This is a genomic window from Streptomyces sp. SID3212 (assembly GCF_009865405.1).
Classification (GTDB): domain Bacteria; phylum Actinomycetota; class Actinomycetes; order Streptomycetales; family Streptomycetaceae; genus Streptomyces.
The window spans coordinates 1-57,671 of the sequence record NZ_WWJY01000543.1 but is presented as its reverse complement, the minus strand read 5'-3'; the positions used below and the strand labels follow the sequence as shown (position 1 = coordinate 57,671).

50 protein-coding genes and 2 pseudogenes (1 of these 52 running past the window's edge) are annotated in these 57,671 nt (G+C 70.5%); 17 read left to right on the top strand and 35 right to left on the bottom strand.

Features of this window, described 5'->3' with window-relative positions; genetic code table 11:
- A protein-coding gene (locus GT042_RS16215) for a histidine phosphatase family protein (RefSeq protein ID WP_161309419.1) crosses the window boundary here: on the bottom strand, positions 1-195 show its beginning. 465 nt of this gene lie to the left of the window's left edge; the window shows 195 of its 660 coding nt (coding positions 1-195); it begins with the start codon at positions 193-195; the stop codon falls past the left edge of the window.
- 153 nt (positions 196-348) lie between these two features.
- Positions 349-954, bottom strand: a complete 606-nt coding sequence (locus tag GT042_RS16210; RefSeq protein ID WP_161309418.1) for a YdbC family protein — start codon at positions 952-954, stop codon at positions 349-351.
- 107 nt (positions 955-1,061) lie between these two features.
- On the opposite strand from GT042_RS16210, the gene GT042_RS16205 reads away from it, so the two are divergent.
- From GT042_RS16205 to GT042_RS40110, 4 genes are all read left to right on the top strand, one after another.
- Positions 1,062-2,018: a DUF1152 domain-containing protein gene (locus GT042_RS16205; protein ID WP_161309417.1), complete on the top strand. Its 957-nt coding sequence runs from the start codon at positions 1,062-1,064 to the stop codon at positions 2,016-2,018.
- 142 nt (positions 2,019-2,160) lie between these two features.
- Positions 2,161-2,685 (top strand): TerD family protein, encoded by a 525-nt coding sequence (locus GT042_RS16200; RefSeq protein ID WP_161309416.1) that lies wholly within the window; start codon positions 2,161-2,163, stop codon positions 2,683-2,685.
- Between the two features lie 449 nt (positions 2,686-3,134).
- A complete protein-coding gene (locus tag GT042_RS16195; RefSeq protein ID WP_161309415.1) occupies positions 3,135-3,725 on the top strand; it encodes a hypothetical protein in 591 nt (196 codons plus the stop codon).
- On the top strand, positions 3,722-6,256 hold the full coding sequence (locus GT042_RS40110) for a toll/interleukin-1 receptor domain-containing protein (RefSeq protein WP_161309414.1): 2,535 nt from the start codon (positions 3,722-3,724) through the stop codon (positions 6,254-6,256). Before GT042_RS16195 ends, GT042_RS40110 begins: the two co-directional genes overlap by 4 nt.
- A gap of 5 nt (positions 6,257-6,261) precedes the next feature.
- Here the strand turns inward: GT042_RS40110 and GT042_RS39865 are convergent, their stop codons facing one another.
- From GT042_RS39865 to nrdR, 7 genes and pseudogenes are all read right to left on the bottom strand, one after another.
- On the bottom strand, positions 6,262-6,819 hold the full coding sequence (locus GT042_RS39865; protein ID WP_272925723.1) for an NUDIX hydrolase: 558 nt from the start codon (positions 6,817-6,819) through the stop codon (positions 6,262-6,264).
- 463 nt (positions 6,820-7,282) lie between these two features.
- Entirely contained in the window at positions 7,283-8,209 is a 927-nt protein-coding gene (locus GT042_RS39115) for a hypothetical protein (RefSeq protein ID WP_237530852.1), read from the bottom strand.
- Between the two features lie 1,257 nt (positions 8,210-9,466).
- A pseudogene (locus tag GT042_RS39110) lies at positions 9,467-9,786 on the bottom strand (helix-turn-helix transcriptional regulator); the annotation flags it as partial.
- Positions 9,783-10,151 (bottom strand): tyrosine-type recombinase/integrase, encoded by a 369-nt coding sequence (locus tag GT042_RS39105; RefSeq protein ID WP_237530844.1) that lies wholly within the window; start codon positions 10,149-10,151, stop codon positions 9,783-9,785. The pseudogene GT042_RS39110 and the gene GT042_RS39105, both read right to left, overlap by 4 nt.
- Positions 10,152-10,431: 280 nt before the next feature.
- Positions 10,432-10,818: a phage integrase N-terminal SAM-like domain-containing protein gene (locus tag GT042_RS39100; protein ID WP_345943790.1), complete on the bottom strand. Its 387-nt coding sequence runs from the start codon at positions 10,816-10,818 to the stop codon at positions 10,432-10,434.
- 248 nt (positions 10,819-11,066) lie between these two features.
- Positions 11,067-13,970, bottom strand: coding sequence for a vitamin B12-dependent ribonucleotide reductase (locus tag GT042_RS16170; protein WP_161309413.1), 2,904 nt, complete (start codon positions 13,968-13,970; stop codon positions 11,067-11,069).
- 179 nt (positions 13,971-14,149) lie between these two features.
- Positions 14,150-14,659, bottom strand: coding sequence for a transcriptional regulator NrdR (nrdR, locus tag GT042_RS16165; RefSeq protein WP_161309412.1), 510 nt, complete (start codon positions 14,657-14,659; stop codon positions 14,150-14,152).
- A gap of 478 nt (positions 14,660-15,137) precedes the next feature.
- On the opposite strand from nrdR, the gene lexA reads away from it, so the two are divergent.
- A complete protein-coding gene (gene lexA / locus GT042_RS16160; RefSeq protein WP_161309411.1) occupies positions 15,138-15,923 on the top strand; it encodes a transcriptional repressor LexA in 786 nt (261 codons plus the stop codon).
- 114 nt (positions 15,924-16,037) lie between these two features.
- Here lexA and GT042_RS16155 read toward each other — a convergent pair whose 3' ends face one another.
- From GT042_RS16155 to GT042_RS16135, 5 genes are all read right to left on the bottom strand, one after another.
- Positions 16,038-18,008 carry an ATP-dependent DNA helicase gene (locus tag GT042_RS16155; protein WP_161309410.1) on the bottom strand — a complete coding sequence of 657 codons (1,971 nt, stop codon included), beginning with the start codon at positions 18,006-18,008 and terminating at the stop codon, positions 16,038-16,040.
- Between the two features lie 38 nt (positions 18,009-18,046).
- Positions 18,047-19,846, bottom strand: a complete 1,800-nt coding sequence (locus tag GT042_RS16150; RefSeq protein WP_161309423.1) for an IucA/IucC family protein — start codon at positions 19,844-19,846, stop codon at positions 18,047-18,049.
- Between the two features lie 142 nt (positions 19,847-19,988).
- A complete protein-coding gene (locus GT042_RS16145) occupies positions 19,989-20,666 on the bottom strand; it encodes a GNAT family N-acetyltransferase (RefSeq protein ID WP_345943789.1) in 678 nt (225 codons plus the stop codon).
- Between the two features lie 43 nt (positions 20,667-20,709).
- A complete protein-coding gene (locus tag GT042_RS16140) occupies positions 20,710-22,677 on the bottom strand; it encodes an IucA/IucC family protein (RefSeq protein ID WP_161309409.1) in 1,968 nt (655 codons plus the stop codon).
- 32 nt (positions 22,678-22,709) lie between these two features.
- Positions 22,710-24,074, bottom strand: a complete 1,365-nt coding sequence (locus tag GT042_RS16135) for a diaminobutyrate--2-oxoglutarate transaminase family protein (protein WP_161309408.1) — start codon at positions 24,072-24,074, stop codon at positions 22,710-22,712.
- A 290-nt stretch (positions 24,075-24,364) separates the two neighbouring features.
- Between GT042_RS16135 and GT042_RS16130 the strand changes: the two genes are divergently transcribed.
- Positions 24,365-25,582, top strand: a complete 1,218-nt coding sequence (locus GT042_RS16130; protein WP_161309407.1) for a hypothetical protein — start codon at positions 24,365-24,367, stop codon at positions 25,580-25,582.
- A gap of 293 nt (positions 25,583-25,875) precedes the next feature.
- On the opposite strand, the gene hflX is transcribed toward GT042_RS16130, so the two are convergent.
- From hflX to miaA, 6 genes are all read right to left on the bottom strand, one after another.
- A complete protein-coding gene (gene hflX, locus GT042_RS16125; protein WP_161309406.1) occupies positions 25,876-27,387 on the bottom strand; it encodes a GTPase HflX in 1,512 nt (503 codons plus the stop codon).
- A 159-nt stretch (positions 27,388-27,546) separates the two neighbouring features.
- Positions 27,547-29,076, bottom strand: coding sequence for a M1 family metallopeptidase (locus GT042_RS16120; RefSeq protein ID WP_161309405.1), 1,530 nt, complete (start codon positions 29,074-29,076; stop codon positions 27,547-27,549).
- An 86-nt stretch (positions 29,077-29,162) separates the two neighbouring features.
- A complete protein-coding gene (locus GT042_RS16115; protein ID WP_161309404.1) occupies positions 29,163-31,238 on the bottom strand; it encodes an HD domain-containing protein in 2,076 nt (691 codons plus the stop codon).
- A gap of 194 nt (positions 31,239-31,432) precedes the next feature.
- Entirely contained in the window at positions 31,433-32,338 is a 906-nt protein-coding gene (gene dapF, locus GT042_RS16110; RefSeq protein WP_345943788.1) for a diaminopimelate epimerase, read from the bottom strand.
- A 111-nt stretch (positions 32,339-32,449) separates the two neighbouring features.
- On the bottom strand, positions 32,450-32,887 hold the full coding sequence (locus GT042_RS16105; protein ID WP_161309421.1) for a hypothetical protein: 438 nt from the start codon (positions 32,885-32,887) through the stop codon (positions 32,450-32,452).
- 107 nt (positions 32,888-32,994) lie between these two features.
- Positions 32,995-33,933 (bottom strand): tRNA (adenosine(37)-N6)-dimethylallyltransferase MiaA, encoded by a 939-nt coding sequence (gene miaA / locus GT042_RS16100; protein WP_161309402.1) that lies wholly within the window; start codon positions 33,931-33,933, stop codon positions 32,995-32,997.
- 157 nt (positions 33,934-34,090) lie between these two features.
- On the opposite strand from miaA, the gene GT042_RS16095 reads away from it, so the two are divergent.
- Positions 34,091-34,384, top strand: a complete 294-nt coding sequence (locus GT042_RS16095) for an antitoxin (RefSeq protein WP_161309401.1) — start codon at positions 34,091-34,093, stop codon at positions 34,382-34,384.
- 12 nt (positions 34,385-34,396) lie between these two features.
- Here the strand turns inward: GT042_RS16095 and GT042_RS16090 are convergent, their stop codons facing one another.
- Both GT042_RS16090 and miaB read right to left on the bottom strand, forming a co-directional pair.
- Complete coding sequence (locus GT042_RS16090) at positions 34,397-35,233, bottom strand: class III extradiol dioxygenase subunit B-like domain-containing protein (protein WP_161309400.1); 837 nt, start codon at positions 35,231-35,233, stop codon at positions 34,397-34,399.
- 32 nt (positions 35,234-35,265) lie between these two features.
- Positions 35,266-36,783, bottom strand: a complete 1,518-nt coding sequence (gene miaB, locus GT042_RS16085; protein WP_161309399.1) for a tRNA (N6-isopentenyl adenosine(37)-C2)-methylthiotransferase MiaB — start codon at positions 36,781-36,783, stop codon at positions 35,266-35,268.
- A 99-nt stretch (positions 36,784-36,882) separates the two neighbouring features.
- Here miaB and GT042_RS16080 point away from each other — a divergent pair, with 99 nt between their 5' ends.
- Positions 36,883-37,884: a TAXI family TRAP transporter solute-binding subunit gene (locus GT042_RS16080; protein WP_161309398.1), complete on the top strand. Its 1,002-nt coding sequence runs from the start codon at positions 36,883-36,885 to the stop codon at positions 37,882-37,884.
- Between the two features lie 72 nt (positions 37,885-37,956).
- Here GT042_RS16080 and GT042_RS16075 read toward each other — a convergent pair whose 3' ends face one another.
- On the bottom strand, positions 37,957-39,354 hold the full coding sequence (locus tag GT042_RS16075) for an ATP-binding protein (RefSeq protein WP_161309397.1): 1,398 nt from the start codon (positions 39,352-39,354) through the stop codon (positions 37,957-37,959).
- A 6-nt stretch (positions 39,355-39,360) separates the two neighbouring features.
- The gene (locus GT042_RS16070; protein ID WP_161309396.1) at positions 39,361-40,077 is read right to left on the bottom strand and encodes a response regulator transcription factor; all 717 of its coding nucleotides are present in this window, start codon (positions 40,075-40,077) and stop codon (positions 39,361-39,363) included.
- 295 nt (positions 40,078-40,372) lie between these two features.
- Between GT042_RS16070 and GT042_RS16065 the strand changes: the two genes are divergently transcribed.
- The 7 genes from GT042_RS16065 to GT042_RS16035 all read left to right on the top strand — a co-directional run bounded on the left by GT042_RS16065 (position 40,373) and on the right by GT042_RS16035 (position 47,009).
- Positions 40,373-41,158, top strand: a complete 786-nt coding sequence (locus GT042_RS16065; RefSeq protein WP_161309395.1) for an amino acid ABC transporter ATP-binding protein — start codon at positions 40,373-40,375, stop codon at positions 41,156-41,158.
- Positions 41,159-41,282: 124 nt separating this feature from the next.
- Positions 41,283-42,110 carry a glutamate ABC transporter substrate-binding protein gene (locus GT042_RS16060; RefSeq protein ID WP_161309394.1) on the top strand — a complete coding sequence of 276 codons (828 nt, stop codon included), beginning with the start codon at positions 41,283-41,285 and terminating at the stop codon, positions 42,108-42,110.
- A 113-nt stretch (positions 42,111-42,223) separates the two neighbouring features.
- Positions 42,224-42,898 carry an amino acid ABC transporter permease gene (locus GT042_RS16055; protein ID WP_161309393.1) on the top strand — a complete coding sequence of 225 codons (675 nt, stop codon included), beginning with the start codon at positions 42,224-42,226 and terminating at the stop codon, positions 42,896-42,898.
- Positions 42,895-43,806, top strand: a complete 912-nt coding sequence (locus GT042_RS16050) for an amino acid ABC transporter permease (RefSeq protein ID WP_161309392.1) — start codon at positions 42,895-42,897, stop codon at positions 43,804-43,806. The genes GT042_RS16055 and GT042_RS16050 overlap by 4 nt, the downstream gene beginning before the upstream one ends.
- 230 nt (positions 43,807-44,036) lie before the next feature.
- Positions 44,037-45,740: an FAD-dependent monooxygenase gene (locus GT042_RS16045; RefSeq protein ID WP_161309391.1), complete on the top strand. Its 1,704-nt coding sequence runs from the start codon at positions 44,037-44,039 to the stop codon at positions 45,738-45,740.
- 196 nt (positions 45,741-45,936) lie between these two features.
- Positions 45,937-46,572: a cysteine dioxygenase gene (locus tag GT042_RS16040; protein WP_161309390.1), complete on the top strand. Its 636-nt coding sequence runs from the start codon at positions 45,937-45,939 to the stop codon at positions 46,570-46,572.
- Between the two features lie 26 nt (positions 46,573-46,598).
- Complete coding sequence (locus tag GT042_RS16035) at positions 46,599-47,009, top strand: rhodanese-like domain-containing protein (RefSeq protein ID WP_161309420.1); 411 nt, start codon at positions 46,599-46,601, stop codon at positions 47,007-47,009.
- 116 nt (positions 47,010-47,125) lie between these two features.
- Here the strand turns inward: GT042_RS16035 and GT042_RS16030 are convergent, their stop codons facing one another.
- From GT042_RS16030 to recA, 4 genes and pseudogenes are all read right to left on the bottom strand, one after another.
- Positions 47,126-49,690: an FtsX-like permease family protein gene (locus tag GT042_RS16030; RefSeq protein WP_161309389.1), complete on the bottom strand. Its 2,565-nt coding sequence runs from the start codon at positions 49,688-49,690 to the stop codon at positions 47,126-47,128.
- Positions 49,687-50,337 carry a helix-turn-helix domain-containing protein gene (locus GT042_RS16025; protein ID WP_161309388.1) on the bottom strand — a complete coding sequence of 217 codons (651 nt, stop codon included), beginning with the start codon at positions 50,335-50,337 and terminating at the stop codon, positions 49,687-49,689. Before GT042_RS16025 ends, GT042_RS16030 begins: the two co-directional genes overlap by 4 nt.
- A 122-nt stretch (positions 50,338-50,459) precedes the next feature.
- Positions 50,460-51,161 (bottom strand): annotated as a pseudogene (gene recX / locus GT042_RS16020) (recombination regulator RecX); the annotation flags it as partial.
- A complete protein-coding gene (recA, locus tag GT042_RS16015) occupies positions 51,056-52,207 on the bottom strand; it encodes a recombinase RecA (RefSeq protein ID WP_161309387.1) in 1,152 nt (383 codons plus the stop codon). The pseudogene recX and the gene recA, both read right to left, overlap by 106 nt.
- 338 nt (positions 52,208-52,545) lie before the next feature.
- Here recA and GT042_RS16010 point away from each other — a divergent pair, with 338 nt between their 5' ends.
- On the top strand, positions 52,546-52,683 hold the full coding sequence (locus GT042_RS16010; RefSeq protein ID WP_161309386.1) for a hypothetical protein: 138 nt from the start codon (positions 52,546-52,548) through the stop codon (positions 52,681-52,683).
- Complete coding sequence (locus GT042_RS16005; RefSeq protein WP_161309385.1) at positions 52,683-52,856, top strand: hypothetical protein; 174 nt, start codon at positions 52,683-52,685, stop codon at positions 52,854-52,856. The genes GT042_RS16010 and GT042_RS16005 overlap by 1 nt, the downstream gene beginning before the upstream one ends.
- Here GT042_RS16005 and GT042_RS16000 read toward each other — a convergent pair.
- From GT042_RS16000 to GT042_RS15970, 7 genes are all read right to left on the bottom strand, one after another.
- Positions 52,833-53,165 carry a hypothetical protein gene (locus GT042_RS16000; RefSeq protein WP_161309384.1) on the bottom strand — a complete coding sequence of 111 codons (333 nt, stop codon included), beginning with the start codon at positions 53,163-53,165 and terminating at the stop codon, positions 52,833-52,835. The two genes, GT042_RS16005 and GT042_RS16000, sit on opposite strands and share 24 nt — an antisense overlap.
- A gap of 302 nt (positions 53,166-53,467) precedes the next feature.
- Positions 53,468-53,803 carry a YnfA family protein gene (locus tag GT042_RS15995; RefSeq protein ID WP_161309383.1) on the bottom strand — a complete coding sequence of 112 codons (336 nt, stop codon included), beginning with the start codon at positions 53,801-53,803 and terminating at the stop codon, positions 53,468-53,470.
- Between the two features lie 91 nt (positions 53,804-53,894).
- On the bottom strand, positions 53,895-55,010 hold the full coding sequence (locus GT042_RS15990; protein WP_275942198.1) for an AI-2E family transporter: 1,116 nt from the start codon (positions 55,008-55,010) through the stop codon (positions 53,895-53,897).
- Positions 55,011-55,304: 294 nt separating this feature from the next.
- The gene (locus GT042_RS15985; RefSeq protein WP_161309381.1) at positions 55,305-55,499 is read right to left on the bottom strand and encodes a DUF3046 domain-containing protein; all 195 of its coding nucleotides are present in this window, start codon (positions 55,497-55,499) and stop codon (positions 55,305-55,307) included.
- Positions 55,500-55,525: 26 nt separating this feature from the next.
- Positions 55,526-55,834 carry an AzlD domain-containing protein gene (locus GT042_RS15980; RefSeq protein WP_161309380.1) on the bottom strand — a complete coding sequence of 103 codons (309 nt, stop codon included), beginning with the start codon at positions 55,832-55,834 and terminating at the stop codon, positions 55,526-55,528.
- The gene (locus GT042_RS15975) at positions 55,831-56,484 is read right to left on the bottom strand and encodes an AzlC family ABC transporter permease (RefSeq protein ID WP_202532871.1); all 654 of its coding nucleotides are present in this window, start codon (positions 56,482-56,484) and stop codon (positions 55,831-55,833) included. Before GT042_RS15975 ends, GT042_RS15980 begins: the two co-directional genes overlap by 4 nt.
- Positions 56,485-56,745: 261 nt before the next feature.
- Positions 56,746-57,582: an AraC family transcriptional regulator gene (locus GT042_RS15970; RefSeq protein ID WP_161309378.1), complete on the bottom strand. Its 837-nt coding sequence runs from the start codon at positions 57,580-57,582 to the stop codon at positions 56,746-56,748.
- Positions 57,583-57,671 lie beyond the last annotated feature (89 nt).

Sequence of the window (57,671 nt, the reverse complement as noted above, 5' to 3'; positions counted from 1 at the left end):
GTAGGGCGACACGTACACGCTGACCTGCTCCTGCCCGAACAGCTCGCGCAGCTCGGCGCCGGTCTCCTCGGCCTGCCGCCGGCCCCGCTCGGTGAGCTTCAGGGCATGGTCGGGCTCGCGCTCGTACACGGTGTCGTCGGCATTGCCCTCCGACTCGCCGTGCCGGACCAGAACGATGCGCCGCGGTCGTGCCATGCCACGACCCTAGATCGGTCCGGATCCACCCGGCACGCGGGGAGGGCCCTTAGGCACGACCCAGGACGATTTACGTACCACCGCCCCCACCGTCCCCAGCACCCACCACCCACGCCGGCATCCGCACGGTCCGTCCTCTACACCGTTACACCGCTACACCGTCCAGGACGGTTCGAGCGCGATGATGTCTCCCGCGAGCGCCGCCACGTCGGCGGCCGTCTGCGCGCGCAGGGTCAGCCGCTCGACCCGTTCGGCCCGGTATTTCCCGTGTTCGGCGGCGGAGTGCCACATCGACAGGACGATGAACTCGTTCCCCGGCGCCTCGCCGAACAGCCCGCGCAACATGCCGGGCGATCCGGCCATGGCGGGGTTCCACACCTTCTCCTGCATCAGCGCGTAGTGCTCGACCCGGTCCTCGTGGACCTTGCAGTGCGCGACCCGCACCACGTCGGCGTCCGTGAACCGCGGCTCGAAGCCGGTCTTCACATCGAACCGGTGATCGAACAGCTTGACCTGATTTTCCCGGTACGTCCCCGACTGCGCGGCGGCCAGCCGGTCGTGCGAGCGTGCCATGAAGGAGTCGTAGAACGGCCTGCTCTCCCAGAACGAGAAGACATGGGCCACCCCGGGCCGCACCCTGCTCCATCCCCCGCCCTGCCCCCGGAACCCCGGCTCACCGAGCAACCCCGCCCATTTCCGCTGTCCGCGTTCGTACCCTCTACGGTCGATCACGGTGCAACGGGTCCACTTGACCAGCACCGCGCCATCGTACGGGCCCCGGCGTGTCGCCGGTCACTCCCGCGCGACTCCGTCTATGCTCCCCGCCACACCGAACCCCTCCTCCTCACCCCCGCACAATGATCGTCATGACGGCACTGCACACCCCTGAACTCTTCGCACGGCTGGAGCCGGCCGAACGTGTCCTCGTCGCCGGGGCGGGCGGCGGATTCGACATCTACGCGGGTCTGCCCCTCGCGCTGTCCCTCCTGCACCAGGGCAAGGAGGTTCATCTCGCGAACCTGACGTTCAGCGCGATCGAAGGACTCCCGCTCGACGCCTGGCTCGCCCCGGACGTGGCCGTCGTCACCTCGGAGACGTCCCTCCACCAGACGTACTTCCCGGAGCGCACGCTCGCGCAGTGGCTGGACCTCCACGGCTACCCGAGCACCGTCCACGCGTTCGCACGTGTCGGGGTCCAGCCGCTGCGGGTCGCCTACCGGGCGGTGATCGAGGCGTACGGCATCGACGCGGTCGTCCTGGTGGACGGCGGCACGGACATCCTGATGCGCGGCGACGAGTCGGGGCTCGGCACCCCGGAGGAGGATCTGGCGAGCGTCGCCGCGCTGGCCGGGATCGACGGCCCTCAGCGGCTGGTGATGTCGGTCGGCTTCGGCATCGACGCGTACCACGGGGTGAGCCACGGTCTGGTGCTGGAGAACATCGCCGCGCTGGAGCGCGACGGCGCCTACCTGGGCGCGTTCTCGATCCCCCGTACGTCCAAGGAGGGCGCGCTCTTCCTCGACGCGGTGGCCCACGCGCAGGCGAACACTCCGGTCCGTCCGAGCATCGTCAACGGGTCGATAGCGGCGGCCGTGCGGGGCGACTTCGGGGACGTACGGTTCACGTCGCGCACCCGGAACAGCGAACTCTTCGTCAACCCGCTGATGTCGCTCTGCTTCGCCTTCGAACTGGAGGGCCTGGCCCGGCGCTGCCTCTACCTCGACCGGATCGAGGACACCCATCTGATGCGTCAGGTGAGCAGCGCGATCGAACTGTTCCGCGAGGAGATCACCCAGCGACCACCGCTCCGCATCCCGCACTGAACGCCCTCGCGGCCGGCTGGCGAGTACCGGCCAAGGTGGCGTCAACTGGCCATATGTACGCCTGCGTTGTCGGCACCCGGGTCTAGCCTTGCGTACAAGGCCCGGGGATCCGCGGCCCGGTTCGGACAAGGGGGACAAACAGGTGAGCGGTTTCAACAAAGGGGTGTCGAAGGTCGAGGTGACGCTGAAGTGGAACCCGAGCGCCCTCGGCGAAGCGGACCACGACCTCGACATCGTCGCGGCGACCTACACAGCGGCCGACCCGACGGGCAAGCCGGTCTACCTGGTCCACTTCGGCAGCCGCTCCCCCGACGGCACGATCACCCTGAACCGCGACAGCCGCACGGGCCAGGGCTTCGGCACCGACGAGGAGATGACCCTGGAACTGGACCGCATGAGCGCGTCCCTCGGCCGGGTCGTCGTGGGCGTAGCCATCCAACAACACAACAGACGCCGCACCTTCGCCGACATAGCCTCCCCCGAAATACGCTTCGCCGAGGGCTACACAGAACTCCTGGAACACACCTTCACCGAGGTCGCGGACTCCACAGCAGCCACGGTCGCAGAATTCCTCCGCACCCCCTCAGGCGCCTGGGAATTCCACCCATCCCTCAAAGGCTTCGACGCAGACCCAGAACACTTCGCCACGATCATGGGCACCCGCTGACGCCGTGATCACACCAGCCACGGCAAGGTCATCCACTGTCGGCCTGCCGACCGGGACCTGCCCACGGCATGGAAGTCAGGCAACCGGGCCGGGCCCGTCATCTAGGATGCCCCAAGAGTCACGACCTGGTGACGTGAGGTTGAGTTATCCGCTTATAAAAAGGAAGGGGCGCCGGCTTGTGGCCGGCGCCCCTCCCTCGGAGAGACCGTGCTTCTGGCTACTGGTGGAGATCACTTATTCCTGGGCTGCGGTATTCAGATGAATCTCCTTTCGAGCCCTCGCCCAGCCGTGCGCCAGCTCGCTCAAAACACATGCGTGGCCGTACTCAGTGACGTCGGGACCTGCCATCGCCGCGATCCTGCTGTTACCCCTCTTTCTCTGTGGTCCGCCCGCCAACACTCCGGTGGCTGATCTAGCATCTGACGGGTCGACACCTTTATGGGGGGCGCATGCGGCCGAAGCGGCTGAACGTCAAGATCACCATTCCGTTCCTGGGCGAGATTGGTGGTGAGTGGGAGCCCGACGACGCCGAGCAGAGGGCTGCCTGGGAGCTCTACGTGGAACTTGTGACGCGGGTCTCTGTCGCCCCGTTGCGCGAGGAGGAGGGTTCGGCGCGCGAGGCGTTGACCTCTATGTACGTCCTCTTCGCGACGGTCCGTGACATCCTCAAAAGGTACGGCCCCGACGTCGCACCGCCCGGAGTGCGCAATGAAGTGTCGTTCGGGGTCCTCGCCGTCACCGTGCTCAACAGGGCAGTGCGGCCTGTCCTCAGCAAGTGGCATCCACAACTCACGGCCTGGGAGAGCTCCGCGCCGGCTGGCCGTTCCGCCGCCGAGCACGAGAACACCTGGCAGGAGATCGGCGCTCTCCGAGCCGATCTCGACTCATTGCGTCTGGTTCTCCTGGAACTGGCACAGGTGCTGGGCGATGTGGCAGGGGCGGCGGATCTAATCGGGCCACCAATGGTCGTCCCTGCCCAGGCTTCCCAAGCGTCCTTCGCGTCCCAGCCGCCCGCCCCGAGAGGACCGGCCGTCTCGTGATCAAGGCGTTCTTCTCCTACTCGACCCAGGACGCCGCCTTCGTACGAGAAGTAGCGTCTGAGGTCGGCCGCGCCTTTGCCACGATCGACTACCGGTCGTTCCACGACGGTGGCGACATCCTCGGCTCCATTGACGAGGCCCTCAAAGAATCAGCGGCTTTCGTCTTCTTCCTCAGCAAGGCAGCCCTGGCCTCTCCCTGGGTGAGACACGAGATCCGTGAGGCACGCTTCCAGACAGCAATGGGGCGGATCAAGAACGTCCTGGTGGTCCGCCTGGACCCGCACATTGCGCCCGAGGATCTGCCGGAGTGGCTGAACCGTACCAAGCACATTACGACGATCGCTGCGAAGCCCGCCGCACGCAGGATCAGAGCGCTCATCGACGATCTGGTGCGTCAAGGCCAGAGCCCCCGCTTTGTTGGCCGGTCCGCCGAGATCGCTGCGCTCCAGGACGTGTACTCCGCGCCGGAACCGGGAGCAGAGAGCCAGGTCGCCTGCGTGACAGGGCTTCCCCGTATCGGCCGACGCTCCACGTTGACCAAGATGGTCCGCGAGTCGCTGGACCTTGAGACCCTCCTTGTCATCGGTGTGGAACCCGGCGACACCGTGCAGGCCCTCGCCGCGAAGCTCTCCGCGCTCGTCGATCCGTCGGAGACCCCCGAGGAGTCTCTACAGCGGACGAGAGAGATCACCGCGCTAGGCGACGCTCAGGCCCTTGCACATGCGCTGGTCAAGTTCCAGGAAATCTGCCAATACCACCAGATGCCTGTGCTCCATGACGAAGGTGGGCTCCTGGACAACGACGGCGACATCGCACCGTACGTCCTCGACCTGATCGAGTCGCTGAGCCAGTACCCGGACATCGTCACCGCGTTGCTCACGAACAGGCGGCCCTCGCCAGATCACTTCATCGCGCGAGGAATGCGCGCTCTCGGCGTGGTCCATCTCCGCCCCCTGGAAGATGCGGACATCAGCCGTCTCGTAGGCCTCATGGCGAAGGCCCGTCAGATCGCCCTGGCCCCCGCGACCGTCAAGGAGGTTACCGCAGCAGTCCGCGGCTATCCCCCCTCGGTCACGTTCGCGCTCGAACTGATCACGGCCTACGGGCCTGACCTCGCGATCCGCGGCAAGATGCTCTCGGATTTCGGCGCGTCGCCGCTCACCAGCTATCTCAAACAGAACAAGTTCAGCAACCTGGAGCAGAGGATCCTCCGCGTCATAGCAGCGAACAGCCCGCTGCCACTCTCCGTCCTACAGGAGGCAACCAGCACCTCGGAGGACGGAATCGACAAGGCCCTAGTCCATCTCATCGACGTCTCTCTGATCGTCCCGACCGTCGGCGGCTGGTACGAGGTCTCCGGACCCGCCGTAGACGCGATCCGCCGCGAGTTCGGCGCCTGCAGCAAGGCTGAGTACGGAGCGGTCGCGACCAGACTCGACAAGTTTCTGGCCCAGTCCGAGGACGGAACGGACTACTTGGCACTGCAACGCACCCTGTTTCGCGCCATAGACAAGGCTGGCCAGCAGTCCACTCCGCGGGCGTACGCGCTGCTCACCGACCGTGTAAGGCTGGCCGAGCAGTACTATCACGAGCAGGAGTACCAGCGTGCTGTGGACATGGCGACCGACGCGCTCAGCTCCGATCCCGGCATCCACCAAGCCCGGACGACGCTCATTCGCGCCCATGTGAAGCTCGGCGACTATGCGGAGGCGGGCGACCACGTCGCAGAGCTCAGGAAGCGTGGCCAGATGCGCGACGCGTTCTTCCTCACAGGCTTCCTGGAAAGACATAGAGGCGAGCACCGAGAGGCCCTGAACCACTATCAGAAGGCCCTCGACAGCGGACGCGGCGGCATGGCGATCCACCGCGAGATGGCCGACTGCTATCTTCGCCTGGGCAATCTGACCCGCGCTGACGAGCACATCTCGCGAGCGGAAGAGAAGCAGCCCGACAACCGATACGTCGTGGACATGAAGGTCCAAATCGCCTGCAAGTTGGGCGACCGGGACACAGCACTCTCACTGCTCGTGCGTTTGGCGGACATCGATCGCGCCGAGATGGTCAGCCACCGCACGTCACGGGTGGAGTACCTCTGCGGCAACATGGAAACCGCCTATGAATTTGCTCAAAAGGCAGTGGAGAAGTCCGACAACATACGCTTCGAGGTACTGGCCAACTACGTGCTCTGTGCCCTGCGCACCTCACGCGTCGACGAGGCAAGCACCGCCTTGGACCAACTCGATCGCAAGTTCAGCAAGCAGCGCCGCGACATCCGAACGGGCCTCAGGGCACGGCTGAGCATTGCCCAGCAGGACTACCAGACCGCGTACGCGTACACGGAGCGGTTTATAAGCCCTGAGCGTCTTGTCCACCTCCTGATCCGACGAGATGCCCTGCGGGGAATGCTCGATCGGACCGCGCTCGCCCCACAACGGCGTGCTGATCTCAAGGCAGAACTGAAGCGATGCGAGGACCGGCTCGCAGGCCGTGAGGAGGACTTCGACCTGGACGCGCGGGGCGACCTGAGCTGACGGAGTCACGGACTCGGTTCCATAGCGAGCATCATCACCAGGACCGCGCTGGCAGCACACCGCAGACGCCCGTCCCGCACCGCGAAAACCGCCTCATGCAAGGGAATGTGACGGACCACTATGTCCGCTTCCACGGGCTCAGGCGCGGCTCGGGACGGCGCGGGATCGATCGTGCTCCACAAGTGCACGCGGGCGGGCGTGAGCCCGGGCAAGGCGTGGAGCGATCCCCTGTCGCCCCACCGTCCCTCGCGGTAGCCAGTCTCCTCCGCCAGTTCCCGCTGCGCGGCTATGCGACTGCTGCGGTCCGCCGGATCCACGGACCCTCCCGGCAACTGCCACATCGGTCCGGCGAGGTAGTGGTACTGCTCGACCACGAGAAGCGCCCCGTTGACCAACGCAGCCACCCGCACTTGGTCTGGCACGTGCACCCAGTCGTAGGTGCCTCGCTCGCCGTGTGGAAGCGTGACCTCGTCCCGGTAGGCGGTGAGACGTGGTGTCGCGCACAGCGGCACCCGGCCATGGCGGGCCCACGGTCCTCTTTTTTCGAGCATGATGGAAATCATGCCGGGGGTTCACCAGTTGGTATCTACGTGCTGCGATGGTACGTGCCGCAGCGCCTGGGGCTTCCGACACCGTGGACGGCTTCACACGAGGCCGGACGTGGTCCTGGCCGAATGCGGCAGCGAGGGCGACAGGCCGCTGGCTTCAGTCAGGGGCATCCAAGCAGCGCAACACCGTCGAACGGACATCAACCGAATGAAGCCGCGCCGCGGGATCGCCGCCCGCTCCGATGAGAAGGCCACGATCAACCTGTCCCGACGTCATATCGCGGACGTCTCCCTCTGATCCACCGCAGGAAACGGAAGCACCGCAACAGGCTGATCGCGATGGCTCTCGCAAGGGAGCCATCCCAACGCGTCGGTACCTCCCTTATTGTTGTCCCTGGTCAGGTTTCCTCGTCGCAACGTGCCGCGAGGTAGGCGGCCCAGTCCCGCTTGACGAGCCGGCCCCATCGGACCGCGGTAGTCATGTGGACTCGAGGAGTTCGCCGACAACGGGCGCGGGAAGGTCACCTGCCAGCGAGCACAAGGCGCTGTTACGGGCCGGACGGACGCGGATTCCGAGGGCGTTGAGCTGCTTGGTGAGGCGTCCGTGATCCATGGACGCTCCGGGTCGGAAGCCAGGGAACAGCAGCTTGCTGCCAGAGCTGTGCTCTCGGATAATGGGCCGCCGTCCGAACGGCTCAGCTTCCGCGAGCCGTTGGACGATCTCCGCGAGCGGGGGTGGCAACAGCACGGGGTGGCGTTCAAAGCTGAGATAGGTATCCCTGCCTCGTGTCGTAACGTGGGAACGAGTGAGCGTGACGATGTGTTGTGGCCGTTGGCCGTAGAGCAGGACAAGGGAGCCGGCGACTCGTCGGTGCAGCGGGATGTCCTCTTCGGTGAAGCATTCCCTGAGCAGTCGCCACCTTTCGTGATCGTCGGGGAAATCGTCAGGATCCTCCTGACTGCCGAGCCATGGGACGTGGAGTTCAGGGGCGAGTTGGCGGCCGTGCGCCCAGAGTAGAAAGTCACGGAGGCGGAGGTGGGTGGTGGTGCCCGCGTCTAGCCAGGCGTCCACGCGCCGCTGCGTGATCGCGCCCAGGCTCAACTGCTGTTCGTCGAGCCTCCTCAGGAACCTGACGGCGATGAGAATGCGGGATCGGGCGTACTTCCGGACGCTCGGTGTGGAAGCTCGGCCCATACTGTGGCCACGAGCACGACGCAGTACAGACCAGGATGCATAAGGGCGGATCAGCCTGGTGATGTGGGGCGGCTGGGCCGCAAGTAGTGCGTCGAGCCAGGGCGGGATGCCGTCAATCTGTTCGTCGCGTACAGGTAGCACGCCCGCAGCCACCAGGACTGTACGCAGGTATTGGACATGCTGCTGGCGGGAGGGCAGCCCGTCGAGCATGGTGTGGGTGATCTCCTCATGGTCTCTCGCCAGGCGACCCAGGAGACTTCCCCAGCCCGATCGGGAGAGCCAGAGCAGGATCTGGTATGGGTCCAACTCGACGTTAAAGAGTGCGAGCAGAGGCGTCAGTTGTGGCCGGAGGCATCCGTCCGGGCCGGAGAGAAGTCGGCGTGGCCGGTGATCGGCAACACAATGTGGGCAAAGACCATCGTAGAAGAGGGCATCGAAGCGACCGCGCCGACGGCAGATCCAGTCACGGCTATCGCCAGCGCACGGACCACAGACCAGCCGACCCGCAGTGTTCTTGCCCATGAAGGGACGGGTGGCGGAGCACTCGGAGCATCGAGCCGGCCTTCTGCGGATCTTCGTGTGGCAGGGGTTGCATACCTCCCCCTGAGGGAGCCGCGCGTGGATCACTCTGGGCTTTCCGCACAATGTGCAGGTCCGCCTCGGCCGTCGGCGCGAGCAACAGGTCACGCAACGCGGCTCACCCTTCCTGGCGCCCCGCGGGCAAGGCCGCTCCTGACCGTAGTCGACACAGGTGAGCACGAGCGGGTTCCAGCAGGACTCGCAGACCAGCGCTCCAGAGCCCGGATCACGGCGGCGGCGCACTGTTACCCGTCCGCACCTCTCGCAGTTGACAGCTGTCGACTCGTGGTAGCAGCGACGACATAGGGGACCCTGATCAGTGTGGGCATGAACAGGCTGGTCATGACGGCAAGTTGAACGAGTCTGGAGGCGTCTGGGCAGGCAGTTCCGGCAGAGCGGTTCCCCGTCCCGGCGACCGACCACCGGTGCCGTCTTGCCGCAGACGCGGCACTCTCGCCAGAAAGACGTGTCCCGGCGCTGGCACTTGGTGCAGACGGCACCGCCATCCTCCTGCCGCCGAACAACTTGGCGCAGGTCACCGCAGCGGACGCAGGTCTGAACATGATTTTTGCCGTAGCAGGTGCCGCAGGCCCGGCCGTCACCAAGCCAGTGCCGCAGCGTCTTGACTCGGCGATAGCTCACACACCGGGCTCGCTGGACGGCGGGGAAGTCAACGACAAGCCGGAGGCGTGTAGCTGGCCCGTCAGATCGTCCCGAGAACAGTGCATCCGGGAAGTCCTGGAGATACCCAAGGAGGTCACGGGCGGTGGAGCCCTTGAGACGGAGATCGGTAACGTGCAGGGTGAGCGAATCGGCGTCTGCCCCGGGCAGGGCTTCTCTCAGCAACTCCACGATTGCGGCCATCGAATCGGTCATGCCCGTCACAGTCCCTCCGGGTCGCCGGATGGATGTACGGCGTACCTGCGGAAGCGCTCGACCGCTCTCACCAGAACCGGTCTTGCGAATCTGCTGGTTAACCACTGTGATCTCGATGAGGTCCTGACCTGGCAGTCGAGAATGTCGCAGAGAGCTGCCAGGGTGTCCATGGACATCCGCTGGGACGACTGGGTCACTAGGCGGAAGACCTGTTCCCGGGACAAGTGCACTCCGCGCTCGGCGAGGAGCGGCACGAGATCGGTCGTGGCGAACATCCCCCGGTCGGCCATTACCTTGCGAAGGTGCCACTCGTAGCCCATCTTCCGGTTCAGGGCGCACCCCACATTTCAGCGCGGCGGTCCAGGGAACGCTTCAGCAGACGATTGCGGTACTCGTCGTTCACCCCCGTATAGAGCGCGGTCGTGGACGCGCACTCGTGACCGACCTGGTCCTGGACGAAGCGCTCCGGATAGTCGAACTCGATCAAGTGCGTAACATAGGAATGGCGGAGGCAGTGGAGGTCAAGCTCCTTCGGCAGCCCAGCAGCGTCGCGCGCTCCTTCGAACGCCTCATTCACCGCCCGACACGAGAGGCGGCTCTGGCGCTCAGTGACCCACATCCCCGAAAGCTTCCCCGGGCTGAAGGCGGGTCGGATCTCATCGATCCATTGCTCCAGCGCGGGAACGATCCAGTCCATCTCCGGAACGGTGAGCACGGTCCGTCGCTTGGGCGGACTGCCCTTGGAGGACTTGCCTCATCGGACGTATAGGGCACCGCACCGGCCGTGGTTCCGGGCTCGCGGATTGTGTCGGAGGTCAGACAAATCCAGGCCCCATGCTTCCCGCCGCCGCAGCGCGTAAGCGTAGACGGTCTTCAGTAGCACAGCATCGCGCATCGCGGCCGGCGCGCCCTTGCGCCGTCGGGCCCTGATCTCCTCCACCCGTGCATCCGCCGCATCGAACAGGGCCTGGACCTCGTCATAGGCCAGCGGGCCTCGTCGGGAATCGCCTTCGTACTCGGCAACGTGGGCGACGGTGTTCCCACTCGTGCAGGATCTGTACCGGCGCCTGGCCGAACTTCTCCTCGCACGTCTGCTGCCAGGCATACCTGGCGTCGGTGACGTACTCCATGAACAACCGCAAGGCATTCTGGTAGCCGCGGGCAGTCGAGACCACGATGGGCCGCTGTCCCGACCGCAGGTGGTCGATGAACGCTTCGACCTCTGCGGCCTGCCACTGCCACGGGTATTCCTTGGTGAAGGCCGCGAAGCGTCTTACCAGGTCGACGCGGGATTGGATTGTCTGTGCCTTCAGGAAGCGGGTCCGCTGCTGCATGGCCCAGCCGTCCAGCATCGCCTCAAACACGGCCCGCCGGATCGATGTGTACGACGCCCGAGGCCAGCGCTAAGGACGCCGAACCCGGCAAATCAGCTGCACTTGTCACGATGCATTCAACGCAACATCGATGCATCGGTTACGCAGCGACCCGAATCTCCGCAGATCCGAGACGCCAGAGAGGGCGCCGACCGATGGCCGACGCCCTCTCTCATGTGCAGTTCAGCATCCTCAGCAACAAATGCTCAATGTTGCATCAGACGCAATTCCGCCCAGTTTCAGCTGCAGCCGCTCGTCGAGCCGCAGCCCTCGCAGATGTAGCAGGAGCCCGCTCGCTGCATCTTTGTGCCGCAGGAGAAGCAGAGCGGGGCGTCGGCGCTGATGCCGAGTTGCATTTCGACCAGTTCGGCCGAGGTGTGGGCCTCCTTGGGGGCCGGGATCACCGCCGCGTTCGTCGGGGCGGGGGCCGTCGGGGGCTTCGGTGTGGTGGGGGCCTGGGACGTCGGGCGCGGGGCCGACTGGGACAGGGTCTCGGTGTCCAGGTCGTCGTCCATGGACGGCACGTACGAACCGGTGTCCAGGTGGCGCTGGCGTTCGTCCGCCGAGTGGATCCCCAGCGCCGAGCGCGTCTCGAACGGCAGGAAGTCGAGGGCGAGGCGGCGGAAGATGTAGTCGACGATCGACTGCGCCATCCGCACGTCCGGGTCGTCCGTCATGCCGGCCGGCTCAAAGCGCATGTTGGTGAACTTGGAGACGTACGTCTCCAGCGGGACGCCGTACTGGAGGCCCACCGAGACGGCGATCGAGAAGGCGTCCATCATGCCCGCGAGGGTCGAGCCCTGCTTGGACATCTTGAGGAAGACCTCGCCCAGACCGTCGTCCGGGTAGGAGTTGGCGGTCATGTACCCCTCGGCGCCGCCCACCGTGAAGGAGGTGGTGAGGCCCGGGCGGCCCTTGGGCAGGCGCTTGCGGACCGGGCGGTACTCGATGACCTTCTCCACCGCCGCGCGGATCGTCTCCTCGGTCTTCTCCGCGACCTTCTCGTCCTTCTTCTTCGCGGAGAGAGGCTGGCCGACCTTGCAGTTGTCGCGGTAGATCGCGAGCGCCTTGACGCCCATCTTCCACGCCTCGAAGTAGACCTCCTCGACGTCCTCGACGGTCGCCGTCTCGGGGAGGTTGACCGTCTTGGACAGCGCGCCGGAGATCCACGGCTGGATCGCCGCCATCATCCGCACGTGGCCCATGGCGGAGATGGAACGCTCGCCCATCGCGCAGTCGAAGACCTCGTAGTGCTCGGTCTTGAGACCGGGCGCCCCGACCACCACGCCGTTCTCGGCGATGTGGGCGACCACGGCCTCGATCTGCTCCGTCTGGTAGCCGAGCCGGCGCAGCGCCTGCGGCACCGTGCCGTTGACGATCTGCATCGAGCCGCCGCCGACGAGCTTCTTGAACTTGACCAGCGCCAGGTCGGGCTCCAGGCCGGTGGTGTCGCAGGACATCGCGAGACCGATGGTGCCGGTGGGCGCGATGACCGAGGCCTGCGCGTTGCGGAAGCCGTTCTTCTCGCCGAGGCGGAGCACGTCCTGCCAGGCCTCCGTGGCGGCGGCCCAGACCGGGGTGTCCAGGTCGTCGAAGCGCACGGCCGCGCCGTTGGCGTCCGCGTGCTGCCTCATGACGCGCTTGTGCGGCTCGGCGTTGCGGGCGAAGCCGTCGTACGGGCCGACCACCGCGGCCAGCTCGGCGGAGCGGCGGTACGACGTGCCGGTCATCAGCGAGGTGATGGCGCCGGCCAGCGAGCGGCCGCCGTCGGAGTCGTACGCGTGGCCCGTCGCCATCAGCAGGGCGCCGAGGTTGGCGTACCCGATGCCGAGCTGGCGGAAGGCGCGGGTGTTCTCGCCGATCTTCTGCGTCGGGAAGTCCGCGAAGCAGATGGAGATGTCCATCGCGGTGATGACCAGCTCGACGACCTTGGCGAAGCGCTCGGACTCGAACGACTGGTGGCCCTTGCCGTCGTCCTTGAGGAACTTCATCAGGTTCAGCGAGGCCAGGTTGCACGAGGTGTTGTCCAGGTGCATGTACTCGCTGCACGGGTTCGAGCCGTTGATCCGGCCGGACTCCGGGCAGGTGTGCCAGCGGTTGATCGTGTCGTCGTACTGGATGCCCGGGTCGGCACACGCCCACGCGGCCTCGGCCATCTTGCGGAAGAGGGACTTCGCCTCGACCTCTTCGATGACCTCGCCGGTCATCCGGGCGCGCAGCCCGAACTTCCCGCCGGCCTCGACGGCCTTCATGAAGTCGTCGTTGACCCGGACGGAGTTGTTGGCGTTCTGGTACTGGACGGACGTGATGTCGTCGCCGCCCAGATCCATGTCGAAGCCCGCGTCGCGCAGCGCGCGGATCTTCTCCTCCTCCTTGACCTTGGTCTCGATGAAGTCCTCGATGTCGGGGTGGTCGACGTCGAGGATGACCATCTTGGCCGCCCGGCGCGTGGCGCCGCCGGACTTGATCGTGCCGGCGGAGGCGTCCGCGCCGCGCATGAAGGAGACAGGACCCGAGGCGTTGCCTCCGGAGGAGAGCAGTTCCTTGGAGGAGCGGATCCGGGAGAGGTTCAGGCCGGCGCCCGAGCCGCCCTTGAAGATCATCCCCTCTTCCTTGTACCAGTCGAGGATCGAGTCCATCGAGTCGTCCACGGAGAGGATGAAGCACGCCGAGACCTGCTGCGGCTGGGGCGTGCCGACGTTGAACCACACCGGGGAGTTGAAGCTGAAGACCTGGTGGAGGAGGGCGTACGCCAGCTCGTGCTCAAAGATCTCCGCGTCGTCGGGCGTCGCGAAGTAGTGGAAGTCCTCGCCCGCCTTCCGGTACGTCTTCACGATCCGGTCGATCAGCTGCCTGAGACCGGTCTCGCGCTGCGGGGTGCCGAGGGCGCCGCGGAAGTACTTGCTGGTGACGATGTTGACCGCGTTCAGCGTCCAGAAGTCGGGGAACTCCACGCCACGCTGCTCGAAGTTGACCGAGCCGTCGCGCCAGTTCGTCATGACGACGTCGCGCAGCTCCCAGCTGACCTCGTCGTACGGATGCACGCCGGGGGAGGTGTGGATGCGGTCGATACGGAGTCCCTTGCCGGCCTTCGTTCCCTTGGTGCGGGTGCCTCGCGCGGGTCCGCTCGTCGTCTCTGTCATGCCGCCTCCTACGTACAAAACGCACTGAAGTGCCATGTTCTTCCCGTGGCACATGTGTATGTGATGCCTCGGGCGCGGTCGGTCGCGCCCGGGGCAGGCCTGTGTCGTCACGAAGCGGCCGGCACGACGGCCGAGGGCAGGCCCTGTGGGCCGGGACTCGGTCGGTCGGACGCGGTCGGTCAGTCGGTGACGGTGGCGGGGACGGGGCCCTCGAAGGTGTCGCCGGTCCCGCTTTCCTCCGAGAGAGGCCGCTCACGCAGCTCCGCGACGGCGGCCTCGAAGTCTTCGAGCGAATTGAACGCCCGGTACACGGATGCGAAGCGCAGGTACGCGACGAGGTCGAGTTCCTGCAACGGGCCGAGTATGGCCAGCCCCACGTCGTGGGTGGTCAGCTCGGCGCTGCCGGTGGCGCGCACCGCCTCCTCGACCCGCTGGCCGAGCTTGGCGAGGGCGTCCTCGGTGACGGGTCGTCCCTGGCACGCCTTGCGGACGCCGGAGATGACCTTGGTACGGCTGAAGGGTTCGGTCACTCCGCTGCGCTTGATCACCATCAGCGAGGCGGTCTCGACCGTCGTGAAACGGCGCGAGCAGTCGGGGCACTGACGGCGGCGGCGGATCGACGTCCCGTCGTCGGTGGTGCGGCTGTCGACGACCCGGCTGTCGGGGTGCCGGCAGAAGGGACAGTGCATGGTTCCCATCCCTCCTTCGCAGCGTGACTGAACAGCACCGTAGAGGCCCGGAACGGGCCCCTCGAAGCAACTCCCAGCATAGGCGATGGTTACCGGCCACGAGCACCGGGACCACAACTTCTGGGTGGCTGGGACAATCCAACCACTAGATCTGGGGTTTTCCGCATCTTAGGCCCCGGCGTGTTCCGCGTGTCGCCCCGGGGGTCGTTCCCGGGGGCGCGCCCCGGCGGGGGCGGGGTGGCGAGGACCGGCCACGAGGGTACGGGAAGGGCGCGGCGGCCCGGATTCCGGCCCGGCCGGTGGGAGGATACGGCGCGGGGACCGCCTGCGGGCCGGCCCGGTCAGGACCGGCTATACACCTGGTAAGTCGCACACGTAAGACACTCTTCGGTTTTTCACTCGAACGTGTGTTTGGCGCAACCTTTCGAAAGCAACTACCGTTGTCCAGCTAGGGAGAACATTTCGAGAGGGGCCCGACGTGACCACCACCGCAGACAGTGCCACCATCACTGCCCAGGACCGCTCCCAGAGCCGACTCGAGCCGGTGCATGCAATGAATGACGCAGTCACGAACCCGGAGGGGCCCAAGCCCAACCGGTCACTGCCCGGCAGGCCTCCAGGAATCAGGGCGGACAGCTCCGGTCTCACGGACCGGCAGCGGCGGGTCATCGAGGTCATCAGGGACTCGGTCCAACGGCGTGGGTACCCCCCGTCGATGCGGGAGATCGGCCAGGCCGTCGGTCTCTCCAGCACATCGTCGGTGGCCCATCAGCTGATGGCACTGGAGCGGAAAGGGTTCCTCCGCAGGGATCCGCACCGGCCGCGGGCGTACGAGGTCAGGGGCTCCGACCAGCCCAGCACCCAGCAGACCGACACGACAGGAAAGCCCGCCGCGTCGTACGTCCCGCTGGTCGGCCGGATCGCGGCCGGCGGACCGATCCTCGCGGAGGAGTCCGTCGAGGACGTCTTCCCGCTCCCCCGTCAACTGGTGGGGGACGGCGAGCTGTTCGTGCTGAAGGTGGTCGGTGACTCGATGATCGAGGCCGCGATCTGTGACGGCGACTGGGTGACGGTGCGCCGCCAGCCGGTCGCCGAGAACGGCGACATCGTGGCCGCGATGCTCGACGGCGAAGCCACCGTCAAGCGCTTCCGGCGCGAGGACGGACACGTGTGGCTGCTCCCGCACAACGCGGCGTACCAGCCGATCCCCGGCGACGAGGCGACGATCCTCGGCAAGGTGGTCGCGGTGCTGCGCCGCGTGTGAGGAAGCCACTGCCGGCTCCGAACGGGGCTCCCGGGACCTGAGGTCCCGGGAGCCCCGTTCACGTTCCGGCACCGTCAGTGACCGGCTGACACCGTCAGCGACCGGCCGCCCCGGTCACAGGCCGTCCGCCTTCGCCTTCGCGTCGATCGCGGCCAGGGAGCGCCGGACCTGGGCGCCGTCCGTCGTGTACCAGAAAGCGGGCAGGGACGCCCGCAGGAAGCTGCCGTACCGCGCGTTCGCCAGCCGGGGGTCCAGGACCGCCACCACCCCCCGGTCGCCGCTCGCCCGGACCAGCCGTCCGGCCCCCTGGGCCATCAGCAGCGCCGCGTGCGTCGCGGCCACCGCCATGAAGCCGTTGCCGCCCGCCTCCTCCACCGCCTTCTGGCGCGCGCTCATCAGCGGGTCGTCCGGGCGCGGGAACGGGATGCGGTCCATCACCACCAGCTGCGAGCTGGGCCCCGGCACGTCGACGCCCTGCCACAGCGAGAGCGTGCCGAACAGACAGGTCCGGGGGTCGGCCGCGTACGCCTTGATCAGCTCGCCGAGCGTCTCCTCGCCCTGGAGCAGGATCGGCACGTCCAGCCGGACCCGCAGCTCCTCCGCCGCCGCCTGCGCGGCCCGCATCGAGGAGAACAGCCCGAGCGTACGGCCACCGGCCGCCTCGACCAGCTCCGCCAGCTCGTCCATCATGTCGCCGCGCGAGCCCTCCCGGCCCGGCGTGGCCAGGTGGCGGGCGACGTACAGGATCCCCTGCTTGGGGTAGTCGAACGGCGAGCCCACGTCGAGGCCCTTCCACTGCGGGACGTCGTCGCCCGCCGTGCCCTCCGGCGCCAGCCCCAGCGAGGCGCCCACCCCGTTGAAGTCCCCGCCCAGCTTGAGCGTGGCGGAGGTCAGGACGACCGAGCGGTCCGCGAAGAGCTTCTCCCGCAGCAGCCCCGACACGGAGAGCGGCGCGACCCTCAGGGAGGCGCCGAACCGGTCGTGGCGTTCGTACCAGACGACATCCCACTCCGACCCGTTGGCGATCCGCTCCGCCACGCCGTGGACGCTCTCGACGGCGGCCAGGGCCTGCTTCCGTACGACGTCCTCGTCCTGCACGGACTTGTCGCGGGCCGAGCCGAGCGCCGAGATCACCGCACGCGAGGCGTCACGCAGAGACATCAGCGCGTAACCGAGATCCTCGGGGACCTCTTCCAGGCGGCCGGGCAGGGCCAGCTCCATCAGCCGCTCGAAGGTCTCGGCCGCCGTCTGGAGCTCGTCGGCGACCTTCTCGTTGACGAGCCGTGCGGCCCGCCGCACCGCGCGGTTGACCTGGCCGGGGGTCAGCTCGCCGGTGGCGACCCCGGTGACCCGGGAGACCAGTTCATGGGCCTCGTCGACGATCAGCACCTCGTGCTGCGGAAGGACCGGCGCGCCCTCGATCGCGTCGATCGCGAGCAGGGCGTGGTTGGTCACCACGACCTCGGCCAGCTTGGCGCGCTCACGGGCCAGCTCGGCGAAGCACTCGGCGCCGTACGCGCACTTCGCCGCCCCCAGGCACTCCCGGGACGAGACGGAGATCTGCGACCAGGCCCGGTCGGAGACCCCGGGGGTGAGGTCGTCGCGGTCCCCGGTCTCCGTCTCGTCGGCCCAGTCCCGCATCCGGAGCAGGTCCTGGCCCAGCTTGCTGGTGGGCGCGGCGGCCTCGAACTGGTCGAAGAGCCCGTCGTCCTCCTCCTGCGGCATCCCCTCGCGGAGACGGTGCAGGCACAGGTAGTTGGACCGGCCCTTGAGCATGGCGAACTCGGGCCGCCGCCGCAGCAGCGGGTGCAGCGCGTCGACCGTACGCGGAAGATCACGCTCCACGAGCTGGCGTTGCAGCGCCAGCGTCGCCGTGGCCACCACGACGCGCTCTCCGTGCGCCAGCGCGGGCACCAGATAGCCGAGGGACTTTCCGGTGCCGGTGCCGGCCTGCACGAGGAGGTGGGACGGGGCGTCGATGGCTTCGGCGACGGCCTCGGCCATGGTGACCTGGCCTGGCCGTTCCACGCCGCCGACCGAGGTCACGGCGGCATGGAGGAGCTCGGGGAGTGTTGGCTTCGTCATAGCCCGACCACCCTACGGTGCACCACTGACAACGGCGTTCACCCACCGCCCGGCGGGGAGGCCAGCGGGTTGGGAACCGTACCGTGCACGGCGGCGTGCGGGCGCTGCGCGCGGTCGCGGTAGCCGTCGAGGTGGAGCCGGTTCCGGTTGAGGCACAGGCGCGCGATACGGGGGGTGAGCAGGTCGAACGTCTCGAAGCGCTCCCGGAGTTCGGGGAAGCGGTCCTGGTGCCGGACGACCTCCGCCCGTACGAGGGACCAGAACTCGCCCTCGGACACGCCCAGTTGTTCTTCGCAGAGGGGCGCCAGATAGCGGAACACACCGACGAAGAGCCCTGAATGGATGAACTGCACCAGGAAGCCGGGCTCTTCCGTGAGAAGGACGTCCTTCACCTCGCGGGGCATCGTGTCGTGCTCGGGCAGCGGCCGGGCGCTGACGTTCACGTCGTCGACGAAGTCCTTGATCGCGAGCCGGACCGGCACGTCCTGGTCGTCGAAGACCACGATGGCGTTCTCGCCGTGCGGGGAGAAGACCGTCCCGTACCGGTAGAGGAAGTGCAGCAGGGGCGGCAGGAGAGCGGCGAAGAGCCGTTCGAGCCAGACGGCCGGGTCCAGTCCGGAACGGGTGACGAGTTCGGCGGTGAGGGCCCGTCCGCGCGGGTCGGTCTGGAGCAGCGAGGCGAGGGTACGGGCGCGCTCGCCGGGGGCCAGCCGCGCCTGGAGGGGTTCGCGCCAGATCGCGCCGAGCAGTTCCTTGTACTGGTACGGGACCTCGGGGAGGTGGTCGTACAGCGGATGCTCGACGGCCACGGACGCCACCTCGCCGAGGAGGATCACCCCGCACTCGTCCCGCAGGAAGGGGTCGGCGTCGCGCAGTCCGTGCACCCAGGCGGTGACGGCGGGGGCGGCGATGGTGCGTTCGGTGGGCAGACCGCGCCAGACCAGGGTGTTGAGGACGGACAGCGGCAGTTTGACGGTGTGCCGGTCGGGCCGGTCGACGTTGAGGAACGTTCTGACGGACTGCTGCGGCAGCCGGAGGTCGCCGTCGGAGGGCAGCGGCACGACCGCTCCCCGGGCTATCTCCGGGGTGTAGAGCGGGAGGAGCACCTCGTCCCACTGCCAGGGGTGGACGGGCAGGTAGAGGTACGTGGCGGGGTCGAGGCCCCGGTCGCGCAGGACGCGGTCGTAGCGCTCGCGGACGGCCGCGTCGAGTTCGAGGGCGTAGAGCAGGTCGGGGGCGTGCAGGGCGGGGACGCCGCGATAGGTGGCGAGCGAGGTGCTGACGGCGATCCACGGGAGCGCGGCGGGGGTGCGGGCCTCGGGGGCCCAGCGGGCGGCGTCGGGGGCGGAGAAGCCGATTCTGCCCTTGTTGAGGACGATCCAGGGGTGGCCTGTCTGGTGTCCTTCGAGTTCCGCGTACCCGAGGTCGGCGAGGCGCGCGGCGCTCAGCGCGGTGTGGTCGAGTCTGACGTCGGCGGCGAGGGTGGTGGTGAGTTCGCGGACGAGGTGGCCGAGGGTCGCGCCGTCGAGCGCGAGGAGTCCCCGGGCCAGGAGCAGGAAGCGCAGGGGGTCCGTGAAGGGCCGGCCCCCCGACGTGACGCTGTCGGCGTCGACGCGCCAGCTGCCGTACGAGCCCCGGGCGGCGCGGAAGATCAGGGTCTCGCCGGCGTCGAGCGTGAGGGTGTAGAGGCCGTCGGCCTCGCCGGGGCGCGGCTCGATGATCTCCTCGTACGCGAATTCCCCGAGCATCTTCGCGAGAAGGCGGCCGGCCGCGCGGTCCCAGGCCTGGGCGGTCAGCTCGGGCGGTGAGAACAGGGCGGCGGAGCCCTCGGCGGCCATGGCCGCTTCGTGGCCCGCGTGGTGGCCCGTGTCGTGAGCCGCGTCGTGGCTGGAGTCGTGGGTGACGGAGGACTGAGGCACGGGGACTCCTCGGGAGGTGAACCGGAAGGGATCGAGCGGTGTGTTCAAGGCGGCGGTCCGGTCAGAGCAGGTCGCGAAGGGCGCGTTCGCGGACCATCAGGGCGGCTCTCTTGTCGGGTAGGTCGATCTCGGCGCCGAAGCGGAATCCGGCGCTGAGGAACGCGGAGACGGAGGGGGTGTTACGGAGATCGGGTTCGGCGAGGACGCGTCCGCAGCGCGGGCGGTGGTCGAGCACCAGGTCGGCGACGGCCCTGAGGAGGGCGGTGCCGACGCCCCGGCCCCGGTCGGTGACGCCTCCCAGGAGGAGGTGGATCCCGGTGTCGTGCGGGCGGGCCGGGTAGTGGCGCGCGAGCGGGTCGAGATCGGCCCGGTAGATCTCCCAGTAGCTCATGGGGATCCCGCCGAGCACACCGAGGCACGGGGCGCTGCGTCCGTCGCCGTCGAGCTGCGGGCGCAGGTGGTCGGCGGTGACGGATTCGGGTCCCGCGAGCTCCCAGAACGCGGCGACGGCAGGATCGTTCATCCACCGGCTGATCAGGGAAAGGTCGCGCTCGACCCGGACGGGGACGAGTTGGAAGACACCGACGGAGGTGGTGACGGGCCCCCACCCTGCGGGGGAGTCGAGGAGCCGGCCGTCGGGGGCGGGGCCGGGCGGATCGCCGTCCGCGAACAGCGCGGTGAGTTCGTCGGTCAGCCGCAGATCAAGGGTGTCCTCGGCGCTCGCATCGGTGGGAGGCACAGTGGCGCTCTCCTCTCGGCAGTTCGGACAGGGAGGTGTTCCTTCAACGGCGAAGGGGGTTGGTGATCGTGACGTAGACGGACTGGGTGTCGACGGGCCCGACCAGCTCGTCGAGGCCGTGCAGGCGGGTGAGCAGATTGGCCTTGCAGCGCAGGGTGGGGGCTTCCAGGAGGAGTGCGGGCAGCGGCGAGCCGAGCGACGTGGCCCCGGCGAGGAACTGCCGCAGGGCGGCGAGGAGCACCCGCTCGTCGGCGAGCCGTTGCGCCCCGAAGGCGCCGATCAGGCCGAGGACGTTGTTGATGCCGAGGTAGTAGGCGAAGCGTTCGTCGGTGACCGCGTCGGAGACGAAGGTGTCGCTGACCGTCCCGATGCCGGGGAGGCGGCGCTCCAGGGAGGCGCGGTGGGACTCGCGGAAGTAGTAGCCCTGGTTGTCGCGGTAGCGCCCGCCGGCCGGCCAGCCGTCGGCGTCGAGCAGCACCAGGGTGTTCTGCTGGTGGGCCTCCAGGGCGATGCCCGCGGTGCCGTCCAGCCAGAGCACGGGGCGCACGACGTGGTCGAGGTAGCGCAGGAACCACTCGGCGGACACGGCGGCGGTGGAGCGGCCGGTACGGGCGGCCAGCGCGGCGACGGTCGCGGCGAGCCGGGAGTGCGTGCCGGACCTGCCCGGGTACGGCCGGGGCGCGGTCAGCGCGGCGATGCAGACGGCGTCGTCGCCGGGGCGGAACGGGTTGTGGCGCAGCATGACGTCGAGTCCGGTGACGGGGTGTCCGTCCGGGGTGTCCACGGCGAGCCAGGCGGGGTCGCGGACGATGTCGAAGCCGGGGTGGGCGGCCTGCCACTCCTTGCCGAGTCCGGCGCGCAGCAGGCGGTGGACCTCGACGCCTCGGTGGAGTTCCTTGCGGAGGTTCTCCCGGCGGGAGTTGGTGATGCGCAGGCCGAGGGAGAGCTTGAGCATGGCCGGGACGCCGGGCCGGTGCACGGTGCGGATCGAGGAGGTGGGGTGCCAGGAGTCGCCCTGGGGCCCGAGGTCGTGGAGGAGGCCCGCGTCGAAGAGGCCGGCGACCTCCGGACGGTGCCTCAGGTCCCGTGCCTGCCAGGGGTGGAGGGGCAGCGGGACGGTGTGGTCGGGGAGGGGGAGGTCGCCGAGGAGCCGGGCGGTGAGCTGTCCCGCCGGGACCACACGGCCCTGCTCGGTCCAGGCGGAGTCGGTGGCGAGGACGGAGCGGTCGACGGCCATCCAGTGGAGCGGGAAGGAGCCGCGCAACTCCGGTGAGTAGAGCCGGACTTCGGCCTCGGAGAGCCCTTCGCGGCTCTTGGGGGTGGGATGCAGGGGATGGCCGAGGACGAGTGACTGCTCGGCGGTGAGGAAGAGGTCTGCGCCGACGGTGGGTCCGGGGCGGCGGCGCCGGTCGGTGAGGAACTCGGCGGTGTGGCGGACGGAATCGGCGACCCTGCCGACGAGGTCGGTGCCCTGGAAGCGGCCGGACTCCCGGCCGAGGAGGGCCGCGAGAGTGACGGCCTCGACGGCCGGGGCGCCGCTCGGGGCGCTCTCCAGGAACGGCATGCCGAAGCGGTGCCAGCCGGTGGCGGACCAGTACCGGAGCGGTACGAGCAGGGCGGTGCCGCTCACGTGGAGCGGGACGCGCAGCACGTCGCCGTCGGGGCGGGCGATGCCGTTCTCCCGTACCCAGCAGCGCAGCAGGTTCTCGACCGCCGCCGCGTCGGCCGCCTTCTGCGGGTCGGGGTGGTCGAGATGGTCGGGGTGGCCGGGCCGGTCGTCGGGGTGGCCGGGCCGGTCGTCGGGGTGGCCGGGCCGGTCGTCGGTGGGGGCGGACCGGTCGTCGGTGGGGGCGGCGACAGCGGTGGGGGCGGCCTGGCCGGCGGACGGCGGGCGCGTCTCGGCGGGGCTCGCGACCGATTGCCGCGGCACCGTGGCCGACTCGACGGTGAGGGGGGTCTCGGCGGAGGAACGGCCGTCGGCCTCGGGCGCATCGGGTGCGGTGGGGTTCACGAGTGGGGGCTTCCTTGTGAAGGGGTCCGGGGTCAGTGCGACGGACCGGATTCTGTCCGGAGGAGCGCTCCCCGCTCGGCGGCGGCCAGGGCGTCGGCGAACCGGTCGAGGACCGCCGCGGCCTGTTCGTCGGTGAGCGTGAGGGGAGGGAGCAGCCGGACGACGGCGGACTGCCGGCCGCCGAGCTCGACGATGAGCCCGCGGCGGAGGCACTCCTGCTGGACGGCCCTGGCGAGGACGGGGTCGGGCGGAGCCGGGGCGTCGGCCTCCGGGGAGACCAGCTCCACCCCGATCATGAGGCCCCGGCCCCGGACGTCCCCGATGCAGGGGTGGTTGGCGGCGAGTCCCTGGAGCTGTCCCAGCATGCGTGCACCGAGGAGCGCGGCGCGTTCGGCGAGCCGGTTCTCCCTGACGTACGCGAGGGTCGCCGCGCCCGCCGCCATGGCGAGCTGGTTGCCGCGGAACGTCCCCGCGTGGGCGCCGGGCGGCCAGCAGTCGAGATCCTCGTGGTAGACGATCACCGCCAGCGGGAGGGAGCCGCCGATCGCCTTGGAGAGAACCATGACGTCAGGGGTGATTCCGCTGTGCTCCACGGCCCAGAAGGTACCGGTCCGCCCGACTCCTGTCTGCACCTCGTCCGCGATGAGCGGGATGGAGCGGGCCGCGGTGATCTCCCGCATCCTGCGCAGCCACGCGTCCGGGGCGGGGATCACTCCGCCCTCGCCCTGCACCGGTTCGAGGATCATCGCGGCGGGCGCGGCGACCCCGCCCTTGGGGTCGTCGAGGAGGTTCTCGGTCCAGCGCGCGGCGAGTTCGGCGCCGCGCTCCCCGCCGATGCCGAACGGGCACCGGTAGTCGTACGGGTAAGGAAGCCGTGTCACCCGTACGTCGGGGGCTCCGCCGGACGCCGCGAGGGCCCCGGCCGTCATCCCGTGGTAGGCGCCGGTGAAGGAGAGGAGGCCCGCGCGGCCGGTGGCGGTACGGACCAGCTTGAGGGCGGCCTCGACGGCGTCGGTGCCCGCGGGGCCGCAGAACTGCACCCGCGCGTGGCGCGCGAACCGCGCGGGCAGCGTGGCGAACAACTCCGTGGTGAACGCGTCCTTCACCGGGGTGGCGAGGTCCAGGACATGGAGCGGCGCCCCGGAGTCGAGGACCTTCCTGATCGCCTCCAGGACGACCGGGTGGTTGTGCCCGAGGGCCAGGGTGCCCGCGCCCGACAGACAGTCCAAGTACCGTCTGCCGTCGGCGCCTTCGATGGTCAGGCCCCGGGCCCGTACGGGGACGATGGGCAGCGACCTCGCATACGTACGGGCCGCCGATTCGCGCAGCGCCTGGCGCCGCAGAATGCCCTCGTGTGCGACGGTCGGTGCCGCCGGAGCTGGTTCGGTCACGGCCACGGCTGATGGTCCTCCCGCAGTCACGGATACGTTGTCGGTCGGTACGGCGTCCGCCCGCCGGGGCCCGGCGGTGGACACGTTGTTTGTCCCCGCACATGTCAACGACGGGGAACGCCCGGGATCACGGGCCCGTGGGAAGATCCTTGGGTCCGGAACCACGCCCCTGCCGTACGCCGTCCCCATCGGCAACGGCATAGTTGGGGGGCGCGTCCGGCGTCCAGGACCGTGACCGGGTGCGCCGACGGTTCCTACAGCCGAGAACAACTCCGAAGTCCCAGGGGGATTCACGCATGCGACCCATTCGCCCGACGTCCGCCGTCCGCAGGGGAAGGCGCGCGGGGCGCGGGATGTCGTCCGCTCTCGCGGCGGTCTCCATGGCCACGGTGCTGGCACTCACCGCCACGGCCTGCGGCTCGGGCGACGACACCGCGTCCGGCTCGTCCACCGCGAGCGGTGCCCCCGCCGACGGCAAGATCCAGATCCCTGACGATCTCAAGGAGCGCCTCAAGGAGCGCGGGATCGACATGGACAAGTGGAAGAACGGCGAGTGGAAGGACTGGGACAAGGACAAGTGGCTGCGTGAGGCCAGGGACTTCGTCAACCCGATCATCAAGGACCTGTGGGACCCGGACCGGATGCGCGACGCGCAGAAGCCCCCGGAGCAGCCGGTCGAGGCCCATGACATCTCGGGCGACGCGGGGGTCACCGACCCGACGCCGCAGCCGGTCGAGGCGCAGGCCGTGAGCACCCCGTACGACGCCGCCGAGCCCGCGTCGGGGAAGCTGTTCTTCGACGGCCCCAAGGGGTCGATGGTCTGCTCGGCGACCGTGGTCCAGGACCCGGCCCACCCCGGCAAGTCCAACATGGTCTGGACGGCGGGCCATTGTGTGCACGCGGGCAAGGACGGCGGCTGGTACCGCAACCTGGTCTTCGTCCCCTCGTACAACAACGACGGTCTGTCGGAGGCCGAGTTGCAGGCCGACCCCGACAAGCAGGCCCCGCACGGCCTGTGGTGGGCGGACGGGGCGCAGACCTCCGACCAGTGGATCGCGCAGGGTTCGTCCACCGGTGGGCTGGGCGCCCCCTACGACTTCGCGGTCATCCATGTGACGCCGGAGAAGGGCGGCACGGGCGCGTCCTTGGAGGAGACGGTCGGCGCGGCGCTGCCGGTCGACTTCGACGCCCCGGCCACGGCGGACATCACGAGCGTGACGGCCACCGGCTACCCGGCGGCGCCGCCGTTCGAGGGCCAGAAGCAGTTCCAGTGCGCGGACCGGCCGGGCCGTCTGTCGCTGAAGGCGGACGACCCGACGATGTACCGCATCGGGTGCACGATGACGGGTGGTTCGTCCGGCGGCGGCTGGGTCGCGGCGGGCGCGGACGGCAAGCCCGCCCTGGTGTCCAACACGTCGATCGGCCCGGTCAAGGCCGGCTGGCTGGCGGGCCCGCGCCTCGGTGACGTGGCGAAGGGCATCTACGACGCGGTCAGCGAGAAGTTCGCGGACTAGGGCGTGTCCGCAAAGTGGCGTCGTTCGCCCGCAGGGCGTGGCCCGCGGCGTCTGGTGCGTGCGATCGCAAGGCGGAGGACCGAGCGTGTACTGGATGTACTCGCTCGGTCCGACAACGCCGCGAGCGCGCGTGCCAGACGCCGCGGGCCAGACGCCACTTTGCGGACACGCCCTAGCGGACGAGAAGCGCCGCGGAGGCCCGGACGACAACGGCCAAGGGGCCCGATCCCTCGTGAGGAGGGATAGGGCCCCTTGGCGTGGAACGGCGCTCAGTTGCATGCGCTTTCGTACGGTCAGGGCGCCACCGGCACCGGCACGTACGCGGACAGCGCCGCCGCCAGCTCCTCGTGGACCTGTGCCTTGAGAAGCGTGCCCTCCGGGGTGTGCTCCTCGGAGAGGACCTCACCCTCGGCGTGCACCCGCGAGACCAGCCCGCCCAGCGTGTACGGCACGAGCACCTCGACCTCGACCTCGGGCCGGGGCAGTTCGGCGTCGATGAGGGCGAGCAGTTCGGGGATGCCCTGGCCCGTACGGGCCGAGACCGCGATCGCGTACCGCTCGGCGCCCAGCAGCCGCTGGAGCACCAGCGGATCGGCCGCGTCGGCCTTGTTGATCACGACGATCTCGCGGACGTCCACCGCGCCCACGTCACGGACGACCTCGCGCACGGCGGCCAGCTGCTCCTCCGGCGCGGGGTGCGAACCGTCCACCACGTGCAGGATCAGGTCGGAGTTGCCGACCTCCTCCATCGTGGAGCGGAACGCCTCGACCAGATGGTGCGGCAGGTGCCGGACGAAGCCGACCGTGTCGGCCAGCGTGTAGATCCGGCCGCTCGGCGTCTCGGCGCGGCGCACGGTGGGGTCCAGGGTGGCGAACAGCGAGTTCTCCACCAGCACCCCGGCGCCCGTCAGGCGGTTGAGCAGGGACGACTTGCCCGCGTTGGTGTACCCGGCGATCGCGACCGACGGCACCCTGTTGCGGCGCCGCTCCTGCCGCTTGATCTCGCGGCCGGTCTTCATCTCCGCGATCTCCCGGCGCATCTTCGCCATCTTCTCGCGGATCCGGCGCCGGTCCGTCTCGATCTTGGTCTCACCGGGGCCGCGGGTGGCCATGCCGCCACCGCCGCCGCCGCCCATCTGCCGGGAGAGCGACTGGCCCCAGCCGCGCAGCCTCGGCAGCATGTACTGCATCTGGGCCAGCGCGACCTGCGCCTTGCCCTCACGGGACTTGGCGTGCTGGGCGAAGATGTCGAGGATCAGGGCCGTACGGTCGACGACCTTGACCTTGACGACGTCTTCGAGGTGGATCAGCTGGCCGGGGCTCAGCTCACCGTCGCAGACCACCGTGTCGGCGCCGCTCTCCAGGACGATGTCCCGCAGCTCCTGGGCCTTGCCGGAGCCGATGTACGTGGCCGGGTCGGGCTTGTCACGGCGCTGGATCACTCCGTCGAGGACCAGGGCGCCGGCCGTCTCGGCGAGCGCCGCCAGCTCCGCGAGGGAGTTCTCGGAGTCCTGCACGGTCCCCGACGTCCACACGCCGACGAGCACCACACGCTCCAGGCGCAGCTGCCGGTACTCGACCTCGGTGACGTCTTCGAGCTCCGTGGACAGACCCACCACACGGCGGAGGGCCGCGCGGTCGGAGCGGTCGAGCTGCTCGCCGTCCCGCTCCCCGTCGATCTCATGGCTCCAGGCGACGTCCTCTTCCATCAGAGCATCGGCCCGAAGGCTGTCCGTGCGGGTGTCCGCAGTGCTGTCGTCCGCGAAGGTCTGCGCGTTCTGGGAAGGGGAGGAAGAGGAGGTCATTGGATCCTTACGTCGCTGGGGGAAGTGAATACGGGAGACGCCGCGGCTCCAGGCTCTGGCATTCCCCTCGGTCGTCACAACGCGTGACGGTCCGGATTGATTCCCGGCCGCGCCGCCCGCTGTCCGACCCGTTGATGGTGGCACGCTTCCGCCCGGTCGTCACTCCGGTTTCACGGGCTGTTCCCGTGCCGTGTCCGGGGCCGCCCCGGGGGCCGTGTCCCGGCCGCCCGGCCGGTTGGCGGGCGTCGTCTCGGTGCGCCAGTCCGGGTGACCGGGCATCGGCGGCGTCTTCTTCCCGTACAGCCAGACCCGGAAGAAGCCGCTCAGGTCACGCCCCGCGACGTCCGAGGCCAGCGCGGTGAAGTCGGCCGTGGTGGCCGTGGAGTCCCGGTGCTTGCGCACCCAGAGCCGCTCCAGCCGCTGGAAGGCGCTCGCGCCGATCTCCTGGCGCAGCGCGTAGAGCACCAGGGCGCTCCCGTCGTAGACGACCGGCCGGAAGAGGCTGATCTGGTGACCCGGCGTGGGCGGCTGGGGGGCGGCGGGCGGCCCTCCCCCGGCGCGCCAACTGTCGGACAGCTCGTACGCGCTGCGCATCCGCTCCACCAGCGGCTTCTTGCCGTACTGCTCGGCGTACAGGGCCTCGTACCAGCTCGCGTGTCCTTCGTTGAGCCACAGGTCGGACCAGGTGCGCGGGGTGACGCTGTTGCCGAACCACTGGTGGGCCAGTTCGTGGACCATGATCGCGTCGACGTACGACTCGGCGTACTCGGGCCGGGTGAAGAGGGCGCGTTCGAAGAGGGAGAGGGTCTGTGTCTCCAGCTCGAAGCCCGTCCGGGCGGTGGCGATCAGCAGTCCGTACGTCTCGAAGGGGTACGGGCCGACCTGCTCCTCCATCCAGCTCAGCTGCGCGGGGGTCTTCTTGAGCCAGGGCTCCAGCTTCGCCACGTCGGCGGCCGGTACGACGTCCCGTACGGGCAGTCCGCGCGGTCCTTCCCGGTGCAGGACGGCCGACTTCCCGATGGAGACCTGCGCCAGCTCGGTGGCCATGGGGTGGTGGGTGCGGTAGGTCCAGGTGGTGGTGGCGCCCGCGCGGTTCTTCTCCTCCGGCAGACCGTTGGCCACGGCCGTCAGGTTCTCGGGGACGGTGATACGGAAGGTGAAGTAGGCCTTGTCGGCGGGGTGGTCGTTGCCGGGGAAGACGCGGTGTCCGGCGTCCGCCTGGTTGGCCATCACCAGCCCGTCGGTGGTGCGCACCCAGCCGCCCGCCGTGCCCCGGGGGTCGCTGGTGTGGCTGACCGTGACGGCCATGCGGGCGCCGGCGGCGAGGGGCCTCTCGGGGGTGACGACCAGGTCCTCCCCGGCGGTGGCGAAGGTGGCGGGCTCGCCGTTGACCCGTACCGAGCGGACCACGCCGTGGGTGAAGTCGAGGTTGATCCGCTCCAGCCGCTGCGTCGTCACGGCGTCGATCTTGGTGACACTGTCCAGCGGTTCGGTGTTGTCGCCGCCGTAGGTGAGATCGAGGTCGTAGGTGAGGACGTCGTATCCGGGGTTGCCCAGCGTCGGGAAGAGCGGATCGCCGATGCCGAGCGGCTCGGGCGGGGGCGGCGCCACGGAGGGTGTCGCGGCGACGAGGGTGGCCGAGGCGGCGGCGAGCAGGGCGGCGCGCAGCCGGCGGGAGGTGAGCAGCATGGACCACCGCTACCAGCGCCGGGCCGCCGCGCCCCGGTGACGCGCGCGGATCCCACCCGAACGGGTGCGGGGCCCGCCGACGGGGCTCAGGCCGTGGCGGGCTGCTGGGCGCGACTCACGTCGTACACACCCGGGACGTCCCGCATCGCGCGCATGAGGCTCGGCAGCCCCGCCGCGTCCGGGAGTTGGAGCGTGTACGTGTGCCGGACGCGCTGCTCGCTGGGCGGTTCGACGGTGGCCGAGACGATCGCCGCGTCCGCCGTGGCGATCGCCTCCGTGAGGTCGGCGAGCAGCCCCGGGCGGCCGAAGGACTCGGCGTAGAGCGTGACCCGGCATTCGGCCGCGTCCCCCCAGCTCACCCCGACCGGGGCCCGGCCGAGCGCCTTCATCCGCCCGACGGCGGGGCACTCCTCGCGATGGACGGTGACGGCGCCGCCGCGGACGGCGAAGCCGACGGCCGCGTCGGGCGGTACGGGCGTACAACAGCCGGCCAGCCGTACCGTCGCGCCCGGCAGGTCCACCAGGGCGTTGGACGCCCCGCGCCGGTCGGCGGTGAGCGTGGCGGGCGCCCTGGGCGTCGCGGCGGGCGCCTTGACGCTCTCGGGATGCGCGGCCAGCCAGCCGGTGATCGCGATCCTGGCGGCGGGGGTACGGGCGTGGTCGAGCCACTCCGGAGAGGGCCCGGAGGCCGCGTCGTGGGACAGGAGCAGCTGGACGGTGTCCCCGTCCCGCAGGACCGTACTGAGCGTCGCCAGACGGCCGTTGACGCGCGCGCCGAGGCAGCTGTGCGCCGCCTCGCCGTACTGCGCGTACGCGGCGTCCACACAGCTCGCCCCGGCGGGCAGCCCGAGCATGCCGCCCTCGGCGCGGAAGACCGTGATCTCGCCGTCCTGGGCGAGGTCCGCGCGCAGGGTGGTCCAGAAGGTGTCCGGGTCGGGGGCCGCCTGCTGCCACTCCAGGAGCCGGGAGAGCCAGCCGGGCCTGGTCGGGTCGGCCCGCTCGCCGTCCTGCGGCTCCGCCACGTCCACGGAGGCGTACGGGTTGCCGAGGGCGACCACGCCCGCCTCGGCGACGCTGTGCATCTGGTGCGTACGGATGAGGACTTCGGCGACGGCGCCGTCCGGTCCCGCGACCGCCGTGTGCAGCGACTGGTACAGGTTGAACTTGGGCGCGGCGATGAAGTCCTTGAACTCGGAGATCACCGGGGTGAAGCAGGTGTGCAGCTCGCCGAGGACGGCGTAGCAGTCGGCGTCCTCGCCGACCAGCACCAGCAGCCGGCCGAAGTCGGTGCCGCGCAGCTCGCCGCGTTTGAGCCGGGAGCGGTGCACGGACACGAAGTGCCGTGGCCTGACGAGGACTTCGGCGGTGATGTCGGCCTCCCGCAGCACCTGCCTGACGTCCTCGCAGATGGCGGCGAGGGCGTCCCCGGCGGTGGCGTTGTCCGCGATCAGCGCGCGCGTACGGGCGTACTCCTCCGGGTGGAGGATCGCGAACACCAGATCCTCCAGCTCGGTCTTGAGCGCCTGGACGCCGAGCCGTTCGGCGAGCGGGATCAGGACGTCACGGGTGACCTTGGCGATACGGGCCTGCTTCTCCGGCCGCATCACCCCGAGGGTGCGCATGTTGTGCAGCCGGTCCGCCAGCTTGATCGACATGACCCTGACATCGTTCCCCGTTGCCACCAGCATCTTGCGGAACGTCTCCGGCTCCGCGGCGGCCCCGTAGTCGACCTTCTCCAGCTTGGTCACCCCGTCGACCAGATAGCAGACCTCCGCGCCGAACTCCGCCCGCACCTGATCGAGCGTCACGTCCGTGTCCTCGACGGTGTCGTGGAGCAGGGAGGCGGTCAACGTCGTGGTCTCCGCGCCCAGTTCGGCGAGGATCAGCGTCACGGCCAGCGGATGGGTGATGTACGGCTCGCCGCTCTTGCGGAACTGCCCGCGGTGCGAGGCCTCCGCCAGGACGTACGCCTTGTGCAGCACGGAGAGGTCGGCGTCGGGGTGGTGTGCCCGGTGCGCGTCGGCCACATGGCCGATGGCGTCCGACAACCGCCCTCTGGAGGCAGGCCCCAGCAGCGCGGCCCTGCCGATCCTGCGCAGGTCGATCCGGGGAAGGCCGCGTCTGCGGCCGTGGGCACCAGGGCTGGTGGCCTCTGCGCTCATGGGGCACCTCCGGCAGCTTCGACCGGCGGCGGAGGAGCAGGAGCGCCCTCCGGGCCGGTGCTTGATGCTACCGAGCCCACCACGTGGTCCGGACCAGCTCCCGCCCAGCGTGAAACTGATCACTCGTTCGAGCGAACATTCGGTGTCGATCCGTGCCCTCGTGACGCCCTCTCGACACCCGCTCGACCGGCTCCTCAGCCGAACAGCGTTGCCTGCCAGGCGGGTTCGAGGTGACCTTCCGCCACGATGACGGCGGGGCCGGTCATCTCGATGCCGCCGTCCGGGCGTTCCGTGACGACCAGCCGGCCGCCGGGGAGGTCCACGGTGTACGTGACGGGCTCTCCGGTCACCGCGGGGTCCGCGCCCTCCCTGCGGGCGGCGGCGACGGCCACGGCGCAGGCGCCCGTACCGCAGGAGCGGGTCTCCCCCGAGCCGCGTTCGTGGACGCGCATGGCGACGTGGCGGGGGCCGCGCCCGACGACGAACTCGACGTTCACCCCGTCGGGGTAGGCGGTCGCCGGGGTGACGGCGGGCGCGGTGAAGAGCGTGCCCGCGTGTGCCAGGTCGTCGACGAAGGTGACCGCGTGCGGGTTGCCCATGTTGACGTTACGGGCCGCCGTGGCGCGGCCGTCGACGGTGACCGTCACCTCGCCGCCGGGGAGCACCGCGCGGCCCATGTCGACGGTGATGTCCCCGTCGTCGGTGCCCGGGCCCTTGGCGAGGTGCACCTTCTTCACCCCGCCCCGGGTGGCGACGGCGAGGTCGCCCGGCTCGACCAGACCGGCGCGCCGCAGGTACCGGGCGAAGACGCGGACGCCGTTGCCGCACATCTCCGCGACGGACCCGTCGGCGTTGCGGTAGTCCATGAACCACTCGGCCTCGCCGGCCATGTCCCGCGCCTCGGGGTGCGCCGCCGACCGGACGACGTGCAGCAGCCCGTCGCCGCCGATGCCGGCCCGCCGGTCGCAGAGCGCGGCCACGGCGCGGGCGGGCAGGTCGATGACGTTGTCCGGGTCGGGGATGATCACAAAGTCGTTCTCGGTCCCGTGACCCTTGAGGAAGGCGATCGGTGCGGCGGATGCCGTCGGCGAGGTGCTCACGGGATCCATCGTACGAGGTCAGACACGCGAGGCCAGGCGTGCGGGATCAGACGTGCGGATCAGGGTGCGGGATCAGACGTACGGAATCACGCGCACGGAATCGGGCACCGCTCAGCGCAGGCGTGCGACCCGCCACACGGCGAGGGCGACCACGGCCGCGCCCACGGTGACGTACAGGGCGATGACCCGCCAGTCGGGGCGCTCCCCGGAGGCCCGGGCGGGCAGCCCCGGCCAGGCGTGGCCCACCTTGCGGGCGGCCATCATGCCCCAGCCGGCGGCGCAGCAGCTGATCAGCAGCCCCAGCATCGCCACCACGGCTCCGCCGTCGCCCGTGCCGAAGGCGAGCGGGAAGGCGAACATCAGGGACCCCACCGCGGCCAGTACCACGATCGGCGCGAGCTGCCAGATCCGCAGCCTGCGCTGCGGTCGCAGTTCGACCTCGACCTCCGGGGTGGTGGTCTCCTCGTCGGGCCCGTCGGGACTCAGGCGCGGCGCGTCCTCCTGGGTCTGCCGCGCCGCGGGGTCTCCGTCGCGAGGGCCGGCCTCCATCGCCACGCGCCCTCCCAACTCGGACTCCACTGGTCGATCGATGCTCGATGATGGCACGCTCGCGGGTACGGGAATGACGGCCTGAGCGTCCCGATGCCATCACGTGATCAGGCTGTGACCGCTCGTTCGACCAACGTCAATGCCCGGTGCGGGAGTTCCTCGCGGTCCTCCGTTCCGCCGCTCAGCCAGTGCACGCGCGAGTCGCGGCGGAACCACGAGTCCTGACGTCGTGCGAAGCGCTTCGTGGCCCGTACGGTCTCGGCGCGCGCCTCGTCGTCGGTGCACTCGTGCGCGAGCGCGGCGAGCAACTGCTGGTAGCCGAGGGCGCGGGAGGCCGTACGCCCTTCCCGTAGACCTCGCCCCTCCAGGGCGCGTACCTCGTCCGCGAGCCCCGCCTCCCACATGCGGTCGACCCGGCGGGTGATCCGCTCGTCAAGTTCGGGGCGGGCGACGTCGACGCCGATCTGGAGCGTGTCGTACACCGCGTCGTGGCCGGGGAGGTTGGCGGTGAACGGCTTGCCGGTGATCTCGATCACCTCCAGCGCCCGGACGATGCGGCGGCCGTTGCTGGGCAGGATCGCGCGGCCGGCCGGGGGGTCGGCGGCGGCCAGCCGGGCGTGCAGCGCCCCGGAGCCGCGGAGGGTCAGTTCGTCCTCCAGCCGCGCGCGCACCTCGGGGTCGGTGCCGGGGAAGTTCAGGGCGTCGATGGCGCCCCGTACGTACAGCCCCGAGCCTCCGACCAGCACCGGGGTGCGGCCGGCGGCGAGCAGCCGGTCGATCTCCACCCGGGCGAGCCGCTGGTACTCGGCGACGCTGGCGGCCTCGGTGACGTCCCAGATGTCCAGGAGGTGGTGCGGGATCCCGGCGCGCTCCTCCGTCGTCAGTTTGGCTGTCCCGATGTCCATCCCCCGGTAGAGCTGCATGGAGTCGGCGTTGACGACCTCACCGTCGAGTTGCCGGGCGAGATGGACGCCCAGATCGGACTTGCCGGCCGCGGTGGGACCGACGACGGCGATGACCCGTGGTGCGCGAGCTGCGGTTCTCACCTGCCCAGTCTCGCAAACTCCGGGCCTCCGCCCGAACGAGTTGTGTGACGGAACGATTCCGGAGTGCGTTCGCGGGGCTTGAGCGTAATCTGGAAGGGAGATATGAGGGTGATGGGCTTGTATGCCCACTCATGTGTCTTTCAAGGGAAGGTGGGCCATGGGCCTCATGGATTCGTTCAAGGCCAGGCTGTCCCCGGCCAAGGACAAGGTCTCCGACCTCGCCCAGCAGCACGGCGGCAAGATCGGTGACGGGCTGGACAAGGCCGCCCGTACGGTCGACCAGCGGACCAAGGGCAAGTACAGCGACAAGATCGACTCGGGTACGGGCAAGGCCAAGAGCGCGTTGGACCGTCTCGCCCACCTGGACGACGGCGGCCACACGCCCGGCGGCACCACACCGGGGAGCACTCCTCCCGGTGGGACCCCGCCTCCCCCGCCGCCTCCCGCCTGACCTGTCGGGCGGTCAGGACCAGACCGCCACCAGGTAGCCCACGCCGTACGGCGCGCTGTCATGGAGCAGCGCGCCGTCGAGGCCCGCCCCTTCGGCGGCGCCCGCGAGGATCTGCCAGGGGGCCCGTCCGGCGGCCCGGAGGTCGTACGCCAGCTCCGCGTCCAGGGCCTTGAGGGCGGCGACGTCGGCCGACCCCAGCGCTCGTGCCACTTCCTCGTCGAACGGGGCCGCGCGCTCGTCGAGATATCCGGGCGCCTTGAGCGTCCGGCACGCGCTGGCGTCGCCCATCACCAGCAGGGCCGTCCTGCCCGGCTCGCCGGCGATCTCTTTCCCTGCCTGGACGCACCGCTCGGTGGTGAGGGGCTCCCCCACGCCGAGTCCGGTCACGGGTGCGGCCGTCCAGAGCGCCTGTTCCAGCAGCCAGGCGGCGACGGCGAGGGAGGCGGGCAGCGCGCGGGGCGGTGCCGTTCCGGGGGCCACCGGCGCGTCCGGCGCCCCGCTGTCGTCCGTCTCCTGTACGTCACCCTCGTGTGCGCCGCTCTCGTGTGCGCCGCTCTCGTGTACGGCGCTCTCGTGTACGGCGCTCTCGTGTACGGCGCTCTCGCCGAGCCTGACCCGTACGTCCACCCCGAAGCCCGCGAAGGACCCGGTGGCACCCCCCGGATACGCCCCGCGTGCGGACTCCCCGGCGGGTCCGACGACGATCAGCCGGTCGGGCCGCGCGGCGGCCAGCACGCCGAGGGCGTCGGCACACGCGGCGCGCGTGCCGCGCAGTTCCGGTCGGGCCCCCGCCGCGACGGCGGGCACGAGCAGCGGCGGACAGGGGCAGACGGCGGCGGCGACCAGCATGTCCGCACCCTAACGCGGGTGCGGACGACACCTCACTCGACGGAGCAGCCGCCCGACATCGCGGGCAGCGGCGCCGGGACCCCGATCGTGGGCAGTCCGAGCAGGACCCCGGCGGGCTTCGGCGCCTCGGCGGCGTTCCGCCGCTCCCAGGCGTCCCCGGCGCGGGTCCGCCGTACCGTCTCCGTCGGCCCCTCGGCCAGCAGGTGGTGCGGCGCCGCGTAGGTGATCGCGACGGTCACCACGTCACCGGGGCGCACCTCTTGGGCGGGCTTGGTGAAGTGGACGAGCCGGTTGTCGGGCGCGCGGCCGGACAGGCGGTGCGTGGCACCGTCCTTGCGTCCCTCGCCCTCGGCGACCATGACCTCCAGCGTGCGGCCGACCTGCTTCTTGTTCTCCTCCCAGGAGATCTCCTCCTGGAGGGCGGACAGCCGCATGTACCGGTCCTGCACGACCGCCTTGGGCACCTGGCCGTCCATGTCGGCGGCGGGGGTGCCGGGGCGCTTGGAGTACTGGAAGGTGAAGGCCTGGGTGAAGCGGGCCGCGCGGACCGCGTCCATGGTCTGTTCAAAGTCCTCCTCGGTCTCGCCGGGGAAGCCCACGATGATGTCCGTGGAGATGGCCGCGTGCGGTATGGCGGCGCGCACCTTGTCGATGATGCCCAGGTAGCGGTCCTGCCGGTACGAGCGCCGCATCGCCTTGAGCACCCGGTCGGAGCCGGACTGCATCGGCATGTGGAGCTGCGGCATCACGTTCGGCGTCTCGGCCATCGCCGCGATCACGTCGTCCGTGAAGTCACGCGGGTGCGGCGAGGTGAAGCGGACCCGCTCCAGGCCCTCGATAGCGCCGCAGGCCCGCAGCAGCTTGGAGAACGCCTCGCGGTCGCCCATGTCGGAGCCGTACGCGTTGACGTTCTGGCCCAGCAGCGTGATCTCGGAGACGCCCTCGCCGACCAGTGCCTCGATCTCGGCCAGGATGTCGCCGGGACGGCGGTCCTTCTCCTTGCCGCGCAGCGCGGGCACGATGCAGAAGGTGCAGGTGTTGTTGCAGCCGACCGAGATGGAGACCCACGCGGCGTACGCGGACTCGCGGCGGGTCGGCAGGGTGGAGGGGAACGCCTCCAGCGACTCGGCGATCTCGACCTGGGCCTCCTCCTGGACGCGCGCGCGCTCCAGGAGGACCGGCAGCTTGCCGATGTTGTGCGTACCGAACACGACGTCGACCCAGGGGGCGCGCTCGACGATGGTGTCGCGGTCCTTCTGCGCCAGACAGCCGCCGACGGCGATCTGCATGCCGGGCCGCCTGGTCTTCATCGGGGCGAGCCGGCCGAGGTTCCCGTAGAGCTTGTTGTCGGCGTTCTCGCGCACCGCGCAGGTGTTGAAGACGACGACGTCGGCGTCACCGTCGGCGTCCCGGGGGGCCCGGACGTACCCGGCGTCCTCCAGGAGCCCCGACAATCGTTCGGAGTCGTGGACGTTCATCTGACACCCGTAGGTGCGGATCTCGTAACTTCGGTTAACGCCCACTGACTGTCTCCGGTCGCCGCTGCTCATCGGACCAGGGTAGGCGGTGGCGGGGACCCGCCTCGAACCCCGCTCCCCGGAGTGGACGAAGCCTGGTCAGTGGCGGGAGCGAACTGGCAGGATCGCGGCATGGTCACCCCCTCGCCGGGCCTCGGGCGCAACCGGGCCTTCCAGGGCGCCGCCGCGGCGCTGGCGGCGCTCGGCCTGCTGGCGTGGTGGCTGCTGCCGATCGGGGACAGGACGCCCAGCGGCTCGGTGGTCTTCAGCACCGGGGTCGAGAGCGGGGTCTACTACCAGTACGGGGAGCTGCTCAAGGAAGACCTCGCCGACGACCTGCCGGACGTGTCCGTCACGCTCAAGACCAGCCAGGGCTCCCCGCAGAACCTGTACCGCGTGGCGACGGGCGAGGCCGACTTCACGATAGCCACGGCCGACGCCGTCTCGAACTACATCACGGAGAAGAGGCCGGGGTGGGAGCGGCTGCGCGGCTGCGCCCGGCTGTACGACGACTACGTGCAGCTGGTGGTCGCCAAGGACTCGAAGATCCGGTCGGTCGCGGACCTGCGCGGGGCGCGGGTGGGGGTGGGACAGCCGGAGTCGGGCGTCCGTCTCGTGGCGGACCGGGTACTGAAGGCGGCGGACCTGGACCCCGCGACCGGCGTCCGGGAGGTCTTCGCCGGGATCGACACGATGCCGGGCAAGCTCCGGCGGGGCGAGCTGGACGCCTTCTTCTGGTCGGGCGGCCTGCCCACCTCGGCGGTGGAGAGGCTGTCGGAGCGCTTCGCCGTCCGGCTCGTACCGCTCGACCCCTCGCTGGTCGAGCAGTTGCACGCGGCGGGGCCGTCCGGCACCCGCTACTACCGCTCGGCGGCGATGCCCGCCGACGCGTATCCGGAGGCCCGGAGCGCCCAGGACGTACCGACGATAGCGGTGGCGAACCTGCTGGTCACCACGGACCGGATGGACTCCGCGCTGACCGAGGGCTTCACCCGCACGGTGATCGACAGCCGGGACGGGATCGGCAAGGAGGTGCACTCGGCGCAGCTGGTGGACCTGCGGACGGCGATCTACACGGATCCGCTGGAGCTGCACGAGGGCGCCATACGCTACTACCAGTCGGTCAAACCCTGAGCATGACCGGTCGGTCGAACCCTGAGGCGTGCGCCGGCGTTCGTCCCGTACGCCCGAACACCCCGCTCCCCGTCAGTCCCGGTCGGACGACCTCGGCACGCGGAGCGTCACCTTCAGCCCGCGCGGCTCGCCGTGCGCGTACGCGATCGAACCGCCGCCCACCGTCAGCAGGGCCCGCGAGATCGACAGCCCCAGCCCCGAGCCCTTGACGTTCTGATGGCGGTTGCTGCGCCAGAACCGGTCGCCGATGCGCGTGATCTCGTCGTCCGTGAGCCCCGGCCCGCCGTCGTTGATGACCAGCGTGGACATCGCCCCCTCGCGCCCCGCCGTCACCGTCACCTCACCGCCCGCCGGGGTGAACTTCACGGCGTTGTCGATCACCGCGTCCAGCGCGCTGGAGAGGGCGATGGGATCCGCCCAGGCCGTGACGGCGCCCCCCGCCCGGGTCAGCGTGACCCCCTTCTCCTCCGCGACCGGCCGCCACGCCGCCACCCGCTCGGCCGCCAACTCGCCGATGTCCGTCAGCCGCAGCTCGGCGGAGGCGTGCTCGGCCAGCGCCAGGTCCAGCAGGTCGTCGAGTACCTGGGCCAGGCGCTTGCCCTCGGTGCGTACGGAGGCGATCTCCTCGTTCCCCTCGGGCAGTTCGAGGGCCAGCAGCTCGATCCTGAGCAGCAGGGCGGCGAGCGGGTTGCGCAGCTGGTGCGAGGCGTCGGCCACGAAGGCGCGCTGCTGCTCCAGCACGTCCTCGACGTTGTCGGCCATCTCGTTGAAGGAGATGGCGAGGCGCCGCAGCTCCGGAGGCCCGCCGGCGGCGGCGACCCGTGAGTTCATCCGGCCCGTGGCGATGTCGTGGGTCGCCGCGTCCAGCACCCGTACGGGCAGCAGCACCCAGCCCGTGAGCCGGATCGCCGCCCCGACCGCGACGAGCATCGCGGCCATCTCGCCCGCGGCGATGACCAGCCAGCGCTGGAGGATGTGCGACCGCATCCGGCCGGTGGGCGAATCGGTCACCACGACCGCGACGACGTCCCCGTCCCGTACGACGGGCGAGTCGACGATCAGCCGGCCGTCCTCCTGCCACGGCCAGACCTGTTCGGGGTCGTCGCTGCGGCGCCCCAGCAGTGCCTCGTCGAAGGCCTGGCGGCCCTCACCCGAGGTCGGGATCGAGAACGTCCTCGGCGCGCGGGCCATGACCCCGTAGCCGTCGCGCAGGAAGACCCCCACCTCGATCCCGTACACGTCGTTGTAGCGCGTCAGCTCCTCCTTGAGCATGTCGAGCCGCTCGTCGGCGCCGTCGCGGCTCTCCGCGACGAACTGCGCGAGCGCGGCGACACGCGCCGCGTCGTCGATGCGGTCGACCACCACCCGCTGCTGCTGCGAGGCGGCGAGGAGCACGGCCAGCGGGAAGCCGAGGGCGAGGAGCACACCGGCCATGAGCACGATGAGCAGCGGCAGGAGTCGGCTGCGCACGGGGCGTTACGCACCCTCGTGGGCGTCCGGGACGACCAGGCGGTAGCCGACGCCCCGGACCGTCTCGATCACCGCGGGCATGCCGAGCTTGGCGCGCAGGGACGCCACATGGACCTCCAGCGTCCGGCCGGTGCCCTCCCAACTGGTGCGCCAGACCTCGCTGATGATCTGCTCCCGGCCGAAGACCACACCGGGCCGCTGCGCGAGCAGGGCCAGCAGGTCGAACTCCTTGCGGGTCAGCTGGACGACCCCGCCGTCGACGCTGACCCGGCGGGTCAGCAGTTCCAGGGTGAGGCGCCCGAGCCGCCGGGCGGTCGTCTCGTCCTCCGCCGCCGACTCCTCGGCGCCCGCCTTGCGGCGGCTCACCGCGTGGATACGGGCGAGCAGTTCACCGGTGTCGTACGGCTTGACGACGTAGTCGTCGGCACCGAGGTTGAGGCCGTGGATCCGGGAGCGCACGTCGGCCCGCGCGGTCACCATGATCACCGGCGTGGTGGTGATCCTGCGTATCTTGCCGCAGACCTGGAAACCGTCCTGGTCGGGCAGCCCGAGGTCGAGCAGCACCACCGCGAACGGCTCCTTGCCGGCGTTGGCCGCGGGCAGGAGGGACTGGAGCGCCTCCTCCCCGCTGCGGGCGTGCACCACCACGAACCCGTGTTTGGCGAGCACCGCCGACAGCGCGGCGGCGACATGGTCGTCGTCCTCGACGAGCAGCAGCCTCATGGCCCCCCTCCACCCTCCTGATCACCGTCCCGGACCCGGACGCGGACCCGTACCCGGTCACGGTACGGAGGCGTCGTCCACGCTCATGGTGTCGTCTGGGTCAGGACCGGGCCATGACAGCCGGGTTTCCGTTACCCACCCGTTCTCCTCCCGTTCCCCGCCCACCGCCCCTCTTCGCCCGGAGTGACCGGTTGAGGCCGGATCGTGATGCTCAAGTTCAGCTCAGATCTGCTGACGTTGACAGCGGTGCGTGATTAGGGTCCTCCCCAACCGAGTGGGACGGAGCAAAAAGCCGATGAGCGGAGTGTCAGTGACCAAGGGCCCCGAGGACGCTGTTGCGGCGTCGGACGACCTGGTCGTACTGAGCAACGTCAACAAGCACTTCGGCGCGCTGCATGTGCTCCAGGACATCGACCTGACCATCGCCCGGGGCGAGGTCGTGGTCGTCATCGGGCCTTCCGGGTCCGGCAAGTCCACACTGTGCCGCACCATCAACCGCCTGGAGACGATCGATTCGGGCGCGATCTCGATCGACGGCAAGCCGCTGCCGCAGGAGGGCAGGGAACTCGCCCGGCTGCGCGCCGACGTCGGCATGGTCTTCCAGTCGTTCAACCTCTTCGCGCACAAGACCGTGCTGGAGAACGTCACCCTGGGCCAGGTCAAGGTCCGCAAGACGGACAAGAAGGCCGCGGACGAGAAGGCCCGCGCGCTCCTGGACCGGGTGGGTGTGGGGACGCAGGCCGACAAGTACCCGGCGCAGCTCTCCGGCGGACAGCAGCAACGTGTGGCCATCGCCCGGGCGTTGGCGATGGGCCCCAAGGTCATGCTGTTCGACGAACCGACGTCCGCGCTCGACCCCGAGATGATCAACGAGGTCCTGGAGGTCATGCAGCAGCTGGCCCGCGACGGGATGACGATGGTCGTCGTCACCCACGAGATGGGCTTCGCGCGCTCGGCGGCGAACCGGGTCGTCTTCATGGCGGACGGCCGGATCGTCGAAGAGGCGTCGCCGGAAGCGTTCTTCAGCAATCCCCGCAGTGACCGTGCCAAGGACTTCCTGTCGAAGATCCTGCACCACTGACCGGTCGTCACCGATCGCCCCGCGCACCGGTCGCCCCGCGCGCGCCGGTGGTCGGCGAACGCACGATCACCCTTTCGTTTCGTCAGAACCGTCCGTCACCGTCTCACTTGAGGGAAGTCCACGCATGAAGCTTCACAAGGCAGGCGCGTCCGCCGCCGCCGCTCTCGTCCTCGCCCTGACCGCCACCGCGTGCGGCGGCGACAGCGGTGACGACAGCAACAACGAAGGCGGCGGCAAGATCGCCATCGGTATCAAGTTCGACCAGCCGGGCCTCGGCCTGAAGACGCCGGACGGCACCTTCACCGGCTTCGACGTCGACGTCGCCACGTACGTCGCCAAGGAACTCGGCTACGACGCCAAGGACATCGAGTGGAAGCAGGCGCCCAGCGCCGAGCGCGAGAACCTGATCGCCAACGGTGACGTCAAGTTCGTCGCCGCGAGCTACTCGATCAACGACGAGCGCAAGCAGAAGGTCGACTTCGCGGGCCCGTACTTCCTCGCGCACCAGGACCTCCTGGTCCGCGCGGACGACACCTCCATCACCAAGCCCGAGGACCTGAACTCCAAGAAGCTCTGTTCGGTGACGGGTTCCACCTCGGCGCAGAACGTCAAGGAGAAGCTCGCCCCCAAGGCCGGCCTCCTGGAGCAGGGCGGCTACTCCGAGTGCCTCACGGGCCTGGAGAACAAGACCGTCGACGCCCTGACGACCGACGACTCCATTCTCGCCGGTTACGCCGCACAGAAGGAGCACGAGGGCAAGTTCAAGCTCGTGGGCCTCAAGCTCAGCGACGAGAACTACGGCATCGGCCTCAAGAAGGGCGACACCGAACTGCTCGGCAAGATCAACGACGCCCTCAAGAAGATGGAGTCGGACGGCTCCTGGCAGAAGGCCGTGACGGCCAACTTCGGTCCGGCCGGCTACAAGAACGAGCCCGCCCCCGCGATCGGCTGACACGGCCCGATCACTGATCACTGATCACCGACCAGCAGAGACAGCGGTGACGCGCCGCCGGGACGACCGGCGGCGCGTACCGGAAAGCCAACCTGGGGAGAGCGCGGGGCATCGTGTTCGACTTTCTTGATTCCGGGCGGTACGACCTGCTCGGCGCCTTCTGGGTGACCGTACAGCTCGCCCTTCTTTCCGCGGTCGGTTCCCTGATATGGGGAACGCTGCTGGCCGGGATGCGCGTCAGTCCCGTGCCACTGATGCGTGCCTTCGGCACCGCCTACGTCAACCTCGTGCGCAACACCCCGTTGACGGTGATCATCGTCGGCTGTTCGCTGGGCCTCTACCAGACGCTCGCGATCACGCTCGGCGGCCAGGACTTCAAGTCCATCGGTTTCCGCCTCGCCGTCCTCGGCCTGGTCGCCTACACCGGCACCTTCGTCTGTGAGGCCCTGCGCTCCGGCATCAACACCGTGCCGGTCGGACAGGCGGAGGCGGCCCGCGCGCTGGGCCTGAGTTTCTTCCAGGTCCTGACGCTGATCGTGCTCCCCCAGGCGTTCCGTTCCGTCGTCGCGCCGCTCGCGAACGTACTGATCGCGCTGACCAAGAACACCACGGTGGCCGCCGCGATCAGCGTCGCGGAAGCCGCCGCGCTGATGAAGACGATGATCGAGAACGAGGCCGACGCGCTCTTCGCCGTATTCGCGGTGTTCGCCTTCGGATTCGTTGTTCTCACCCTTCCGATGGGCCTCGTCCTCGGCTGGGTCAGCAAGCGAGTGGCGGTGAAACGATGAGTGCCACCAACGTCCTCTACGACGTTCCGGGACCGGGCGCCAAGCGGCGCAACATCATCTACACGATCGTGTTCCTCGCCGTCCTCGGACTGGCGGTCTGGTGGGTCCTTTCCACCATGGCCGACAAGAACCAGCTGGCGTCCGAGAAATGGAGTCCGTTCGTCACGGATTCCCGGGTCTGGACGACCTATCTGCTGCCCGGCCTCGGGGTGACCCTCCAGGCGGCGGCGCTGTCCGTCGTGATAGCCCTGCCGCTCGGCGCGCTGCTCGGGATCGGCCGGCTCTCCGACCACCGCTGGGTCCGGGTGCCGGTCGGGGTGGTCGTCGAGTTCTTCCGCTCCATCCCCGTGCTGATCATGATGGTCTTCGCGAGTCAGCTGTACGTGCAGTTCACCGACATCCCGTCGGACAGCAGGCCGCTGTACGCGGTGGTGACGGGCCTGGTGCTGTACAACGCGTCCGTCATCGCGGAGATCGTCCGGGCCGGCATCCTCTCGCTCCCGTACGGCCAGACCGACGCCTCGAAGGCGATAGGGATGCGCAAGGGGCAGACCATGACGTACGTCCTGCTGCCGCAGGCGGTCACGGCGATGCTGCCCGCCCTGGTGAGCCAGCTGGTCGTGATCGTCAAGGACACCGCGCTCGGCGGCGCGCTGCTCGGCCTCCAGGAACTGCTCTCGCAGAACCGCACCATCACCGCGAACTACGGCGCCAACACCATCGCCGCGTTCACCGTCATCGCTCTGCTCTACATCGTCCTCAACTTCCTGCTCACGACGTTCGCGGGCTGGCTGGAGAAGCGGCTCCGCCGGGCGCGGAAGAGCACGGGCGCGGTCCTCGGGGCGGGCGACGCGGACCTGGCCAACGGTCCGGGCCAGTCGCAGTCGCACTCGACCACCGGCATCTGAGGCCGCGGCCTCCGAGCACGGCGGCGTCCGAGCACGGCGGCGTCCGAGCACGGCGGCGTCCCGACATCCAGCAGCGTCCCGGCCGGGGCGGCGGCGCCCTCACCGGGCGCGCGCCGCCCCGGCCGTCGCTTGACGGGGGCATCCCCAGTAGGTTGCATACGTTCTGTGATCGCGTACCGGGCTCCAACCGCCACTGACCGCACGACCGTACGGGCCGGAGGAGTCGCGCCGTGGACCCGGTGATCGTGGCGGGCGCGGGCCCCGTGGGGCTCGCCCTCTCCCTCGCCCTCGCCGCTCAGGGCGTCCCCAGCGTCGTCCTGGACGAAGGCTCCGGTACGGACGACCCCCGCCCGGCCCGTACCGTCGTCCTGCGCTCCGACACCGCCTCCTTCGCCGAACGCCTCGGCTGCACCACCCTGCGTGACGAGGGAGTCCACTGGGTGGGCTGGCGGTCACTGAGGCGCAAGCAACTGATGCGACAGCAGCCGCTCGGTGAGGACGGCGGCCCGGCCCCGCTCCACATCCCCCAGCACGCGCTGGCCCGCGGCCTGCGGGAGGCCATCGCCGACCAGCCGCTGGTACGGGTCGTGACCGGCAACCGCCTCGACTCGCTGGAACAGGACGCGCGCGGGGTCAGCGTGCACACGCGCGGCCCCGGGGCGACCTGGTGGCGCGGCAGTCACCTGGTGGGCTGCGACGGCGCCCGGTCCACCGTCCGCAAACTGCTCGGGGTCCGCTTCCCCGGCCGTACGGGGGTCGAACGCCACGCCGTCGCCGCGCTGCGCGCCGACCTGCCCTGGCCCGGGGAGGCCGTACTGCACCGGCAGCCCCCGTGGCGCTCCGGCGGCGCGGAGGTCTCCGCCCGGCCGCTGCCGGACGGGGTGTGGCGGCTCGACTGGCTGCTGCCGTCGCGGGACGAGTTGGTCACGCCCGACGCGCTGATCGCCCGTTTACGGGACACCCTGGCCGGCTGGTGCGGCGAGACCCCGCCGTACGAACTGCTCGACACCGGCGTCTACACGCTGCACCACCGGCTGGCCAAGCGCTGGCGGGTGGGCCGCGCGTTCCTCGCCGGGGACGCGGCGCACCTGCTCGGCGCCGTGGGCACGCAGGGGCTGGACGAAGGGCTGCGGGACGCCGACAACCTCGCCTGGAAGCTGGCCCACGCCTGGCACCACGGGGCGTCCGACATCCTGCTCGACAGCTACCAGGCGGAGCGGCGTACGGCCGTGGCCGCGCGGCTGCGCGCCGCCGACCAGTCGTTGCCGATACTGCGCGGCGGCGGCGGGCTGCGGACGTACCTCCCGGGGGGCGTACGCGGGCACGATTCGCTGCTCTCGGACGGACATCTGGGCTTCGGGCCGTTGGGAGCACCGCCGGCCTATCCGCACTCCCCCCTCGCGCCTCCGTACGCCGAGGCGCAGACGGCGGTCGGCACGGCCCCCGGCGCGCCCGTCGACAACGTACGGGTGACGGCACCGGACGGGACGACCACGGGGCTGCGGGACCGGCTCGGGCGGGGGCAGCTGCTGGTCGTGCTCGTCGCGCCCGGCACCGGGGTGTGGGACCGGCGGCACTGGCTGACCGCCGGGGTCATGCCCCGGTTGGCGGCGGCGGTGACGGCTCTGCCGGTACAGGCGGAGCTGCTGGTCACCGAGGGCTATCCGGGCGCGTCGGCGCACAGCGTGCTGCTGGTACGGCCGGACGGCCATCTGGTGGCGGCCTTCGGCGGGGTGCGCCCGGCCGCGCTGTACGAGGCGGCCGATGCGGCACGCGGGGGCGACCCGGCGGTGGCCGAGACCCCCTCCGTACCGTCACCGGCCCAGCCCTCCCGGCCGTCCAAGGCCGCCAAGGCCGCCAAGTCTTCGCAGGCCGCCAAGCCCTCCACGTCATCGTCACCGGCGGCCCCTGACCACACCTTGAACATCAATTGACCGTCCGCGGGCTCACATGGTGTACTCCGAAACGTGACTGACACCGATGTGCGCCTGTGGCGGAGGGTCCATATGGACCTGGTCCGCTACGCGGGCTGCGTCTGTCGCCCTTCCTGCTGATTCGCCATTGATTCCGCGCGCCGCCGTGCCTCAGGGCGGCAGTGCTTTCCGCGAACTTCTTCAGGACGGTCACCCGATGTCTTCACCCGTACGTTCCTCCGCGCCCGCCCAGGCCGCCGACGGCTCCTCCACCGCGTCGGCCGCCGTCGCCACCGCGGAGATCCCCGCTCCCGCACCCTCCGGCGTCGCGTCCCCCACGGCGTCCGGGGCCTCGCGCTCCGGTCCCACGGCCGCCGAGCTGCTCGACTTCGTCCGCCGTGCCGCCGCCGACACCGAGCTGGTCGCGACGCTCCCCCTCGACCCCGACGGCCGTACCTGGATCCGGCTGGAGGGACCCGCGGGCAGCGAGGCGTGGCTGATCGGCTGGCCACCCGGCACGGGCACCGGCTGGCACGACCACGGCGGCTCGCACGGCGCGCTCGCCACGGCGGCGGGGACGCTCAAGGAGGACTCGCTGGCGGCCCGGCTGCCCACCGAGGGCTGGAAGACGCTGGAGCTGGCCGACGGGGTGGACCGCGAGCGGCAGCTGACGGCCGGGGTGGGCCGGGCGTTCGGCAAGCACCACGTGCACGAGGTCAGGAACGAGTCCGGGACCGAGCACGCCGTCTCCGTACACGCGTACTACCCGCCGCTGCCGATGATCAGGCGCTACAGCCGCAACGGCGCCGTCCTCCGGCTGGAGCAGGTCGAGGTTCCGGAGGACTGGCAGTGAGCGGCCGCGACGACGCCCACGCGGCGATAGCCACCGGGTCCCCGACCGCCGCCGGTGAGCGGGTCGGGATCGACGAACTGCTGGAGCGGGTCCGCGAGGGCCTCGACCGGGTGGAGGCCCGGGAGGCCTTCGAGGCCGCCGAGGGCGGCGCCCTGCTGGTGGACATCCGCTACCAGGCCCTGCGCGAGCGGGACGGGCTGATCCCCGGCGCGCTCGTGGTGGAGCGCAACGAGCTGGAGTGGCGTCTCGACCCGCAGGGCAGCCACCGGGCGGCGGAGGCCACGAGCCACGACCTGCGGGTGGTGGTGATCTGCAACGAGGGGTACGCGTCCAGCCTCGCCGCGGTGTCGCTGCGGCAACTGGGACTCCACCGCGCGACCGACCTCGTCGGGGGCTTCCAGGCGTGGAAGGCGGAGGGGCTGCCGGTCACCCCGTGAGGTGACGGGCCCGACCAGGTCTCCCGTACCGGATCGCCTGCGGGCCGGCCGACTCGCCGGCCGGCCCCCTCCTGCACCGTTCTCCACCGCCTTTCTCCGTTACGGGGCCTCCTCCGCTACCGGGCGGCGACCACCTCCACCGGCCGGACCCGCAGTACGGACCTGCCGGGCAGCGCGGTCGCCACCAGCGCGAGCAGGGCGGCGGCGCCGACGACGGCCGCGTACAGCAGCGGTCGTACCGAGGGACCCGCCCCACCCGTCATCCCGACACTGAACGCGGTCAGGACCGCGAGGGAGATGCCCGTGCCGAGCACGGTGGCGGTCAGCAGGAGCGTGAGCGCCTCGGCGCGCAGCATCCGCAGGACCTGGCGGCGCGTGCCGCCGGCCAGGCGGAGCATCGCGAACTCCCTGATCCGCTCCGAGACCGACATGGCGAGCGTGTTGACGACGGCGATCGCGGTGAAGGCCAGCACCAGCCCCATGGCGAGGAAGTTCACCTCGGCGTTGGCCTGCCCCCGTTCGGCCTGGAGACGGTCGGCACCGGCCGGGTCGAGGACGGTCACGCCGGGGAACCCCGCGACGGCCGCGCTCAGCGCCGCCCGGCCGTCACCTTTCGCGGCAGCACCCTTCGGCAGGCCCGCGACGAGGACCGTCGTGGCGAGCGGGTTGTCCATATGACCGGCCAACAGGTCGTGCGCGACGGTCAGGTCGCCGAAGCCGAGACCGCGTCCGTAGACGGCGGAGACGGTGAGCGCGGCCGGCGTACCGTCGCCGAGGGTCAGCCGCAGGCGGGATCCCACCCGCAGGTCCAGCTGATCGGCGGCCAGTTCGCTGACGGCCACCGTGTCCGGGCCGAACCCCTTGAGTGAGCCGTGGAGCAGGTCCGGGTCCCAGGTGCGGTCCAGGCCGGCGGGGGTGACGCCCTGGGTCACGTACTTGTCGAGACCGACGCGGACCGTGGTCCGTACCACCTCGGTGACCGCCGTGACACCTGGGACCTCACGGACCTGGTCGGCCGCTTCCGACGGGACCCCCGGGCCGCCGGAGGTGAGCACCCAGGCGGCCAGGGTCCCTTCGCGGGCCTGTGCCCGGGCGGCGTCCTCCAGCGTCGGCTGCACGAAAAGGACGGTGCAGGTCATCCCGATCAGCAGGGCCAGCGGGGTGACGGCGGCGGCCATACGGGTGGCATGCGCGCGGATGTTCGCGGCGGCGAGCCGGCCGCCGGGCCCGGCGAGCCGCAGGGGGACGGCGAGCGGCACCATGACCGCCCTCAGGAGCACCGGGCCGAGCAGGGAGACGGCCGTGGCCAGGACCACCACGGCCAGGAACGTCACGGGGGTCGACGCGGGCTCGGTGCGCAGCGTGCTGAGCACGACGACGAGGACCACCCCGCCGGCCAGCAGGAGGAGTCCGGCGATCAGCCGGCCCCAGGCGGGACGGGTGCGCTCGACGGCGGCTTCGGCCATCGCCTCCGCCGGGCGGATGCGGGTGATGCGGCGGCCGGAGATCCGGGCCGCGGCCCAGGCTCCGAGGACGGTGACGGCGAGGGCGGCGAAGGCCGGGAAGACGCTGGTGACACGCTCCAGGGTGGCCGGGACGGCGCCCAGGGCGACGAAGCGGCCGTGGAGCCAGGCCCCGAGGGGCAGTCCGGCCAGCGCACCGGTCACTCCGGCCGCCGCGCCGACGAGCAGCGCCTCACGGCCCAGCAGGGCGCGGATCTGGCGGGGGGTGGCGGCGACGGCGCGCAGCAGGGCGAGTTCGCGGTGTCGTTGCTGGATGGAGAGGGCGAAGGTGGAGACGACGACGAGGATCGCGACGAGCAGGGACGTACCGCCCATCGCGCCGCCCATGGAGATGAGTTTCACCCGGGCGCCGGAGGCGGCGAGGAATTCGACGGGCCCGCGGTCGTCGCCGGAGGTGACCTGGGCGGTGGTGCCGTCCAGGGCGCGGGAGAGCGCGGTCTTCAACGCCCCCGTGTCGGTGCCGCGTTCGGGCACCACCGCGATCGCGGTGACCTGTCCGGGCCGGCCCGCCAGCCGCCGGGCCTCGGCCGTGGAGAAGAAGAGCGAGGTCTGCTGCCGCAGGTCGCCGCCTTCGGCGGCGGCGATGCCGGAGACGGTGTACGTGCGCGGGGCGTGGGTGGACTGGACGGCCAGCCGGTCCCCCGGCCGCAGTCCGGCGCGGCGGGCGAGCGGGCGGTCGACGACCACCTCGTCGGCGGCCTTCGGGGCGCGGCCGTCGGCCAGGGTGAAGGGGGTGAGGGCGGCGGACTCCCAGGCGTGGCCGTACGAGGTCCCGTGTGTCGCGTCCGTACCGCCGCTCAACGGCTGGGCGGGGAAGGTCAGTTCCGGTACGGCGGAGCGGACGCCGTCGACCGCCGCGACCCGGCCGACGACCGTGTCGGACAGCCAGGCGCGTTCGGCGACGGGTTTCGCCTTGTGCTTGGTCTTGGTCTCGCCGTCGCCCTTGTGCTTGACCGTTGTCTGATGGACGTTCTGGTCGGCGGAGACGATCAGCGGCGCCGCCGCGTAGCGCTCGAGGGCGATCCGGCCGCGTAAGCCGGTCTCCAGGAGGGTGCCGCAGGCGGTGATGAGCGCGGCGGCGCACATCAGGGCGGCGAAGGCCCCGAGGAACCCGGCCTTACGGTCCTTGATCGTCTGGAAGGCGTACCGCAGCATCATGACGCGTCCGTCTCGTCGGTGGTACCGGAGACGCCGTGGGAGGGAGCGGGGGCGTCGGGGGCCGGGGCATCGGGGGCCGGGGCATCGGGGGCCGGGAAGGCGAGCAGCCGGGTGAGCACGGGACGCGCACCGGGCGGGGTCAGTTCGTCGGGCCGTTTGTAGCGGTCGAGGAGTGCGATGTACTCCTCGAAGAACTCGGCCAGTTCGTCACGGGTGAGCCGCATCGTGCCGCGTGAGTACGGGAACGCGTCCGCCCAGTCGCCGAGGGCGTCGCTCTCGCGTTGCAGCCATTCGAAGAGGTCGAGGTCCGCGGCGTACGCCTGGTGGTTCAACTCGTCCATGAGCAGGCGCATCTCGGGGCTCTGGCGGCTGCGCGGCGGAAAACGCCGGTCGCCGGGCACCGCCCGCCACCAGCGCTCCCTGCGGGGCGTCGCGCCGCCGGTCTCCTCGACGAAGCCGTAGCGGGCCAGCTCCCGGAGGTGGTAGCTGGTGGCTCCGGTGTTGAGCCCGAGCGCGCGGGCGAGGATCGCCGAGGTCGCGGGCCCGTGCAGGGTCAGCCGTTCGAGTATCTGCTGCCGCCGGGGCTGCGCGAGCGCTTTGAGCGCGGCGAGGTCGGTCATCGCGGGGCGGCCGGGTTCCTGTGCCATGCCGTCCACAGTCCTCTGTGCACATACCTCTGTGCACTGGAGCGGCCCCGCGTCTTGGGGGTAGGGCCACCCCTACCGCACCGCTCCCCACCCCTGCCCGAGCCCCCCGTCGGTGGAGCTTCTCAGTACAACTCCTCGTCCAGCCCTTCCGTGTCCTCGCCCTCCTCCTCCAACGCCTGTTTGACGACGCGCAGCGCCATGCCCTCTCCGTACCCCTTGCGGGCCAGCATGCCCGCGAGCCGTCGGAGCCGTTTGTCGCGCTCCAGGCCGCGGGTGGACCGGAGCTTGCGGGCGACCAGTTCGCGGGCGGTCGCCTCCTCCCGCTCGGAGTCGAGCTGTCCGACCGCTTCGTCGATCAGGGTCGCGTCCACGCCCTTGGTCCGCAGCTCACGGGCCAGGGCGCGCCGGGCCAGGCCCCGGCCGTGGTGCCGGGACTCCACCCACGCGCCCGCGAACGCGGCGTCGTCGATGAGCCCCACGTCCTCGAAGCGGGAGAGGACTTCTTCCGCCACGTCGTCGGGGATCTCCCGCTTCTCCAGCGCGTCCGCGAGCTGTTTCCGGGTGCGCGGGGTGCCGGTGAGCAGGCGCAGACAGATCGCCCGCGCCCGCTCGGCCGGATCCTGGGGCGGCGGCTCCTGCCCGGCTCTCGACGAGTCCGGGTCGGGGCCGCCGCCCGGCCGGTCCGTTCGCCGCCTCTTCGCATAAGGCATCGGACGAACTAGCTCTTGGCCGCTACTGCCTTGGCCGACTTGGCCTTGGTGGCAGGAGCCGGCACCGACTTCGCCGGGTCCTCGGCCGCGGTGGCCGCGCCTGACGCCGTGGCGGAGATCGCCCCTGCGGCCGGCTCGGCGGTGACGGCGGCCGCCGCCTCCGGCCTGACACCGATGCCGAGCTTCTCCAGGATCTTCTTCTCGATCTCGTCGGCGAGGTCGGGATTGTCCTTGAGGAAGTTTCGCGCGTTCTCCTTGCCCTGGCCGAGCTGGTCGCCCTCGTACGTGTACCAGGCGCCGGCCTTCCGTACGAAGCCCTCGTCCACGCCCATGTCGATCAGGCCGCCCTCGCGGCTGATGCCGTGGCCGTAGAGGATGTCGAACTCGGCCTGCTTGAAGGGGGGCGCGACCTTGTTCTTGACCACCTTGACGCGGGTGCGGTTGCCGACGGCGTCCGTGCCGTCCTTGAGCGTCTCGATACGACGGATGTCGAGGCGCACCGACGCGTAGAACTTGAGCGCGCGGCCACCGGTCGTGGTCTCCGGCGAGCCGAACATGACGCCGATCTTCTCGCGGAGCTGGTTGATGAAGATCGCGGTGGTCTTGGACTGGTTGAGCGCGCTGGTGATCTTCCGGAGCGCCTGGCTCATCAGCCGCGCCTGGAGGCCGACGTGCGAGTCGCCCATCTCTCCCTCGATCTCCGCGCGCGGCACCAGGGCCGCGACGGAGTCGATGACGATGAGGTCGAGCGCGCCGGAGCGGACCAGCATGTCCACGATCTCGAGCGCCTGCTCGCCGTTGTCCGGCTGGGACAGGATCAGGTTGTCGATGTCGACGCCGAGCTTCTTCGCGTACTCGGGGTCGAGGGCGTGTTCGGCATCGATGAAGGCCACCGTGCCGCCGAGCTTCTGCGCGTTCGCCACCGCGTGCAGCGTGAGGGTCGTCTTTCCGGAGGACTCCGGTCCGTACACCTCCACCACACGGCCACGCGGCAGACCGCCGACGCCGAGCGCGACGTCGAGCGCGGTCGATCCGGTGGGGATGACCTCGATGGGTTCGTTCGGCCGCTCGCCCAGGCGCATCACCGCGCCCTTCCCGAATTGCCGTTCAATTTGTGCGAGAGCGGCGTCGAGCGCCTTCTCGCGGTCGGTTCCTGCCATGGGTTCCACCCGATTTGCTTGTGTCGATCGCTTCACGTCAAAGACGCTATCCCCTGCCACTGACAACGGGCTCCGGCGCCGTCCCAGCCTGTGGACAAGTCCGCCGGAAACGCCACCGGCCGACCCCGGGAAAACCGGTCCGCGTCCCATCAGAACGGATGTTCGATTTAAGTGTCAAGCACGACACGCCTCCCACCCCCGCCCCCGTAACTCCCTGTCCTGCGCGGCCCACCGCCGCGTCGGCACGGGAGAACCGGGTAGGCGCTCCCGCAGGGAGGAGCCGGCGATCCGCTCCTCCCAGATCTGGCGGATGCGGCGCGGCGGAGGGGGAGAGCCCGGTGGAACTGGCGGACGGTCGTGGTGCGTGGATCCCGGAGGGAACGGCGGGGGTGGTGGTCGTCCTGCTCATCTTTGCCTTCGTCCTCGGCATGTTCGCCTGGGGGATCTGGAAGACGTACGTCAGGGGGCGGCGCTGATGGCCACGGTCCTGGGAGTGATCCTGATCGTCATCGGCGTGGGCATCGGCGCGACGGGCCGACTGGCTGCCCGCACCTACGGACGGAACTCCGCCGCCCGCCGGATCGGTATCTGGCTGCTCTTCCTCACCGTGGGCGTGGGCGTGGCCTCAGCCGGCTTCGCCCTCACCTGACGGATCGCGTGTCTGGGCGCGGAGGACAGCCACGAGTCCCGCCACGACCAGGGCCGCGGCGACGAGATGAACGCCGGCGAACCCGCCCCGCCCCAGGACCACACCGCCCACGGCGGACCCGACGGCGATGCCGGCGTTGAACACGGAGATGTTGACCGCCCCGGCGAGCCGCGCCCCGGGACCGGCCCGCCGGTCGACATCCGCCTGCGCGGCGGTGTCCTCAATCGCCGGACGGGCTAGGAGGGGCGCAACCCAATCAAGCCCGTCCGGCGATTGAGGACACAGGCCCACCGGGAGCATGGCCGCCACGACGAGCAGGGTGAGGCGAAGGCGCCGTCGCCGTGGCGAGCGCGCCCGACGCTCCGCGCGATCCCAGCTCGCCCGTCCCCAACAGCCACGCGCCCAGGGCGAGCACGGTCAGAGTCGGCAGCACGCGTGTGCGTGGGGGTCGGGGCGAGTCGGCGTACTGGGAAGAGGGCGTGGAGAACGAGGAGGAGCACATGCGTGGGACACTCCTGGTGACAGTCCGGAGGCGCGCGCCACCGGTCGGGCGCGCGGAAGGCGCACGGCGGAGGGGGAGGGGTGTCGCTGGATGCGGGTGGCGCGGTGGGTCAGTGGCCGCGCGGTGCGAACAGGAGAACGGCCATGCCGGCCAGGCAGATCGACGCGCCGGTGATGTCGTAGCGGTCCGGGCGGTAGCCGTCGGCCACCACGCCCCACAGGATCGATCCTGCCACGAAGATGCCGCCGTACGCCGCCAGGATCCGGCCGAACTGCCCGTCCGGCTGGAGGGTCGCCGCGAAGCCGTACAGGCCGAGCGCGATGACCCCGGCGCCGATCCAGATCCAGCCCTTGTGCTCGCGCACGCCCTGCCAGACCAGCCAGGCTCCGCCGATCTCGAACAGCGCGGCAACCACGAACAGGGCGAGCGAACGCGCTACGTACACGGAAGCGGGTCTTTCTCTCGGGATGTCAGGACCCAGCATGCACGGCCGGCGATCCGGCCGTGTCACCCGGGCCGACAGACAGGACCCGCGCTCACTGCCGCCGCCCCAGCCTCCTGCGCCTCGCCCACCCCAGGACCGACCCGCCGCCGCGCTGCCGCGTCCCGTGCACCCTCGGGTCGTCCATGACCGCGTACCGCTTCACGTACGCCCCCAGGAACGCCTGGAGCGTGGCGATCGCGGGGATCGCGATCAGCGCACCGACCGCGCCGAGCAGGGCCGTACCCGCGATGACCGAGCCGAAGGCCACCGCCGGGTGGATGTCGACGGTCTTCGCGGTGAGCTTCGGCTGGAGGACGTAGTTCTCGAACTGCTGGTACAGCAGCACGAATCCGAGCACCCACAGCGCGTACCAGGGGGCGACGGTGAAGGCGATCAACATCGGCAGGGCGCCCGCCAGATACGTACCGATGGTCGGGATGAACTGCGACACCAGCCCCACCCACACCGCGAGCACCGGCGCGTACGGCACCCCCAGGGTCGCCAGCAGGATGTAGTGCGCGATCCCCGAGATGAGGGCCATCAGCCCGCGGGAGTAGATGTAGCCGCCGGTCTTCTCGACCGCGATCTCCCACGCGCGCAGCACCTCGGCCTGCTTGGCGGGCGGCAGGACGGAGCACAGTCCGCGCCGCAGCCGCGGGCCGTCGGCCGCGAAGTAGAACGAGAACAGGAAGATCGTCAGCAGCCGGAACAGCCCGCCGAGCACGGTGGTGGAGATGTCGAGCACCCCGGTGGCGCTGTTCTGGACGTACCGCTGGAGCCAGTCGGAGTGCAGAAGGCTGTCCTGGACCGCGACCCGGGACAGCTCGGTGTGGAAGTTCTCGTTCAGCCAGTTGATCAGGGAGTCGAGGTACGCGGGGAAGGACTCGACGATCTGGATGATCTGGCCGGCCAGTATCGAGCCGAGCATCACGACGAAGCCGACGCTCGCGACCACCACACCGAAGAAGACCAGGAAGGTGGCGAGTCCACGCCGCATCCCGCTCGACGCCATGCGGCTGACGGCCGGTTCGACCGCCAGCGCCAGGAAGAACGCGATCAGTACGTTGATCAGCAGTCCGATGAGCTGATGGAACGCCCAGCTGCCCAGCTGGAAACAGGCGACGAGTCCCAGCGCCAGGATCATGGCGCGCGGCAGCCAATGGGGCATACGGGCCCGGCCGTCGTCACTTCCGTCCCGGACGCCCCCACCGGCACCGGCGAGCGCCGGAACGGGAGATCGGGAGGAGGAGGGCGAAGGGGACGGAATCGGCGGATGTACGCCCTGCGGGGTCTCGTCTGTCGGTGCCACCGCCCAAGTGTCGCCTACCGCCGGGACGTCCCGTCCCACCGAGGACGACGAGGCACCGCCACGGCCGGTCCGTTCATCCGCGCGTCGGCACAACGCGATCGAATCGTGACGCGGTGCGAGCTACACGTGCGTACGAACGCCCCTCGCCGCGCCTCACCGCTTCTCCGCCGGGATGTCCATCGCGACGCAGACCGCCCGCCACACGTCCTTCGTCTCCCAGCCCGCCTCCAGCGCGCCGTACACCGTACGGCCCCCCAGCTCGGCCATCACATGATCGCGGGCGAAGGACTCGGCGTACGCGACGCCGAAGTGGTCCGCCATCCGCTCCCAGAAAATCGTCAACCGCATGGCACCAGTATCGCGCCCCTGACAGCTCAGCCTCCCAGAGCCCGTACCCCCGCCGTGACCAGCACCGCCGCCCCCACGACCACCAGGAAGGGGGCGCGCAGGACCAGCGCGAGCGCCGCCGCCGCGAGCCCCGCGCCCCGCGCGTCCACGACGAGCGAGCCGTCGAGACCGAACGTCTGCTGCGCGGTGAGCGCCGCCAGCAGGGCGACGGGGAGCAGCGCGGAGAGCTTCTGTACGAGGGGTCGTTCGAGCGCCCCCTCGGGCACCAGCAGACCCACCAGCTTCACGAGATAACAGCCCACGGCGGTCACCCCGACGGCGATCCAGATGTTCAACGCCCTGCTTCCTTCCTGCGTCCGTGCATGCCTTGGACGTACAGCGCGGCGGGCGCGGCCAGCGCCGCGACCAGGACGGGGACACCGCCGGGCAGCACCGGCAGGAAGCCCAGCCCGAGGACGACGGCGAGTCCCGCGACCGTCCGCTCGGTCGCCGTTCGCAGCATGGGAGCCAGCAGCGCGAGGAAGACGGCCGGTCCTGCCGCGTCGAGGCCCCACGCGTCGGTGTCCCCCAGGGCCTCGGCGCCGAGCGCCCCGGCGAGGGTGGTGAGGTTCCAGAGAAGGTAGAGGGTGAGTCCGGTGACGGTGAAGCCGATCCTGGCGCTGCGCCGGGTGGGCTGGGCGAGGGCGACCGCCGTGGTCTCGTCGATGACCCACTGGGCGGCGAAGGGCCGTACGGGGCCGGGCAGCCGCAGGAGTTGCGACAGCCTGAGTCCGTAGAACGCGTTGCGTACGCCGAGGAAAAACGCGCCGGCCGCGGCGGTCAGCGGGTTGCCGCCCGCCGCCAGGGCTCCGACCAGGGCGAACTGCGAGGCCCCGGTGAAGACCAGCAGGCTGAGCGCGCAGCTCTGGAGGACGGTGAGGCCCGCGCCGGCGGAGGTGACGCCGAAGGCGAAGCCGGAGAGCCCGACGGCGATCCCGACGCCCAGCGCGTCACGGACGACGGCCCGGTCGGATTTCGGCTCGGGGGGCTCGGGGACGGGCCGCCCGGCGGTGTGCTCCGGCCTGTCGGTGCCTGACGTGCCAGGGCCGCCTGACGCGCCTGACGTGCCCGGTCTGCCCGATGGGCCCTGCGGACCCTCCGGCCTCGCGGGCCGGGGTGCGGATGCTGTCTGATCTGCCACGTCCCGGACCGTACGGGGGCGGGGCGTGGTCGTCTTGTACGTTCTTGCGCCGACCGTACAAGATCACTATTGCGTTGGTCGTACGGGCCTGCGCTCCCTTCGGTAGGCGCCCGGCGGCACGCCGACGATCCGGGTGAAGTGCCGGTTGAGGTGCGGCTGGTCCGAGAAGCCGACGGCGACGGCCGCCTCCGCCGGGGGGGTGCCCGCGTCCAGGAGACGGCGGGCCCGCCGTACACGCGCGTCGGTCAGCCAGGTGTGCGGAGGCATGCCGTACGTGTCCCTGAACGCCCTCAGCAGCGCGAAGGGACCCGTCCCGAGGTCCGCCGCGAGCCGCTCCAGGGAGGGCGGGTCGGCCATCCGCTCCTCCAGCACGGCACGCGCGCGTGCCGCGATCCCGGCCCCCGCGCCCCGTACCCGCCGCTGCTGGAGCGTGCCGCCGTTGAGCCGGAGCAGACGGGTCACGGCGACCCGCAGCAGGGTGTCGGCGGCCAGCGCGTTGCCCTCGTCGGCCGCGCGGAGCACCTGGTGCACCAGCCGGACGGTGTACGGGTCGTCGAAGACCGGGGCCGTGAAACCGGGGGTCCCGCGGATCGTCGTCGTCTCGGCCGCGATGGCGGCGACCACGTCGGCCGACGGGTAGACGGCGCCGTACTGCCAGCCCTCGGGGTCCTTGGCGTGGCCGGTGTGCGGGGTGTCGGGGTTGACCAGCGCGAGGGACCCGGGTCCGGCGTACTGGTCACCGCCGCCGTGGTGGAAGATCTCGACGCCCTCGGTGATCGCGGCGATGACAAACGTCTCGTGGGTGTGGCGCAGGAACGTCTTGTGGATGTAGTGCGCGCGCAGCAGGTCGACCCCCGGCAGGTCGGCGTAGTTCCAGTGCCGTGCCCGCTCCCGTGCCGCCATTCCCCCATTCTGCCGTCCCGCGTTCCGCCGTCACGCCGCGGCGGCGGGTGAGCGGCGGGCGGGCAGCGGGCCGGGGCGACTCGTGGCCG

Coding starts and splice junctions, on each gene's coding strand:
- GT042_RS16205 (WP_161309417.1), top strand. CDS start 1,062: ATGACGGCACTGCACACCCCTGAACTCTTCGCACGGCTGGAGCCGGCC.
- GT042_RS16195 (WP_161309415.1), top strand. CDS start 3,135: ATGCGGCCGAAGCGGCTGAACGTCAAGATCACCATTCCGTTCCTGGGC.
- GT042_RS39865 (WP_272925723.1), bottom strand. CDS start 6,819: ATGATTTCCATCATGCTCGAAAAAAGAGGACCGTGGGCCCGCCATGGC.
- GT042_RS39115 (WP_237530852.1), bottom strand. CDS start 8,209: ATGCTCGACGGGCTGCCCTCCCGCCAGCAGCATGTCCAATACCTGCGT.
- GT042_RS39105 (WP_237530844.1), bottom strand. CDS start 10,151: ATGGACTGGATCGTTCCCGCGCTGGAGCAATGGATCGATGAGATCCGA.
- GT042_RS16170 (WP_161309413.1), bottom strand. CDS start 13,970: ATGACAGAGACGACGAGCGGACCCGCGCGAGGCACCCGCACCAAGGGA.
- nrdR (WP_161309412.1), bottom strand. CDS start 14,659: ATGCACTGTCCCTTCTGCCGGCACCCCGACAGCCGGGTCGTCGACAGC.
- GT042_RS16155 (WP_161309410.1), bottom strand. CDS start 18,008: ATGACGAAGCCAACACTCCCCGAGCTCCTCCATGCCGCCGTGACCTCG.
- GT042_RS16150 (WP_161309423.1), bottom strand. CDS start 19,846: ATGGCCGCCGAGGGCTCCGCCGCCCTGTTCTCACCGCCCGAGCTGACC.
- GT042_RS16130 (WP_161309407.1), top strand. CDS start 24,365: ATGCGACCCATTCGCCCGACGTCCGCCGTCCGCAGGGGAAGGCGCGCG.
- hflX (WP_161309406.1), bottom strand. CDS start 27,387: ATGACCTCCTCTTCCTCCCCTTCCCAGAACGCGCAGACCTTCGCGGAC.
- GT042_RS16120 (WP_161309405.1), bottom strand. CDS start 29,076: ATGCTGCTCACCTCCCGCCGGCTGCGCGCCGCCCTGCTCGCCGCCGCC.
- GT042_RS16115 (WP_161309404.1), bottom strand. CDS start 31,238: ATGAGCGCAGAGGCCACCAGCCCTGGTGCCCACGGCCGCAGACGCGGC.
- GT042_RS16105 (WP_161309421.1), bottom strand. CDS start 32,887: ATGGAGGCCGGCCCTCGCGACGGAGACCCCGCGGCGCGGCAGACCCAG.
- GT042_RS16095 (WP_161309401.1), top strand. CDS start 34,091: ATGGGCCTCATGGATTCGTTCAAGGCCAGGCTGTCCCCGGCCAAGGAC.
- GT042_RS16090 (WP_161309400.1), bottom strand. CDS start 35,233: ATGCTGGTCGCCGCCGCCGTCTGCCCCTGTCCGCCGCTGCTCGTGCCC.
- miaB (WP_161309399.1), bottom strand. CDS start 36,783: ATGAGCAGCGGCGACCGGAGACAGTCAGTGGGCGTTAACCGAAGTTAC.
- GT042_RS16080 (WP_161309398.1), top strand. CDS start 36,883: ATGGTCACCCCCTCGCCGGGCCTCGGGCGCAACCGGGCCTTCCAGGGC.
- GT042_RS16070 (WP_161309396.1), bottom strand. CDS start 40,077: ATGAGGCTGCTGCTCGTCGAGGACGACGACCATGTCGCCGCCGCGCTG.
- GT042_RS16065 (WP_161309395.1), top strand. CDS start 40,373: ATGAGCGGAGTGTCAGTGACCAAGGGCCCCGAGGACGCTGTTGCGGCG.
- GT042_RS16060 (WP_161309394.1), top strand. CDS start 41,283: ATGAAGCTTCACAAGGCAGGCGCGTCCGCCGCCGCCGCTCTCGTCCTC.
- GT042_RS16050 (WP_161309392.1), top strand. CDS start 42,895: ATGAGTGCCACCAACGTCCTCTACGACGTTCCGGGACCGGGCGCCAAG.
- GT042_RS16040 (WP_161309390.1), top strand. CDS start 45,937: ATGTCTTCACCCGTACGTTCCTCCGCGCCCGCCCAGGCCGCCGACGGC.
- GT042_RS16030 (WP_161309389.1), bottom strand. CDS start 49,690: ATGATGCTGCGGTACGCCTTCCAGACGATCAAGGACCGTAAGGCCGGG.
- GT042_RS16025 (WP_161309388.1), bottom strand. CDS start 50,337: ATGGCACAGGAACCCGGCCGCCCCGCGATGACCGACCTCGCCGCGCTC.
- recA (WP_161309387.1), bottom strand. CDS start 52,207: ATGGCAGGAACCGACCGCGAGAAGGCGCTCGACGCCGCTCTCGCACAA.
- GT042_RS16005 (WP_161309385.1), top strand. CDS start 52,683: ATGGCCACGGTCCTGGGAGTGATCCTGATCGTCATCGGCGTGGGCATC.
- GT042_RS15990 (WP_275942198.1), bottom strand. CDS start 55,010: ATGCCCCATTGGCTGCCGCGCGCCATGATCCTGGCGCTGGGACTCGTC.
- GT042_RS15985 (WP_161309381.1), bottom strand. CDS start 55,499: ATGCGGTTGACGATTTTCTGGGAGCGGATGGCGGACCACTTCGGCGTC.
- GT042_RS15970 (WP_161309378.1), bottom strand. CDS start 57,582: ATGGCGGCACGGGAGCGGGCACGGCACTGGAACTACGCCGACCTGCCG.